Origin of the sequence: Clostridium cibarium (assembly GCF_014836335.1) — a bacterium.
In the GTDB taxonomy this organism is placed as follows: Bacteria; Bacillota; Clostridia; order Clostridiales; family Clostridiaceae; genus Clostridium; species Clostridium cibarium.
The window spans coordinates 1-57,671 of record NZ_JACSRA010000029.1 but is presented as its reverse complement, the minus strand read 5'-3'; the positions used below and the strand labels follow the sequence as shown (position 1 = coordinate 57,671).

Here is a 57,671-nt window from a genome sequence, read left to right as displayed (position 1 = left end):
AGAAGTATTTGTTTTTCGAAATGTAGCTGATGAGTTAATAAAAGATATGATTAAGAATAATGCCATGATAATAGGCGAGGATTGTGTAGAAAAATTGATTAATTTGGTATTGGAAAAGAAAGATACTGATTCAAAAATAGAATATGCAATTAATAAAAAGTGGGTAGGAAAAGATGCAAGATTATTATTGAGTGAAATAGGTATTGATGCAGCTAAGGATATCAAATGTATAATATGTGAAGTAGATGCAAACCATCCTTTTGTTATGACAGAGCTTATGATGCCTATACTTCCTATTGTAAGAGTTAAAAATATTGATGAAGCAATAGAATGTGCTAAAAAAGCAGAGCAAGGAAGAAAGCATAGTGCTTATATGTATTCAAAAGATATAGAAAACTTAAATAGATTTGAAAAAGAAATAGACACTACTATTTTTGTTGAGAATTCTAAATCCTTTGCTGGAGTAGGTCTTGGAGGTGAAGGTTTTACTACATTCACTATAGCTGGGCCTACAGGAGAAGGTATAACTTCTGCAAGGACTTTTACAAGGCAAAGAAGATGCGTAGTTGTAAATAGAGATAAATAAAATATTTAAGTTTTAAAAAGATATGGATTAGTTTTAGATAGAACTAGTCCATATCTTTTTTGTTTAGAAGATTAGTGAGAGGAGGTAATTACACATTATCTAGGTGTGAAATTAAGTAAGGGGATTAGTATTCTTTTATGGTGATATTCTGAAGAATATATATGGTAATATGGTAATATTCTGAAGAATATGCTGGTAAAATGGGCCTTGGGAGAGTTTGGGTGTAGGATATTATGAGAAAGCGACTCACAGAAGGAGCTAAATCTATTAAATGTGGTTTAGTACATTTAGGAAATGGTATTAGGGAAAGAGTAGATAGTAAATATATGTGTAATTCTATTTTCAGAATAATAAATTTATAAGGGTATTTGGATATAGTGTGATAATATGTAAGTAATATGAATTTATCTTAGGGGGAATATATAATTGATTTTATTTTTATTGTTAATTTTATTAATTGTAATATATGCAATTATTCAAATAGAGATATATAATAGTAGCAACTACAAGAAAGAATCAAAGAAGAACTATTTTGAAGTTAGGTTTAATGCAGGAAATTATGGCGAATATTTGTCATTTAACAAATTAGAAAATATAAAAGGTTGTAAGAAGATACTTACGAATGTGTATTTACCAAAGCAGAATGGAGAAACAACGGAAATTGATTTAGTATTCATACATGAGACTGGAATTTATGCTATTGAATCTAAAAATTATAGTAGTTGGATATTTGGAAATGAAAAGAGTAGGTATTGGACGCAGACATTTCCAAATGGGCGAAAGGAAAAATTCTATAATCCCATTATGCAAAATAATACACACATAAAGAATTTAGCAAAGGTTTTAAACATAGATGAAAGTTCTATAAAATCAGTTATAGTATTTAGTGAGAGATGCACATTAAAGAAAATAACAGTTGAGTCACAAAGGGTTAAAGTTGTTAATAGAAATAATTTAACTAGGGCAATAAATGGACTTAGCAGTATTTCTAAAGAAAGATATGGTGAAGATAAAATTAATAAAATTTATTTGAAGTTAAAGCCATATACGTGTGTGTCAGATGATGTGAAAAAGAAACATATAAATAATATTAGAGTTAAAAATAAGAGATAGATAATAGATTAAGATATTAATTGGTTTTACTAAAAACTATGATGATTAATATCTTTTTTTATTTTATATGAAGTTATATTATAAGGAGAATTTAAGATTATATGTTAAAATGTAGATACAAGAATTAAAAGTAGGTGTAAATTTTATGAGCAAAATATATGTTTCAGAAAAATCTATAGTATTGCCAAAAGAAATTTCAGAAGTACCATACAGTAATGAAGTTGATTATTTGACTTTTTCAAGAGTATTAAAAGATGATAGGGTAGTTGCAAGTTACAAAATGTATTGGTTATTATCCTTATTGGATGAAATTTCAGTTGGAAATTTACAAATTGAATTTAGGAAACTTATATGTAGGATGGTAGTTAAAGCGTGGTATCCTCTATTAAAATGTAGGCTTAGTTTTGGGTTATGAGATAATTTAGCTAAGGTAGTTAATTATATTTCAGACACTTATAATTTTGTTAGCAATTATGATAATAATAAGCTTTTAAATTTTATATATGAATCTGATGATAGGGAATTAAATAAGATGCTTAAAGAACTAACATTAAATGTACCGTATAGATTTTTAGCACCATTCTTTGAGGACAAGCTTAAAAGTCTTAAAAAAGTAAATAAGTTAATAGAAGAGCTGTCGATGGAAAGTGATAAGTGTATTTATGAAATATATAAAAATGAGGAAAATGAAAATTGCATCAGAGTTAAAGAAGAATGGGGTAATTATTTAAAATATAATTACAAGATTATTCAAGGCTGGGCATATTACAAACTTGTATGTTTTCTTCAAAAACGTAATCTAAATGTACCAGGGATAGCAATGAAATTGGAAGCTCCTAAAAATAGAAAACTAGGAGTAAAAGCAGATATATGGAAAGAAATAATTGAAGAGAAACATATAAAGGATCTGTATACTGGTTTAGATTTCACTAAAGAAAATTTTAAAGAGTATGGAGTTTTAAGTATTGATCATTTTATCCCTTGGAGTTTTGTGCTTCATGATCAGATGTGGAATTTGGTTCCTACTTTTAAAAATGTCAATAGTAAGAAAAGTGATAATTTGTTAGATTGTGATACTTATGTGAACAAGTTTTGTGGATTACAGTATGAAGCTTTTTCTTATGTTGTGGATAAAAATAGAAAAAATCAAGTTGAGGAATATAGAGAAATATTAAAGGTTGAAGATGCTAAGAAATTTAAGAATGAAAAGTCTTTGGAAGAGTTTTATAGGAGAATAAAACAAGAAATAATGCCTGTGTATAATATTGCTGTTAATCAGGGATTTGCGATTTTGGAGAATTTTATTTAAAAGTAGATAGGGAAATATAGATTAATTTATGATAAATAGGTTAAATTCATTGATTTCTTTAATGAAAGAGAAATTTCAATACTATAAGCAATTAGCTTAGGTGAAAAAACTTAAGGAATATTTTTTGATGCGAAAAGTGCGAAAGAAGTAGGAGAAGATTCATTTGATGAGACCCTAAATAGGGCAATACTAAAAGAATAAAGTAATTGTTAAATAAATTACAAAAAGGGGAAAAAGAAAGTGATTGTATATCAAGCAAGCAAAAAAGATTTCATGGATCATGTAACAAATGATGAAATCAGCATACTAATAGATAGAGAATACAAAAATAAAATAGGAAAAACCAGAGAAGCAGAATTCAAGGCATGGGATAGATCAATGCTCTACATGTACAAAGCACTTAACACAAATGATATTCCAGATGAATGTGGAGTTGCCATAGAATACAGAATTCCTGCTACATCAAAAAGAGTAGACTTTATCCTAACTGGGCTTGATGAAGAGGATAAAGAAAATGTAATCATAGTGGAGCTAAAACAATGGGATGAAGTAGAAGCAGTAGAAGATGAAGATGCCATAGTAAGGACTGCAATGAGAAGAAACAGTAGAGTAAAAACGGCTCATCCATCTTATCAAGCATGGTCATATGCAAGTCTAATTGAAGATTACAATGATGCAGTAGAAAAGAAAAATATAAAATTACATCCTTGCGCATATCTACATAACTACATAAAGAAAGAAGAAAATGATCCTCTTGAAAGTGAAGTTTATAATAATTGGCTACATAAAGCACCTGCCTATACAAAAGGTGATGTTATAAAGCTTAGAGAATTCATCTGTAAATATGTAAAAAAGGCAGACCAAGGCAAAGGTATTTACTACATTGAAGGTGGCAAAATACGTCCATCAAAGTCACTTCAAGATGCTTTAAAAGTTATGATAGATGGAAATGAAGAATTTGTAATGATAGATGATCAAAAAGTAGCTTATGAAAGCATTATAAGAACTGTTCGCAATTCTATTAAAAGTAATAAAAAGAAAGCAATAATTGTAGAAGGTGGGCCTGGTACAGGAAAGTCTGTACTAGCTATAAATCTTTTAGTTAAGATATGTAACATGGATTTAAATTGTCAGTATGTAACTAAAAATGCTGCACCTAGATATGTTTATACGGAAAAGCTTAAAGGGAATTATACTCAAAAATATATCAATAACTTATTTAAGGGATCAGGTGTATATACTGATACCACAGAAAATGAAATAGATGTTTTAATAGTAGATGAAGCTCATAGACTTAATGCCAAATCAGGTATGTTTAAGAATAAAGGTGAAAATCAAATAAAAGAAATTATAAATACAGCAAAAGTATCTATATTTTTTGTAGATAACAATCAAAGAGTTACCATGGATGATATAGGAAGCATAGAAGAAGTGGAAAAACATGCTAAAGCATTATCTGTGAAAACTAGAAAGTTAAAGCTTACATCACAATTTAGATGTAATGGATCCGATGGATATATTTCTTGGCTTGATGATATTTTAGAAATAAGAGAAACAGGCAATTTTGATGGATTTGAATTTGATTTTGATTTTAAGGTGTTTGATAGTCCAGCAGAAATGAGACAAGCTATAGAAGAGAAAAATCAAACAAATAATAAAGCTAGGCTTCTTGCAGGATATTGTTATGAGTGGATAACTAAAAAGCAAAATAATGATAAATATGATATAGAGTTTCCGGAATATGATTTCAAAATGAAGTGGAATCTAAGTAATAGCACAACATGGGCAATTGATAAAGAATCTATAAAAGAATGTGGATGCATACATACTTCACAAGGCCTTGAATTTGAATATGTTGGAGTAATTATAGGAAATGATCTAAGATTTGAAGGTGGAAAGATAGTAACTGATTTTACTAAAAGAGCAAAAACAGATAAAAGCTTAAATGGAATTAAGAAGTTATATAAGGAAGACAAAGAAAAGGCTTTAAAGATTAGTGATGAACTGATTAAAAATACTTATAGAATCCTTATGACTAGAGGCCTTAAAGGATGTTACATATGGTGTGAGGATAAGGCTCTTAGTAATTATTTTAAGGAAAGAATTAATCTGTTTAGCCATCAAATTGGAGTTAAGGAAATTGAGAAGGGGAAAGTTTTAAATAAGTAAATAATCTTTCCATCTTCCTACTACGGCATTTCTATATTCTAGCTTGGATATTATACCGTAATTATGCAGTATAAATACAGAGTGTTAAATATGTAAAATCCCCACTTAGAATGAATATATTAAGCTATAAATTAATTACAAAAAGCTACGATAAAAACTATGGGTAAATAAAAAATTAAATGGGGTAGCTTATGGAGAATGTTATAGATTTAATGAGAAGAAAAGACTTAAAATATGATGCTAAAAAAGTTAATATGGAGAATATAGAAAAACAATATAGGTATGCTCAGATGTATTTCAACGGAGATGGAGTTGAAATTAACGATGAGGAAGGAATTAAGTGGCTTAATATGGCAGCTAAAAATGGACATGGGGAAGCTCAATGTCATTTAGGGGCATGTTATTATAATGGTGACAAATTAGAAAGAGACTACAATAAGGCAGTAGAATTATTTGTAATGTCTAAAGAGAATGAAAATCCTTTAGCATATGTCTGTTTAGGACTAGCGTATCTTGAGGGAAATGGTGTAGAAAAGAAGGATAGAAAAAAAGCTTATGAATACTTTAAGAAAGCACATAAACTTGGAGAAACTATAGGAACATATCGTCTTGCAAACTGTTATTATATAGGCATCGGAGTAGAAAAAGATCTATTAAAAGCTCTGGATTGTTATGAACAAGCTATTAAAAATGGATATACAGATGATATAAAAATTTTCTTATTATGCCTTAAAGAATCTGTAGATAAATTTGAATCTTTTAAGAAGGAAATTAAAGATGGTGATGGAGCAGAGTTTAGAGATTTTCTTGAATTAAAGAAAAAGATAGCAGTGTTTTCAGATTTTGTAGAGTTATTAAAGTAATTAAAATAAAGTGGTACATTTAGTGTATATAAACACCAAATGTGCCACTTAGTTTATATTGAATTTATTATTGCTTTTCTAGAAGATGGTTACTTATGAAATAAATTAGTATTAAAATAGGAAGTAAAATATATATTGGAATTGAAAAAAGTACTACCTTTTTTAATAATAATCCGACTAATACTAAAGCACCTATAAATAACACCATAATAAACCACATTACAAAAAATTCAATAATAGATTGCTTTTTTGTATATTCTTTAAAACTTTTGTGCTTTGCCCATGTGATTGCAGCTAGCGTTAGAGGGATAACTAGAATTAATTCTAGAACTATAATAGGAGTAATAAGCATATTTAAGCTAAAACTAGATAAACCGTTTTTTAATATAGCTTGGATATTTTGTGAAAGGTATGATATTGACAAAAGTATTGTTAGTCCTAAAGCAGCATAGCATATATATTGAACCATAAGGCTAAGTTTATTATAAGTAGATTTGTAAGTATCTACAATTTCTTTGCAATAACCTTTTATATCACTTGTACCTAAATAACTTTCTATAGAAATATTTTGATGTTCAGCAGAGATAAAATTATCTAGTGTTTGTTGAAGAAATTCCTCTGCATCTCTTGTTTTAATGTTAGAGCACCTAATATAAATTATTATTCCATCAAATATTTTTCTGTTACTTTCAGATAAATTTTCTTTTGATTTATTTAAACCATTAATTAATTCTTTCATACTACTCATTTTTATTATCCTCCCATATATTCCTTACAGTGGTTACTATATCATTCCAAGAAGTATCAAATTCTTCAAGCTCGCTTTTACCCTTTTCTGTTAGTGAAAAATATTTTCGCTTGGGACCAAAAGGGGAGTCTCTTAATTCTGATTTTATGAGTCCATTCTTTTCAAGTCTTATTAGTAAAGGATGAAGAGTTCCTTCGGATATATTTTCAAATCCATAATCTTTCATTATACTGTAAAGCTCATAACCGTAAGTTTCTCTATTCTTAATAACCTTGAGGATGCAACCCTCTAGTACACCCTTTAGTAATTGTGAAGTATTTGCCATATTTCCACCTACCTTATAATACAACCTAGTGATTTTATTATAGCCCTACTAGGTTGCATTGTAAAGTAGTGAGAAAAAATAATTTAGCAGAATAATTATTTAACGTAAAATATTTAAGAAGCTTAGTTTATATAAGAAAATAATAAACTAAGCTTTAATCTTATTTATGATATACTATAAAATAAATATCGTCTTGATATAAATATTTTATTTCAAAGAATTTTCTAGTTTTGTTTGTACATTTGAAAGAGCAACTTCCCATCCAGTTTTATCAGGATTGTATTTTCCACCAAGTGTCTGATCATAAATAGTTTCTTCTCCTATTATAGGAATGTCTACTTTTATAATAACATGTAAGGAAATATAATGATTTTCAATGTTATTGTTGAATTCGCTAATTATAACGGTTACCTTTGGATTAGCATTAACTACAACTGTAATATTGTCAGAAACAGAAATTGGGCCTCCTTGAACATGACCGTCTTTTATGCCTGAAAACTTGGAATCGTAATTAAGTCCGTAGGTGGTTGTACTTCCAGTATAAAGAAGAGTGAGTGTTGTAGTTACCGTTTCTTTTAAGAACAATGTACCATAAGTATGTTTTTCAGTCTTAGAATCAATAACTTGTGACATAATGAATTCTCCTTTTACATATTAATAATACTCATGAAAATTTTAAGCATTTTCATGCATAATTAATTATATTTAATCAGTCAGTAATAAATTCATTAATGTTAATATAGATTATTATGCAGAGAACTTATTAGATGCAGTTAAGTGGATCATATAAATAATACGTATACTAGTTTGTAAAAACTCAGTATGCTTTCATTTTTTATATTGAGTGTATACAAGAAGTGAGAAGAAAAATCTTAAAACATTAAAAAGATGTCGCAAAAAGAGAAACCTAATGACAATTAATTACTTTAAGAATAAAAAATACAATTTAAAGAAAAGGATATTTACAAAAAAATACTAATATATTAAAATTTTATTGAAAACGTAAACATATGTGTGCATTTAAAGATGTATACAAAATTATTAATTTAAAATACTTAATAATTAAAGAGGAGATGTTTCTATGTCAAAAAAATTAAAGATGATACTATCAAAGGTTACTGTTTCAGCTATGGTTGTAGCTATGACTTTGTCTGTTTCTTATTTCTCAGGGGATAATAATGTAAGTGCTTACACAGCTAATACTATTCAAGCAACAAAAGTAGGGGCAGTAAAAACTGCAAATGTTATTACAGTTAAGTCTTTTGATGAATTGAAAGCAGCTGTTGCATCTGCAACTGCTGGTCAAACAATTGAAATTGCAACAAATACTCTTAATTGTACAAGCCAACTTGTACTAGATAAAGTGAATTCAGGCATTACAATTAAGGCAGCAGATGGATATTCTCCAGTTTTAGATTTTACTTCATTTAGAGAAGCAGCTAAAAAAGCAAGTCCTAAGAAAACTGGGGATGGATATGCAGGTGTTAGAATAAGTGGAGGTAATTATACAATTCAAGGTATTACAGTAGAAAATGCATATGATAATGGTATGCTTATAAAACCAAATTATAATAGTACAATACCAGCTGCTAAGCAAGTAACAGGAAAACCTGATGATAATAAAATAATTAACTGTGCATTTAACTATAATGGTGATGCAGGACTTCAAATCTCAGGTAGTAATGGACTTGAAGAGGCAGGGATTCATGTACGTCCAAGCAATAATATAGTAACAGGTTGCGTAGCTTATAGAAACTTTGACCCATTAACAAAGGGTGGAAATGCTGATGGATTTGCAGCGAAACTTTTCCTTGGAACAGGTAATGTATTCTCGCACTGTGTATCAGCTGAAAACTCAGATGATGCTTGGGATAGTTTTGCTATAGAAGATAGTGATGTAACATATGAATATTGTGTAGCATATCACAATGGAGATCCAACTATTTTTACTGGAGCATATGATAAAGCAAATGGACTTCAAACAGATAAGGATTTAACTGTTGGTAAGTGTAGTGGAAATGGAAATGGATTTAAGATGGGTTCAGGATCATCAAAATATGGAGCTCAAACAAGTGGTTTAAGAAAGATGAAAAACTGTCTAGCTTTTGATAATAAGTCAAAAGGTTTTGATGAAAATAATGGAACTGGTACAATTGATTTAGTTAATGGTATGGCATTTGGAAATAAAGGTGGAGACTATGTTCTTGATCTAATGAAAGCTGGAACATTTACAAATGTACAAGCATTTTCAGTAAAGAGTTTAAAAGCACCAAAGGGTGGAAATATAGCAATGGTAGATGCAGCAAAACAAAAAGCTATAAGAGCAGAAGTTGATGCAGCCATAGCTAAGATGAGAAATGAAATTACAGCTAAAAAAGTTCCAACAGCTATGAATTTCAGTTTTTGGAATTAATGACTATAAACTATAAGTTATATATTAAAGGTTTGATATCCATATTTAAGTGGAATCAAACCTTTTTTTATTAAGTATAGGAATTGCATGTTTGCAACAAAAATTAACAAATATTCCAGAAAGTTCTTGCGCAATATGTAAAATATTGGTTATAATTATCTTATAGGGGAAATATATCTAATGGAAATTATAAGCTAGATTTGATGAGAGATATGGGAAGGGAGTGAGAATTTTGAATAAGTTTAGAGTAGAAAGATTATATGAGGAAAGAGGGTTAAAGGATTATAAGTTAAGAACACTTGAAGATTTGTTTTATATTCATGATATAAAGCTTAATCAAGTTGATGGATATAATAGATTAACTAAGGATGAAAAAAGGTTTTTTAGTAGATTTGTTATAAATTATTTTAATAGTTATGAATTAGCAAGAAGGAATATATTTATCATTAAAGTTGGCAAAGCTAACAATTATTTAAGAGTCGAGTCTATTTATAATGGGGAATGGAGAATAGAAAATTATGAGTTTGGATTTGAAAATAAAAGTGATTTAATAGGTTGTATTTAGTATATAGTAATTGTTTTTTAATATATTACTTAAGGCTACAAAGAAGTTAAAGATTGCTTTATGAAAGTTTTTTATAAAAAGTTTCATTATTTTTTGGATATTTTGGGGAAAATGAATATAACTTTTATGAATAATAAATTTATAAAAGAGGTGTAGGAAATTGATAAATGATGATATTGTTTGTACACTTTTAGATGAACAAATAATAAGGAACTGTAAAGGATGTCCTCTTAAAGAGGTGTGTGAGAGCATCGAAAGGACTTTTAAACAAGAGAAAAAAGCTAGATAAGATAGAAGTGGCAGTAAATCCGTTATTCTAGGATTTACTGCCACTTTTATTACTGTAAGCAGTTTGGGATATTACTTGTTTACAGAGTAAAAACACCTTTTTGGAGATATTATCTTTTCATCAGCTTTAAGCTGTTTAATAGCTTTATCTACATTTTTTTTATCAACTCCGAGAGCTTCAGCAATTTCTACTGATTTCATAGCGTCTTCTTTAGCAAGTAATTCAAGTATTTTTTCTTGTAAGTCCATCTAAATCACATCCTTTCTATAATTATTCTACCATTATGACAAATTTTTATTTTAACTACAAGAGTTTTTGTAATTTTTATTAAAAAATAATTATTTTCTATTAATACAAACTAGTGTGCCGTCATGTTAAATTTATAAAACTATTTTTTGAATATTATTTTATGTTATTCATAATACCTAATATGGTATAGTTAGAATATAATATATGGCGTGTTACGGAGGGGAGTTATGGCAAGAAAAATTAATTTATATCAAATAGATTCATTTACAAAGGAAAAATTCACTGGTAATCCAGCAGGTGTAATAACTAATGCAGATGGATTAACGGATTACGAAATGCAAAAAATAGCTAGGGAGCTTAATAATTCAGAGACAGCTTTTATTTTCTCTTCAGATAGTGATGAGTATGATTTACATGTGCGCTTTTTTACTCCATCAAATGAAGTGCCTATTTGCGGACATGCTACAATTGCTGCTCATTATGCTAGGGTCATTGAAAATAGTCTTAACACTTCAAGAGTTTATCATAAGACAGGTGCTGGAATTTTGCCTGTAGACATCGTAAAGGAAAATGAAGATTATAAAATTATTATGACTCAAGGAAAAATTGAATTTGGAGATATTATTGACGGTGCAAATAAGGAAGAGCTTTTAGCAGCATTAAGTATAGAAAATAGTGATTTACTAGAAGATTATGAAGTACAGATTGTCTCAACTGGTCATTCTAAAGTTATGGTAGGTATAAAAAGTATTGAAACCTTAAATAAATTGCAGCCCAATTATAATGCCCTTTCAAAGCTAAGCAAAATTATTAATTGTAATGGATATTATGTCTTCACAGTAGATTCAGAAGATGAGGATATTTTAATACATGGGAGAATGTTTGCACCGGCAATAGGTATTAATGAAGATCCTGTTACAGGTAATGCAAATGGGCCTTTAGGTGCATATCTTGTTCATTATAATCTTGTAGAGCATGATAATTCTACATTTAAATTTAAGGCTAAACAAGGGGAAGCTATAGGTAGAGCAGGTATCATTGAAGTTGAGGTAAAGATAGAAGATAAAGAACCTGTGGAAGTGAAAGTGTCTGGTAATGCTGTAATAGTATTTAAATCCCAGTTAACACTAGAGGATTGATTTGATTAATATATAATTAAATTATAAAGTAAGAGAACACCTTCCTAGGTGTTCTCTTACTTTATACCAAAAACTTCCATTTTGCCTATTTAGATTTTAAAGAATCTATAAGAGTTTCAATTGTAAAATTAATTCTAATAGAATTATGTATCTTAAAAAAGCTTTAGTATAGCTTTAAATTAAATTTACATCATATTGATTAAGTAAAGTAGTTATAGTATTATTAGGCGCAGTTTCTGTAATTATACTATGAAAATCTGATATATTTGAAAAGTTGAAAATTCCATCTATATTAAATCTTTCATTTGGTGCCATTAGAAATAATTCTTTAGAAATTTTCATTATAGCCTTTTTAGTTCCAGCATCTTCAGATTCACAAGTAGTAACACTGCCATCTTGAAGATCTATTCCAGTACAGCCTATAAATGCTTTATTACATCGATAAAGCATTATCTGTTCATTAGAGTGAGAGCCTACATTTCCACCTACAATATAATTATAATCTCCACCTATAAAAATAATATGTGTAGTTGAATCTGATTTGATTATTGATGATATTTCAACCATGTTTGTAATTAATGTGATATTCTTATTATTTTGTAAAATTAGTTTGGCAATAATATATGAAATACTTGATGCATCTAAAAAAACTGTATCGTCATCTTTTATTAGATTATAGGATTTTTGAGCGATGATTTTTTTCAAATCCATATCTTTTTCAACTCGCTTGGAGAAACTTTCGCTATTTACTAAAGTACGTTTTATATTAATAGCGCCACCATAAGTACGTTGTAGTAAGTTGTTTTTCTCTAAAACTTGAAGGTCTTTTCTGATCATACTTTCACTTACTTGAAATTGTGAGCTTAGATCTTTTACTAATACTTTTCCGTCCTTTTCTAATAAGTCTAATATATGTTTGTATCTTTCTTCAATAAACATAGTTTCCTCCAATTCATTCTCATTTAGTTTTATTTTAGCAATAATTAAATTAAAAATCAATAAAATCAATTGAACTATAAGAAAAAATGGCTTATAATGGTAGTAAATAATAATAAATAGTAATGAATGATAATAGGAGCAGGGGGTAAGGTGAAATTATGAAAAAGGCAATATTTTTTGATATTGATGGAACTTTAATGGATTGCTTAAATGGAATTACAGATATTACTGATAAAGTGAAAAAAGCTATACGCAAATTGCAACAAAAAGGAAATTATGTTTTTATAGCAACAGGGAGACCATATGCATTTTTAAATGACGCTTTATATGATTTTGGATTTGATGGTTTTGTACTTACCAATGGAGCATATGTAAAAATTAAAGATAGGTGTATATATAAAGAACCTATTGATAAAGAGCTTATAAAAGAGTTAGTAATTAACTTTGAAAGAAATAATATTGAATATATATTGCAAGGGGAAATATACTCATATATTAAAGATGAATATAAAAAATTACATTCCATATATGATTCTTATAGCATACCTAAAAAATATCTACAAGATGATTACAATCTTGAAGAGGTGGATATATATAAAATTGAAATGGTATGCAATGATAAAAGTGGAATAGAATATTGTTCATCTTTAATAGAAGGTAAGCTTGATTATATTCATAATGAAGATGGAGGCTTATTTGAGTTATACTCAAAAACAAATTCAAAAGCATCAGGAATTTTAAGGGCGTTAGAGTACTTAGGTATTCCTATAGAAAATAGTTATGCTTTTGGTGATGGAAAAAATGACATAGAAATGTTATCAACAGTGGGATGCGGAATAGCCATGGGAAATGCCGATGATTATGTTAAAAGTTATGCAAAAAAAATTACAGATACAGTACAAAATGATGGAGTAGCACTAGAAATAGAAAAGTTTATATTATAATTTGTATGTAATATGAGATGGTATATTTCTTTAAACAAGATTCTCTTTTATTTATGAGAAATAGTGAATAGTTTACGACATTTTGCATGTTCAAAGATTAAAAATATATATAATGTAGATGTAAATAATAAAGACGAGGGGGAACTAACATGAAAAAAAAGATTACTTTTTTACTAGCCATGTCTATGGCATTAATTAGTTTTACACCAATGGCAAAAGCATCTACAACTAATGGTATAAATGAGTTGAAACAAAATAAAGAATACTCTAGTACTGTGTATAATTTTAGTCAATCAACCTTTAATAATTTGCCAGAGATTAATTCTCAAAATCTAAACGATAAGAAGTCAAAATCACGGGCTCTTTTTGTTGGTCGTTTTGATACAAGAGATTCTGCTGGGCCAAAGTTTGCATGGAGTGACACTACTATAAAAGCTAATTTCAGTGGAACTGGGATAAGTGTAAATTTAAAATCATCAGGAGATAACTGGTTTAATGTAATAGTTGATGGAGTAAATCAGAAACCTATTAATGTTACACCTACAACAACATCACCTATCGTGTTAGCATCTGGTTTGAGCAAAAAGAAGCATACTATAGAATTAGTTAAAAGGACAGAAGCTAATGTAGGAGAGGCTCAATTTTTAGGATTCAAGGTTTCAAATGGAAAGTTATCTTCTCCTCCAGCAGCTTCTTCAAGACGTATAATGTTTATTGGTGATTCAATTACTTGTGGTTATGGAAATGAGGGAACAAGCCAGTATCAAACATTTACAACTAAAAATGAAAATGCATCTTTAGCTTATGGAGCTTTGACAGCTAAGCTTTTAGGAGCAGATCCAATGACTATTTGTTGGTCAGGAAAAGGAGTAATTCGTAATTATGGGGGAGATACTACAGATGTAATGCCAGATTTAGTAGATCAAGTATTACCATATGACAAAACTTTAAAATGGGATTCTAAAAATTGGGTTCCACAAGTTGTAGTTATAAATCTTTGTACTAATGACTACAGCATAGGAGTTCCAGATAAAGTTGCATTTACAAACGCATATACAAGACTTGTAAATAAAGTGCGTACAGATTATCCAAAGGCTGATATTTACTGTGCAGTAGGACCTATGCTTGGTGGGGATAATCTTAATAGTGCAAGGGACTATATAAGTCAAATAGCTACTTCAAAAGAAGCTTCTGGAGATAATAAAGTTCATTTTATTGAATTCCCAGCACAAGATTTTGCAAATGGTTTAGGGGAAGATTGGCATCCTAGTGTGAAAACACATGAACTTATGGCAAATCAACTTGCTTCTCAAATTCAAAAGGATTTAGGATGGAAAAACTAAGTTTATCTAAAAGCTCAGATAGAGATATAATAAAGTAAATAGTAAAAATCGCATTTTCAAAGATGAATTTGCGATTTTTATTATTTAGTATAAATATATATAGTGTCTACTATAAAAGCATGAGAAATGAAATGAATAATTTGTAATAATGCGAGTATAGTTCTAAATTAATTATTAGCTTTAAATATAGTAATAAGTAATGAAATATATTTATGCATAGCTTCAACTATGTTATAAGTGCCATCGTGGAGGCACCAGTCATAAATAAGGCCTCTAGCTGAAATAAAAAGATAATCACATATTTCTTCAGGTGTCATATTTGATGATATTTCATTCTTGCTTTGTCCTTCAAGTATAATTTCTTTGAGCAAGACTTGCATGAGTCTTCCTTTTTGAGGAAATATTTTATTGCTAGAATTATATAATTGTTTCATTATATCAATACCAACTATATCGTTATATTTTCCATAGTAATCAAAGAATTCAATTATTTTATCTAAATTATTAGTACTTGTAAGATTATTTTTTACTTCATTTTCGAAGTAATTATCAGCTCGTTTATATACTTCTATAAGTATATCATTCTTTGAGTTAAAATAATTATAAAAAGAACCTACAGATACACCGGCTTTCTTGCATATATCTTCAATTTTTAATTTTTCATATCCTTGCTTTTCAAGTAATTCAATTGAAATCTTATAAAGTTTATTTTTAGTCTTTTGTGCTTGTAACTGACGACTGGTTAGTCCTTGATTTTTCATATATTTCTCCTCTAAAAAATATTCTAAAGTTAATTATATTTCATAAAGTTTTTTTGTCAAATAAAACAATATCTTGATATTATTTAAACAAAACAGATTGACAAAAATATATCAAAGAAATTATAATGAAATTGTTCAGTGAATTGATTCAGTGAATTTACTTATGAAAAAATGTTAATTATGGATGGAGGGTTCTAAAATGAAAGCAAAATATCAAAATCTTTATGAGCCAATAAAAATTGGTAAGTTAGAAATTAAGAACAGATTTGTAATGGCGCCTATGGGACCAGGCGGGTTATGTGATGCAGATGGAACTTACAATGAGCGCGGAGTAGAGTATTATGTTGAGAGAGCAAAGGGTGGTACTGGACTTATTATGACTGGTGTTACTATGGTCGAAAACGATATCGAGAAGTGTGCTCTACCATCAATGCCATGTCCTACATTAAATCCTCTTAATTTTGTTAAGACAGGAAAATTAATGACTGAAAGAGTTCATGCTCATGGTGCTAAAATATTTCTTCAATTATCAGCTGGATTTGGAAGAGTTAGTATACCTTCAATAGTAGGAAGAACAGCTGTAGCTCCATCACCTATTCCACATAGATGGATTGAAGGTGTTACTTGTAGAGAACTGACTGTTGAAGAGATAAAAACATATGTTAGAAAATTTGCTGAATCAGCTGCTATTGCAAAAAAGGCAGGATTTGATGGAGTAGAAATTCATGCAGTTCATGAAGGATATCTTTTAGATCAATTTGCAATTTCATTCTTTAACAATAGAACAGATGAATATGGTGGAAGTTTAAAAAATAGATTAAGATTTGCTATAGAAATAGTACAAGCTATTAAGGAAAGTTGTGGACAAGATTTCCCAGTTTCTTTACGTTATAGCATTAAAAGTTTTATAAAAGATTGGAAGCAAGGAGCTCTACCAGGAGAAGAATTTGAAGAAAAGGGTAGAGATATAGAAGAAGGTATAGAAGCAGCAAAAATTCTTGAAGAAGCAGGATATGATGCTTTTAATGGAGATGTAGGCTCATATGATTCATGGTATTGGAGTCATCCGCCAATGTATCAAGAAAAAGGATTATATATACCTTATAATGAAATCTTAAAGAATGTTCTTAAGGTTCCAGTTATAACTGCAGGAAGAATGGAAGATCCAGAACTAGCTAGCAGTGCTATAGCAGATGGAAAGACTGATATGATAGCTCTTGGAAGACCATTACTTGCAGATGCAGAAATTCCTAATAAAATATTAGCTGATGAATATGATAAAGTAAGACCATGTCTTTCTTGTCAAGAAGGATGTATGGGAAGACTTGCATCATATGCAACAATATCTTGTGCTGTTAATCCAGCTTGTGGAAGAGAGAATGAATATGGATTAAAACCTGCTGAAGTAAAAAAATCAGTTGTAATAGTAGGTGGGGGAGTAGCAGGTCTTGAATCAGCAAGAGTTTGTGCAATTAGAGGTCATAAAGTAACATTGTTTGAAAAAACAGATAGACTTGGTGGAAACATAATACCAGGTGGAGTACCTGATTTTAAAGATGATGATAGAGCTCTAGCTAAATGGTATACTAATGAATTAAAAGACTTAAATGTAGAAGTTCATTATAATACAACAGTTACAAAAGAGATGTTAAAAGAATTAAAAGCTGATGAAATTATATTAGCTACAGGTTCTACTCCAAGAACTCTTAACATAGATAATTCTAAAAAAGTATTTACTGCAGAAGATGTACTTTTAGGAAAAGAAGAAGCTGGAGAATCAACAGTTATTATAGGAGCAGGGCTTGTTGGATGTGAAACAGCTTTATGGTTAGCTGATAAAGGTAAAAAAGTTACCCTTGTAGAATTACAAGATGGAATATTAAAAGTTGGTGGACCATTATGTCACGCTAACGAGGATATGCTTAAAGATTTAGTTAACTTTAAGGATATTGATCTTAGATTAAACACTTCTGTAATTGGAGCAACAGATAATGGATTTATCTTAAAATCAGGAGATAAAGAAGAAGTTATAGAAGCTGATTCTGCTATAGTTTGTATAGGCTATGTTTCAGAAAAAAGTTTATATAATGACATCAAATTTGAAATGCCAAAAGTTCATTTAATTGGAGATGCAAGTCAAGTACAAAATATTATGTATGCAATATGGAATGCATACGAAGTTGCAAGAAACATATAATTTTAAATAAATAAGTATTAAATGAGCCATTTTCTTTGTGAAAATGGCTCATTTTATTTATATAGAATTAAGTGTTTTTGTTTTATGGTTTATCTGGGATTATTGTAATTAATAAACATGAACAATATAATGTTAATATAGAAATAAAGAGGAGTTTATGATGAAAAAACAGGATATAAAAATAAAAAATATTCCTGCTATCTTGTGGGGAGAGAATTCAGATAAGTTATTTATAGCGGTGCATGGTAATATGTCAAATAAGGCAGATGATGTTATTGTTATATTTGCAGAAGAGGCAGTAGAAAAAGGCTATCAGGTGCTTAGTTTTGATTTGCCTGAGCATGGTGACCGCAAGGATGAACCTTATCTTTGTAAAGTTCAAAACTGTGTTGAAGATCTTAATGTTATTATGAATTATGCAAAATCATTATCAAATAATATAAGTATATTTGCTTGTAGCATGGGAGCATATTTTAGTTTGTTAGCATATAATAATGAACCAATAAAGCAGTCTTTATTCCTTTCGCCTGTAGTAGATATGAAACGTATAATAAATAATATGATGACATGGTTTAATGTAAATGAAGAGCAATTAAAGGCTAAAAAGGAGATTTCAACACCTATTGGAGAAACATTATATTGGGATTATTACTGCTATGTAAAGGAACATCCTATAACTAATTGGAATAATGAAACGTCAATTCTATATGGATCAAAGGATAATTTGTGTGAATTAGATGTTGTATCAAAATTTGCAGAACAATTTAACTGTGGTTTAGAAGTATATGAACAGGGAGAGCATTATTTTCATACTGAAAAACAATTGATATTTTTTAAACAGTGGATCAAAAAGCGTATAATAAACAAATAAATATAATGGATATAAAAGTAAGGTGTATTAATGAATAAGGTTAGATCGTCAAATATTAATTGACTTTTTAGTAAAATAAAATTAAAATTTTACTAAAGATAAGAGAAATTAAGAGAAATATAGAATAATTGGAGGTTAAACATGGCAACGATCAAAGATATTGCTGAAAGAGCTGGGGTGTCAATTTCTACTGTTTCAAGAGTACTTAATTATGACCCAACTATATCAACAAGTAACGAAACTAAAAAGAAAATTTTTGAAATTGCATCAGAACTTTCTTATGATAAACATATTACTAAAAAGAAGAGCAACAATAGAGTTGCCATAGTTAAGTGGTACACAGAAGAAGAAGAGTTAAATGATTTGTATTATTTATCAATAAGACTTGGAATAGAAAAAAAGTGTAAAGAATTAAACTTTGGTGTTGCAATGTATACTCAAGATAATGTTTCTGAAATAAAGGATGAAAATATACAAAATATCATAGCTGTTGGAAAGTTTAGTAAAGATGAAATAGCTAGATTTGCTAGCGAGGATTCTAATGTTATTTTTGTTGATTATTCTCCAAATGAAAATATTTTTGACTCTGTTGTTACAAATTTTGAATTAGCAACAAAGAATGTAATTGATCATTATATTAAAAATGGGCATAAAAACATTGGATATATTGGTGGGACAGAGTTTTTTAAAGATAATAGTGATTATGTTGAAGATGTACGAGGAATAACCTTTAAAAACTATTTGAAAAAGCTTAAGCTATATAATGAAAAAAATATATACATAGGTAAATTTACTGTGGATGATGGATATAATCTAATGAAAAAAGCGATACTTGAATTAAAAGAAGAGTTGCCAACAGCTTTTTTTGTAGCAAATGATACTATGGCAATTGGGGCATTAAGAGCACTTACAGAACAGGCAGTAGAAGTGCCTAATAGAGTTAATATAATTGGTGCTAATGATATAAGTGTAGCTCAATATTTAAATCCGCCACTAAGTTCAGTAAAGGTATATACTGAAAATATGGGGGAAACTGCAGTAGAGCTATTAGTAGAGAGAATTAACGGAAGAACTATAGCTAAAAAGGTCAGCCTATCAACGGAGTTAGTTATTAGAAATAGTTCTTTTTAAAATAGACTTTAATATTGTATTGAATTTAAGGAAAGCCAATGGGCTTTCCTTAAATTTATAAGAAGAATGAATCATAAAATGGAGTATATTCTCAAAATATATATTCCTATATATGCTATACTTGATACTACTGCGAAAATGATAATATTACGTGAGTAAGCTTTAATTCTTACTAAAAAACTATATCAATAACACACTTTTCCCTTGAAGAGGCTTCATTATTAAAATCTATTGTATATTTATAATTATTGGCGAAGACGATAGCATCGCTTAAATCTATCTTTAAAATGCAGGTGTTAATGTCATTTTCGTTTACGTGTTTATCATAAAAGGCACAGAAAACTTTTCTCAAATCTTCACGAATGTCTTTATTATTTTCATCTAGAGGATTCCCGATATTTTTCCCTATTCCGTGGGCAACAAAAAGATTATGGTTAAGAGCTACATAAGGATTTGACACAATTTCTTTCATTTTATTACTTAAAGCATATGTTGTGATATAGAAGGACTTATCTTTATAATAAGCATTGACCGTCCTTATATTGGCCTCTCTATTATTAACAGTAGCAAGTGGCATTGCAACATCATGACCATATAGTTCTTTCATAATATTAAGACTTTCTTCGAAATAATTCATTATACTTTTATCCTTTCAAACTCAAATATATATTGTATGACTTTATTGAATTATACAACATATATATGAATAAATACAAATATTTAATATAAGTTACCGTTTGAGTTATTAAATAAAAAATTTTAATCATTATTATATTAGAGAGGTCAATAATGGCTTTTTTATTTTTAGAAACTTTAGTAAAAAAGCAATAAAGTTTTAGTAAAAAAATAATTGAAATTTTACTGAAATCGATTTATAATTGATATATAAATTATTTATTGGAGGGTGAAAGTTATGAACACTATAGACATGTTAAGAACGAAATTTGAAAGCGTTTTCGCAAAGAGCCCTGAAAGATTTTTCTTTGCGCCAGGTAGAATAAATCTTATTGGAGAACACACAGATTATAATGGAGGGCATGTATTTCCTTGTTCAATCACTTTAGGAACATATGCAGTAGCAAGTTTTAATAACAGCAACAAGTGCTCATTATATTCCATGAATTTTGATAGCCTAGGAGTTAGAGAAGTTAGTCTAGATGATTTAGATTACAAAAAAGAAGATAATTGGACAAACTATGTTAAAGGTATGATTCAAACTTTAGAAAAGAGTGGATATAAAATAGATAAAGGTATGGATATTTTATTTTATGGAGAAATACCAAATGGAGCTGGCCTTTCATCATCTGCTTCTATTGAACTTGTAACTGGAGTTTTACTAAAAAATATGTTTAATTTTGATGTTGATACTATAGACTTAATAAAAACAGGAAAAGCTGTGGAAAACAATTATATAGGTGTTAATAGTGGAATAATGGATCAATTTGCGATAGGAATGGGTAAAAAAGATTGTGCAATTTTACTTGATTGCAATACATTAGAATATTCATATGCACCAGTAAAGTTAGATGATTACAACATTATAATAATGAACACAAATAAGAGACGTGAACTTGCAGATTCAAAATATAATGAAAGAAGAGCAGAATGTGAAGAAGCTTTAGCGATTTTACAAAAGGAGCTTAAGATTAATGCTTTAGGAGAATTAGATGCTGAAACTTTTGAAAAATATAAATATCTAATAAAGGATGAAGTTATATTAAAGAGAGCTAAACATGCTGTTTATGAAAATATAAGAACAGTAAAAGCAACAGAAGAACTTAATAAAGGTAACTTAAAAGCATTTGGAGAACTTATTAATCAATCTCATATTTCATTAAAGAATGATTATGAAGTAACAGGAAAAGAACTAGATACTTTAGCTGAAACAGCGTGGAAGCAAGAAGGGATCCTTGGTGCAAGAATGACTGGAGCTGGTTTTGGTGGTTGCGCTATAGCTATAGTTAAAAAGGATTCTACAGATAAGTTTATAGAAAACGTATCAAATACTTACTTAAATGAAATAGGATATAAGGCAGATTTTTATATTGCAAATATTGGTGATGGCGCTAAGGAGGTAATTTAATGAGTGTTTTAGTTCTTGGGGGAGCTGGATATATAGGTTCCCATGCAACAAGCAAACTTATTGAAAATGGCTATGATGTTATAGTTATAGATAATCTTCAAACTGGACATAAAGATGCAATTGCAGAAGGTGCAAAGTTTTATGAAGGAGATATAAGAGATATTGAATTCTTAAGAGGAGTATTTTCAAAAGAAAAGATTGAAGGAGTAATGCATTTTGCAGCAAATTCCCTTGTTGGTGAATCAATGACTAATCCTATTAAATATTTTGATAATAATGTATATGGTACAGAAGTTTTGTTATCAGCTATGAATGAATTTAACGTTAAGTATATTGTATTTTCATCTACTGCAGCTACTTATGGAGAGCCAAAACAGATTCCAATAACTGAAGATGCAGAAACTTCTCCAACTAATGCTTATGGTGAATCTAAGTTAATGATGGAAAAGATGATGAAATGGTGTGATACAGCTTATGGAATAAAATATGTAGCTTTAAGATATTTCAATGTAGCAGGTGCTAAAGAAAGTGCAAAAATAGGAGAAGATCATACTCCAGAAACTCATTTAATTCCTTTAGTTTTGCAAGTACCTCTAGGAAAGAGAGAAGCTATTACTATTTATGGAGAGGATTATGACACTGAAGATGGAACATGTGTAAGAGATTATATTCATGTAGAAGATCTTGTAGATGCACATATTTTAGCTCTTAAATATCTAGTGAAAAATAATACAAGTAATGTATTTAACCTTGGAAGTAGTACTGGATTCTCAGTAAAAGAAATAATAGAAGTAGCTAGAAAAGTAACTGGACATCAAATACCAACAGTATTAGGTGAAAGAAGAGCAGGGGATCCAAGTAAATTAATTGCAGCATCTAAAAAAGCTAGAGAAATTTTAGGATGGGCTCCAAGTAAAACATCAGTTGAAAAGATAATTCAAGATGCTTGGAATTGGCATAAGAATAACCCAAATGGCTTTAACGATTAAGGAGGGATTACTATGGAACTACAAGATAAAATTCAATTGTTAGTTGCAAAAGCTATAAAAAGTGATTTAATTGAAAAACAAGATGAGATATATTGTACAAATCAAGTTATGGATTTATTTAATTTAAAAGATATAGAAAAGAAAACAATTGATTTAAGTGAAGAAACTATACCTGATATTTTAGATGAGTTAGTTGATTTTGCAGCAGAAAATAATATAATTGAAGACTTATCAGATGAAAAAGATATATTAGCATCTAAAATTATGAATTGCTTTATGAGTAAGCCTTCGGAAGTTATAAGAAATTTTTATAAAAAGTATGATGAAAGCCCAGTTAAAGCAACAAATTATTTTTATGAATTAAGTAAAAATAATAATTATATTCAAACCAAGAGAATAGCAAAAAATATTAGCTATAAAGTTGGAACAGAATATGGAGATTTAGATATAACAATAAACCTTTCTAAGCCTGAAAAAAATCCAAAGGATATAGCAAAAGCAAAAGAAGTTAAAAGTACAAACTATCCAAAATGTTTGCTATGTGTTGAAAACGAAGGATATGTTGGAAGAATAAATCACCCTGCACGTTCAAACCATAGAATAATTCCTTTAGATTTGTTAGGTGAAGATTGGTACTTACAGTATTCTCCTTATTCTTATTACAATGAGCACTGCATAGTTCTATGTAAAGATCATAGAGATATGAAGATTAATAGAGATGCATTTGAAAGGTTACTTAGATTTATAGAAAAATTTCCACACTATTTTGTAGGTTCAAATGCAGATCTTCCTATAGTAGGAGGCTCCATATTAACCCATGATCACTACCAAGGTGGAGCTTATGAGTTCCCCATGGCAAAATCAGAAGATGATTTTTCATTTAAAGTAAATGGTTATGAGGATATAAGATTTTCAGTTGTAAAATGGCCTTTATCAGTAATGAGATTAAGAGGTGAAAATATAGGATCATTAGTAGAAGCATCAGATTATATTTTAAATAAGTGGAGAGGATACTCTGATGAAGAGAGTGGAGTGTTTGCATTTACAGAGGATATTCCTCATAATACAATAACTCCTATTGCAAGAAAAAGAGGAGATTTTTATGAGGTAGATTTAGTACTGCGTAACAATAGAACAAGTGAAGAACATCCACTAGGAATTTTCCATCCACATGAAGATGTACAACATATTAAAAAGGAAAACATCGGATTAATAGAAGTAATGGGACTTGCAGTTTTACCAGCTAGACTTAAAACTGAATTACAGGAAGTTAAGAAATATCTTCTAGGGGAAGAAAATTCAATAGCTGAATATCACATTAAGTGGGCTGATGAATTAAAAGAAAAATATAAAAATGAAATAACATTAGAAACTGTTCAAATTATTTTAGATAAAGAAGTAGGATATAAGTTCTTAAGAGTTCTTGAAGATGCTGGGGTATATAAAAGAAATGAAGAAGGAAAAGAAGGTCTTAAGAGATTTATTAATTACTTAAATACTGAAAAAGAGGTGTTATAGTGGGGATTAAAAGAGAGTTTTATGGAAAGACACCAGAAGGACAAGACGTTGATATTTTTACTTTAAGTAATAAAGAGATGACAGTTAAAATATCAAACTTTGGAGGTGTAGTAATTTCTATAATAACACCTGATAGAAATGGGAAACTTGATGATATTGTATTAGGCTACGACAAACTGGAGGGTTATCTTAAAAATGAGCCTTATCTAGGAGCAATCGTAGGAAGACATGCAAATAGAATAGAAGGGGCAGCTTTTGAAATTAATGGTGAGATTTATAACCTAAGTAAAAATGAAGGAAACAATCATCAACATGGAGGATTTAAGGGATTTCACAAAGCTTTATGGGATGCAAATATAGTACAAAATGAAGATGATGAATACCTTGAACTTTCTTATCTAAGTAAAGATGGGGAAGAAGGCTTTCCAGGAAACTTAAATGTTAAAGTTATATATAGGTTAACTAATGAAAATTCACTAGAGATAGATTATTTTGCAGTATCAGATAAAGATACAGTAGTGAATTTAACAAGCCATTCATATTTCAATTTGTCAGGTCATGCATCAGGAAGTATTCTAAAACATAAGATTATGATTAATGCAGATAAATTTACTGCAATAAATAATGAATGTGTTCCAATAGGTGAAATAAGAAGTGTGGAGGAAACTCCTTTAGATCTTAGAGAAGAGAAAGCTATTGAAGATGGAATATTTAGTGATTATGAACAAATAAAACTTGGAAACGGATATGATCATAATTGGGTTCTTAATGTAAGTGGGAAGACACCAGAAAAAGCAGCAGAACTTTTCGATGAAGCTAGTGGAAGAGCTATGGAAGTTTACACAACAAAACCAGGAATTCAATTATATACTGGAAACTTCCTTGATGAACATGAGAATTGCACAGATAATGCCATATACAGAAAGCACTCAGCATTAGCTTTAGAAACTCAATATTTTCCTAATGCCTTAAAGCATAAACATTTTCCATCACCTATATTAAAGGCTGGAGAGAAATATAAGCATACAACAGTTTATAAGTTTTTAACTAGGTAGGTTATATATTAACATGGGTTAGTACTTTTTAGTATTGACCCATTTTCTTTTAGACAATCCGAAATATAAGAGGTAAAATTGTAATTGTTATTTATTGTTAAAGTTGATCAGAGAAAGGAAGTGTTTGTGCTATGAAAATAAAAATGAATATTGATAGTATTATTTTTGATTTAGATGGAACTCTTTGGAATGCCATAGAAGGAGTTTGTGGTGCATGGAAAACAATATTAGCAAATTACCCCAATGTAACAAAGGTAGTAACACCTAAAGATATGGAAGGATGCATGGGGCTTCAAATAAATGAAATAGGCAAAAAGTTGTTTCCAAATTTAGAGGAAGAATTTCAAATGAAGTTAATGAAAGAATGTTGTGAAACAGAACAAGTTTATTTAGGAGAACATGGTGGAATGTTGTATCCTAAGTTAGAGGAGACATTAAAAAAGTTATCAGAGAAATATAAGTTGTTTATAGTTAGCAATTGTCAAGACGGCTATATACAATGTTTCTTTAAAGCACATAAATTAAATAAATATTTTATTGATTTTGAATGTTCAGGAGTGACAGGACTATCTAAAGGAGAAAACAATAAAATTATAATAGAAAGAAATGGGTTAAAAAACCCAATTTATGTAGGGGATACTAATGGAGATGCAGAGTCAGCAAAAGTGGCGGAAATTCCATTTGTGTATGCAAGATATGGCTTTGGAAATGTTCAAGAATATGATTATGTTATTGATAATTTTGAAGAAATATTATATTTAGTAATGTAAGCTATAGATTAGTGAGAACAACATTGTTAAGAATAGCTACCATAATTTATTTATATGGCAATATTCTGAAGAATATTTATTCTAGTATGGTAATATTCTTCAGAATATGCTGGTAAAATGCTGCTTTGAGAGATAAAATCATTATTATTAGACAGGTGAGTGCTCTTTTTAATAACAGGTATTATTGAAAATAGGAATAACTTTTTATACCATGTCTTATTTTAAATTTAATTGTAACCATTTATCTAAAAAACTTATAGTTTCATTCCAGCAGTTAACATTTGCTTCTCCATAACTATCAATGTCATCTGGATATTTATTTGAAGGATATATAGATTGATAAGGAATTGTTAGCATGTGGCCTGATTTTTCATAAGAAATATGTTTATATTCATATTTAAAGTTAGATTTTTTTAGTAATTTTACAATTGTTTTGCAGTGAATTTTAGAAGGCCAAATTTTATCTTTTGAAGATGAAACCATTAAAATTGGTCCGTGTATTTTCTCTACTGGAATTGTAGCTTCGTTAATATTTCCTTTATCAATAAGTTTACTGTACATCCATGCTATTCCTTCTTTATCTCTTAACATCATTTTAATAAGTGTTTTAAGTAAAATAGAGAAAGTAAACTTTATATAAGGAATTTCATTTCCTTTATACATCCATGATGAATGTTTAGAAGGAAATTTATTAGTTTTTAAACCTTCATAAATATAACAGCTAGGTGTATTAGCAATAACACAACTTATGTCTTTAAACATAGATGCAGCAAGTAAAGCCATTTCACCGCCTTTGGATCTACCGTAAATTCCAATCTTATTTTTAATTACGGTATCTTGTTTTTTTAACCAATTTATTGCATTTTCAACACATTCAAGATTAATACAACTTAGACTAACATTGGTTCCTTCAAGAGCAAAGTAAGATAGAGCCAGCGCTGAATATCCATGCATTGCAAAAAGTTCAGCAATTGCTTGTGCCTTTTCGATTCTACCATCACTTCCGCTTAAAATAATTACTGCAGGCTTGGGTGTATTATCTTTTGTAGTAAAATATCTTGCTAAAAGGTTGTTTTCTATTATATCTACACTTCTAATATTTGAATCACAATAAATCCTTTTATGTTCTTTGGATGCAATGACTACACCATTATTCTCTACTTGAAAGGTAATAGTGTAACTTCTGTTTTCACCTATATCACTTAATTTTGTAGGTACATTAGCTTTTATGTTTTTTTTCACACTCATGGAATAGAAAAGCCCCATGTTATTTATATTTTCATATGTTCCTTCAATGGGCTGAGCATTTTCTAAATCTATATTTCCATTTTCATCTGCTACAAAGGTTGCATAAGATTCCCATATTGATTTATCTCCTACATCAAATATGGAAGCATTTATACAATAATAGTCATTACTTAGAGCACGAATAGTCACTTTTTCATTTTTAAGAAGTCCGCTTAGTTTTATATTTACAGGTTCATCTGTTCTTGATACTTCTGGAAGAATACTTATTTTACAATTGTTTTTCATTAGGTTTTCCTCCTATATTAACGATTTCTTCATAGCCAGTCCAATTACTCCCATCGTAATTGGCTATTTTCTTTAGTGATTCACATAAGGTTTTTAGTTCTTTTTCTTCAAAATTGGAAAAGATATTTTTAAGATACTTATCTCCGTTTTTATAATATTCTTTCATGATTTCTGAACATTCTGTTGTTATTTTGATATTTATGGCACGTTTATCTTTTTCGTTCTTTTCCAAAATAACATAGTTCTTTTTTTGCAAACTATCAATAATGTGTTTTACATTCTGTTTTGTACATCCCATCTTATCTGCTATGCGGCTGTATGATGCATTGTTTTCTGGTAAATGTAAAATCGTTAAAAGTACCATCCACTGTCGTACGGTTATTCTTTTGTCTAGCTTATCACCTTGTACTTGAATTTTATTTGACAAATAGAAAATCGTTGAAAAAATTTGCTGTATATAATATTTGTTCATTTTTGCATCTCCTTAGTTTAAAATAGTTAATATGTTGTCTATTTTCTTAAATATACTACTTTTTTCCTTAAAAGTAAAATAAACATTTTTATTGAGCTTGGTTGCTTAGTAAAGAAAAAATTAAATAATGATACAATAATTGAGTATATGAATATAAACTCAGTTAATTAGAAAAACTACTACATGAGGTGATAAAGATGGTAGAGAATAAATCAAAAAAAAGGAGCCTTGATGAACCAACTAATACTGGCACAGCTAATGAAAGAGGATTAGATGGAGATATGCATAAACCAACAAAAGGCATTCCAAGAGCTGAAAAATAATAGTACTTAAGTAAGTTGAAATCATTATAAAAAAATTAACTAGTAGAAAAATTAAGCGTTAAGCATAAGGTTTTCTACTAGTTTTAATTTTATATATGATCTTTTATTTAAAAAAGTGTACATACATCTTCATAGTAATATTGTATATAATTGTGCTTGTATAGTATAATTTCTCTAATATATTGAGTTAAGTTGAAAATAAATAAAAGAGGTGAGAGAAGTATGAAGTTTGATTATAGTGGTCTAACTGGAGAAATTACAACAAGAGAAGATTTCAATTATGAAGAAGATAGAAAGTCGTGGAATAGGGCAATTCAAAAATATCCTTTAGTAATTGTTTTTTGTAAAAATAAAAAAGACATTATAAGTGCCATAGGATGGGCCAAGAAAAATTCTTTAGAAATAAGGATAAGATCAGGAAGACATCATTACGAAGGCTATTCAACAGGAAATGATGTAGTAGTTATAGATATAAGTAAGATGAATGAGATTATTGTAGATGAAGAAAAAAATATAGTAAGAATACAAGGTGGAGTTAGAAATAGAGAACTATATGAAGCTTTAGGAAGGAGAGAATATCCATTTCCAGGGGGAGGATGTCCAACTGTTGGAGTTTCAGGTCTGGTTCTAGGAGGTGGTTGGGGCTACTCAAGTAGATTATTTGGATTAGCAGCAGATAGTCTAACTGAAGCCGAAATGATTGATTATGAAGGGAAAATAATAGTTGCTACAGAAGACTGTAATAATGATCTTTTTTGGGCTCTTAGAGGAGCTGGTGGAGGAAACTTTGGGGTAATAACTAGCATGACATTTAAGCTTCCTAAAAAGATTAAAATGGCAACATTAATAGATATAGATTGTAGAAATACAAAGTTTCACGAAATTATAAAAGGATTTAAGAAGTGGCAAAAACTTTATAAAGACTTAGATAGAAGAATAAATTTAAAAATGGGTATTTACAATTCAAAAGAAAAAGGCCATGGACTTCGTATCACAGGAATATTTTATGGTAGTAGGGAAGAAGCAGATTTGATTTTACAATCCTTTAAAGGTATTTCTAAAAATGAAATTTATGATTTGAATTATACGACTGTATTAGAAGTAAACAGAATAATTCAAGATAGTCATCCACCTTACGAAAAGTATAAATCTTCAGGAAGATTTGTGTATGATGATTATTCTGAAGCTGACATGAAAAATATCATAAATCTAGTAAAGGATAGAGCAGAAGGATCAACATATACAGCTGTATCACTATATGGATTAGGTGGAGCAGTTAAGGATAGGGGGAAGAGGGATACAGCATTTTATTATAGAGATGCGAAATTCATAATGGGTTTCCAATCAGTATGGGAAGATCCTAAGTATGCCTTAGAAAATGTGGAATTTGTGAAAGAAAAGGTAAAATACATAAAAGAAATTACAAAAGGATCATATATTAATTTCCCATGTGCAGAATTAGAAGAGTATGAAAAAGAATATTATGGTGGAAATTTAGAAAAATTAAAAGAGATAAAAAGGAAATATGATCCACAACAAATCATTAAGTTTCCACAATCTATAACAGTTAAATAAAAAATTGATTAATGGATGTGAAGTGGACGCAGTAAATGTAATAATTGTCTCGGTATAATTGCTAGTATATTCCTCTGGTGCTATAATTGTAGAAGTATTTTCGTATATTAACAATAAGTACAAGGGGGATTAATTATATGAAAAGTAAAAATTTAAGAATAATAAAACTAATTCAGACATCTATACTTGCAGCGTTATGTTTTGTTTCATTTACATTTATTCAAATAAAAATTCCTATGCCAGGTGGAGACGCAGTTTCAATACATATAGGAAATGCATTTTGTGTATTAGCTGCTTTGCTTCTTGGTGGGTGGTATGGAGGTTTTGCTGGGGCTATTGGAATGACAATATCTGATGTACTTGATCCAGTATATATTTTAGGTGCACCAAAAACTTTTATATTAAAATTATTAATTGGATTAATAACAGGATTAGTTGCACATAAATTTGCTAAAATAGATAGAAGTAATGATAAAAAATATATATTTAAATGGACCGTTATTTCAGCAATTTGTGGATTAGCATTTAATGTTGTTTTCGATCCACTTGTAGGGTATTTTTATAAACAATATATATTAGGACAACCGCAACAGATGGCTGCAGTTTTAGCAAAGGTAAGTGTTGTTGCAACTTTTATTAATGCAGTAGTGTCAGTAATACTAGTAAGTTTTCTTTATAATGTTTTAAGACCAATATTAAAAAGGGCAGGATTATTACTGCCTGTGGGAAAATAGAGTAAATATGATTTCAAATAAGTAATCCAAGGGAAATATCCCTTGGATTACTTATTATTCTTTTCTTTTTTAGATTTTCCTTTAGCTTTTTCATTTTGATTTCCAGTTCCAGTTTCATTTACTTGCTGAACAGGTTCAGTAGGTTGCGGCCCTTGACTTATAACTAAGTTAATTTTTCCATTATTCTCGTAAGGAGAATCAGCTAAAGGAGATTGATTAATAACTGAGCCTTTAGGGACAGTATTGCTATACTCATTTACGATATTACCAATTACAAAACCATTACCTAATATAATGTTTTGGGCATTATCTAGAGACTGACCAATAAGCGAAGGAACAGTTTTCTTTTCTTCTAAGGAAGTAGCTGTTTCCGCTTGATTTTCTTTTTCTTGATTAGATATAGTTTCAGTGGAGGGAGTTTCTTTTGTTTCTTTGGAAAGATAAATTCCTACAAAAGAAACAATTAAGGTTAAGGCGATTGATCCAGTAACTAACATTATTTTATTAAAAAATGTAGGCCTTTTTTTCAATGAATTTTTATCTATAACAACTGTAGAATTATATCTACTATGTGAGATTAATGTGTGTGAATTGCTAATTTCAATTGTTGGACTATCTATTAACTTTTCACCAAAGTTCACTTCTAAATCAGGATTGTTTCTAATAGAATTTAAAATTTCAGCAAATTCCCCTGCTGTTTGAAATCTATCAATAGGATTTTTTTCTAATGCTTTTAAAATAACTGCATTTATATTTTCAGGTAAATAATTAACTATATTTTTAGGTGGAGTAACAGGATTATTAATGTGCATCATAGCTACAGCTATAGAAGTATCTCCTGAAAAGGGAACTTGTCCTGTTACCATTTTGTATAAAACAGAACCTAATGCATATATATCTGTTCTAGAATCTATAAAATTACCCTTAGCTTGCTCTGGAGAAAAATAATGTACGGACCCCACAATATTATCAGAATTTGTTATAGTCATAGAGTTTGCTACTTTAGCAATGCCAAAGTCTGTAAGTTTTGCTGTGTTATCTTCTGTAATTAAAATATTGTCAGGTTTAATGTCTCGATGAATAATTTTATTACTATGAGCAAAATCAAGTGCTTCAGCAATTTGTGAAGCTATATCTAAAGCTTTTGATGTGCTTAATTTATTGTTCTCTCTTATTATTTTATCTAGAGATTTTCCGTTAATATACTCCATAACCAAGAAGTTAATGTTGTTTTCTGATCCAATATCATAAATGCCAACTATGTTTGGATGTGATAAGCTAGCAATTGAATGTGCTTCTTTCTTAAATCTAGCTATGATTTCAACTTGATTATTTAAGTATGGTTTTAATACCTTAATAGCTACATATCTATTTAAGGTATTGCATTTTGCTTTGTAAACAATTCCCATACCACCTTCCCCAATTTTCTCTATTAATTCATATCTGTTTAAAAGTAATGTCCCTATCATTGTATGCCTCCTAGAATAAACAGTAATATGTGAATTATAACATATGTAATTAATTACACTAAACTAGTAAAGTTTTCCTTGGAATGTGAGGACATTTAAGGGAATGATCATATTATAAATTATATAATTATTTTAAGGGATGAAAATCATGTACCCATTGGGAGATAAGGATAATGATAAATTATATGATTGTGATAATAATCAGTGTAAAAGAATTAGAGTTTTAGGAAGAGGTTTAGTAAATGTAAAACCAGATGCAGCAGAAGTAGCGATTGGTGTAATAATTCAAAATCAAGATGTGCAATTAGCTCAGATAGAAAATGCTAGGATAATAGAGCAAGTTATAAACAATATAAAGAGAATAGGAGTTCAGCCAGAAAATATACAAACTCAAAATTATAATATTAGGCCTATTTATGATTATGTGGATGGAAAACAGATTTTTAGAGGTTATGAAGTAAGCAATAATATAAATGTGCTTATTAGAAATATTAATTATGTAGGAGAAATAATCGATGCTGCAGTAAGAAGCGGAGCCAATAGCATAAGTGGAATCAATTTTATTGTTTTAGATGAGGAAAAATATTATTATGAAGCCCTTTCTATTGCTGTTCAGGATGCTCAAAGTAAGGCTGTTGTTATAGCTAAAAAACTTGGAGTAAAACTTGATATCATACCAGTGCAAGTAAATGAGATGGATACAGGAACAACTGCCCCATTACAAATGATGACTTTTAAATCCGTTGGGGAAGGTACACCTATTGAACCAGGGGAAAATAAGGTGAAGGCTGAAGTTGAGGCCATATTTATATATAACTAATGAACTATGATGTATGGAGAACAATGAACAGTTTAATTCTTATTAAAACTATAGTAATAAAAAACTATAGTTTTTTTATTACTAAAATAAGACGACAAAATATAAAAAAATTTTCAAGAAGTCCTCAATATAAATACACATGTCCTTGCCAAAAGGAAAATTACAGTGTATAATTTACAAGTAACGACAGTGCTTATATATTAAATTACTTAGTATAGTATTTTGATACAAAAGAATTATCAGAAATTATTAAAAATTATTAATTTATTATTAGGAAAAATAATTAAACACTGATTGTTTGCAAAAATGCCAGTAAGTCAATTAAAAGAAATAAAGGGGGCTTTAAACGTGAAAAGAAAAATATCTATGCTTTTAGCACTGGCTATGTCAACAGTATTAGTGCTTGGTGGTTGTTCTTCTAAGCCAGATTCTAATACATATGTTGAAAGTGATGTTATAAAAATTGGGGTGTTTGAACCAATGACAGGATCTAGTGCAGCTGGAGGAGAGCTTGAAGTAGAAGGGGTAAAACTAGCAAACAAGCTTTATCCAACAGTGCTTGGTAAAAAGATCGAATTAGTTTATGCAGATAACAAGTCGGACAAAGTTGAAGCAGCAAGTGCAGCTTCAAATCTTATAGAACAAGAAAAAGTTAATGCTGTTATAGGGAGTTGGGGAAGTGGAAATTCCATGGCAGCAGGAGATGCACTAATGGAAGCTAAGATTCCTGCAGTTGCAGCTACTGCAACAAATCCTTTAGTAACAGCAGGTAATGATTTCTATTTTAGAGTATGCTTTATAGATCCTTTTCAAGGAAAAGTTGCTGCAAGATATGTAGCTAATACGCTAAAAGCTAAAAAAGTAGCTCTTTTAACAGAAGTTTCTAGTGATTACTCAGTTGGTATTTGTAAATTCTTTAGTGATGAATTTACAAAGATTACAGGGGATAAAGATGCTATTATAGCAAAATCTAACTATAATACAGGAGATCAGGATTTTTCAGCTCAGCTTACAAATATAAAGAGTAAGAATCCAGATGTAATATACGCTCCTGGGAACTTTACAGAAGGTGCACTTATAGTAAAGCAAGCTAGACAACTTGGAATAACTACTCCAATACTAGGGGGGGATACTTGGGAAGCGCCAGAATTCATAGATATAGGACAAGATGCTGTAGAGGGTACAGTTCTTTCAACTTTCTTTGCTAGTGAAGCTCCTATAACTGAGGAATCTAAAATTTTCCTAGATGCATATAGAAAAGAATATAATAAGGAACCAGCAGCAGCTACAGCTTTAGCATATGATTCGTATTTAGTTATATTAGATGCTATAAAAAGAGCCAACTCAGCTGACCCAGTGAAAATAAGGGATGAATTGGCAAAAACTAAAGACTTCCCTGGAGCAGCTGGAAAAATTACAATTGATGAAAATAATAATGCGGTAAAAGATGCAGTTTTAAAAGTAGTTAAAGATGGTAAGTTTACTTATCTTGATACAGTTAAAGCAGAAGATTAGAAGATTGGGGGGAAAGATATGGCATTAGACACATTTATGCAACATTTGGCAAATGGTATTTCTTTAGGAAGTTTATATGCTCTTATAGCAATTGGTTATACTATGGTTTATGGAATTTTAAAACTTATAAATTTTGCTCATGGAGATATATTTATGATGGCAGCTTACTTTGCATTTTTTGGAGTAGCTACATTTAATCTTCCTTGGTATTTTGCTTTTATTATAGCTATTGTATTAACAGGAATACTTGGAATGACGATAGAGTTTACAGCTTATAGACCACTTAGAAGTGCACCAAAGATATCTATTTTAATATCAGCTATAGGTGTATCATTTTTACTAGAAAATTTAGCGGTTGTTTTATTTGGAGGAAGACCAAAGGCTTTTCCAACTCCAAGTATATTTACAGATGTAGTGGTTATTGGTGGGGTTTCTATTCAAAATCTTACTTTTATAATTCCTATAGTAACGATAGTAATATTATTTGCTTTATTACACTTAGTTAATAAGACTAATGTGGGAATGGCTATGAGAGCAGTTTCCAAAGATGTTGAAACAGCAAAGCTTATGGGGATAAAGGTAAATAGAATTATATCTTTTACTTTTGCAATAGGTTCAATGCTAGCTGCAGTAGGAGCTATGATGTGGTCAGCTAAATATCCTCAAATAGTTGCCCTTATGGGGATGATTCCAGGCCTTAAGTGCTTTATAGCTGCTGTAATAGGTGGAATTGGAGATATTAAAGGTGCAGTTATTGGTGGATTTATTCTAGGAATTGGTGAAATTATGTTAGTTGCTTTTCTTCCAGGATTAACTGGATATAGAGATGCGTTTGCTTTCGTACTTTTAATAGTAATACTACTATTTAAGCCAACAGGAATAATGGGCAAAAATTTAACAGAGAAGGTGTAAATATGAAGAAGAGAAATAATTATTTAAATATAGCTCTTATTGCACTTATATTTTTACTCTTATTTGCTGCAAATAATAGCTTGGACTCATATAAAATTAGAATTTTAAACCTATGTGCAGTATATGCAGTACTTGGTCTTAGTATGAATTTAATAAATGGATTTACGGGTTTATTTTCACTTGGGCATGCTGGTTTTATAGCTGTAGGTGCTTATACGACAGCTCTTTTAACCATGACAGAAAAGGTAAAAACACAGAACTTTTTTATGGAATCATTAATTTCTCCATTAAATAGTTTTCAAATACCATTTCCGGTAGCACTTCTTGTGGCAGGTCTTATTTCAGCATTTATAGCCTTTTTGATAGGAGCACCTGCATTAAGACTTAAAGGAGATTATTTGGCTATTGCTACTTTAGGATTTGCAGAAATTATAAGAATAATTTTAAATAATGCTCAAGGGTTAACTAATGGAGCTTTAGGATTAAGAGGGATTCCTCGTACTACTAATCTTTATTGGAGCTTTGGAATAGCAATTTTAACTATAATAATATTAGTTTCACTTATAAATAGTTCATATGGACGAGCTTTAAAGGCCATAAGAGAAGACGAAATTGCAGCAGAAAGTATGGGAATTAGTCTATTTAAACATAAAACATTAGCGTTTGTTACAGGAGCTTTTTTTGCTGGAGTAGGTGGAGGACTTCTAGGAAATCTAATGGGGACAATAGATCCTAATATGTTCAAATTTGTTCTTACATTCAACATACTTCTTATAATAGTTATCGGTGGTATGGGAAGTATTACTGGAACAATAATCTCAGCTTTTGTTGTAACTATTTTAGGAGAAGCATTAAGATTTTTAGATATGGAAAAGCAATTTGATTTTGGATTATTTAGTTTTACTGGAATACCAGGACTTAGAATGGTTATCTTTTCTATATTACTAATGGTTATAGTATTATTCTTTAGAAATGGACTTATGGGAACAAAAGAATTCACATGGAAATCATTATTTAAATATACAAGCGATAAACCTTTAGGAAGGAAGGGGGAATAGACAATGGCATTATTAAAGGTAGAAAATGCAACCATGCAATTTGGAGGTCTTACTGCTGTTAAAGATTTTAACCTTGAAATTAATGAAGGTGAAATAGTATCTTTAATTGGTCCGAATGGAGCTGGGAAAACTACGGCTTTCAATATGATCACAAATGTTTATACCCCAACCAATGGAAAGGTAATTTTTGATGGCAAAGATATTACTGGTATGAGGCAGGATTTAATTACTCAAAAAGGTATAGCAAGAACATTTCAAAATATAAGACTTTTTAAAGATCTAAGTGTACTTGATAATGTACTTATTGCAAATCATGTTCATATAAAATCTAATTTTATTGAAGCTATACTAAAGCTTCCAAGGTATAGAAAAGAAGAAAAGGAAATGGTTGAAAAATCTATTTCTCTTTTAGAGGAATTGGGTCTTCAAGATTTAAAAGATGAAAAGGCTAGTTCTCTTCCTTATGGTAAGCAAAGAAAACTTGAAATAGCAAGAGCGCTTGCAACTAATCCTAAGCTGCTTTTGCTTGATGAACCTGCTGCAGGTATGAATCCTACAGAAACGGATGAACTTACAGCCTTTGTTAAGGAGATAAAGGATAAGTTCAATTTATCTATATTTATGATAGAGCATCACATGAATATGGTTATGAGCTTATCAGATAAGATACAGGTTTTTGAATATGGTATTACAATAGCTAAGGGTACACCTTCTCAAATTCAAAATGACAAGAAGGTTATAGATGCATATTTGGGGGTATCTGAAGATGATTAAGATAGATAATTTAGTAGTAGCCTATGGTGGCATAGAGGCTTTAAAAGGAATAAGTTTAGAAGTACCAAGTGGAAAGATTGTAACTTTAGTAGGAGCTAACGGGGCAGGTAAGAGTACTACATTAAAATCTATAGTAGGACTTGTTAAAACTAAAAGTGGTACTATAAGTTATGAAGGGACAGATTTAGCAAAGCTTAATACTGAAATTATGGTTAAAAAAGGTATAGCTTTAGTGCCAGAAGGCAGAAAGGTTTTTGCTGATCTTACAGTATTGGAAAATCTAAAAATAGGTGCATATACAAGAAAGGATAAAAAAGGTGTAGAAGAAGATTTAGAGAAGGTATATTCACTTTTTCCAAGGTTAAAAGAAAGAACTTGGCAAGCAGCAGGAACTCTTTCTGGTGGAGAACAACAGATGCTTGCAATAGGAAGGGCTCTTATGTCTAGACCTAAGTTAATAATGATGGATGAGCCTTCTTTAGGACTGGCTCCTATAGTTGTAAAAGAATTATTTGGAATAATAAAGAAGATTAATGAAGAAGGTATGACAGTTCTTTTAATAGAACAAAATGCTAATGCAGCTTTAAAAATAGCTGATTTAGGTTATATTATGGAAACTGGTACAATTAAATTAAAGGGGACAGGTAAGGAACTTCTTGCTAATGAGGATATTAAGAAGGCTTATCTTGGAGAAGCACTATAAGTTGATAACTGTAATAAGATTTAATAAGTCTTATTACAGTTATTTTTTTAGTGTTTATTAGACAATATTGTTGAATCTTTATAATATGAAATTTTTGCAACAATTCAATAATAGGTATTTTATGGAGTAAATAGTGAGAAACAGATATGGTAACAAAATACAATATAGCATTGAAAAGTGGAAGTAGTAGGTTATACTTATATTATATGGATTTTGGCGAATTATAGGGAGATCAAGTATGAATAAAAGAAACAAAAAAATTACAATTTATTGTTTAATGATTTGCATAGTACTTAGTACTACATGTTATGGGTATAATAAATTTTTAAATAATAAATCAAACATAATTACTATTAATACTAAAAAAGTTCTAGCCAAAAAAGCTAGAATGAATGCGAGTATTCACGGAACTGGAAGTGTTTACGCTTCTATTTCAAGAGATATATCTCCAAACAATAATGGTAAAATAAATAATTTGAGCATCAAAGCAGGAGATACTATTGAGGCTGGAACAAAGCTTTTTGATTCTGAAAGTGAAGAGTTATTAAAAAGTTTAAAGGATGCTGAAACTAATTTAAGTAGACAAAAACTAACATTAGAAATTGATACTAAAAATTATAATGATTCATTAGATAATGTCAAAAAGTCAATAAATGATGCAAATAGTTTATTAAGAAGTTTAGATAATGAGTTAAATGGAATTGGGCCAATATCAGAAGCATTTAATGGCGATTTATTAAAAGAGGCCATAGAAAATTTAGATAAAGATAAAGGAAATTTAGAAAATTACATAAAATATTATAATGAGTTGTTAGAGAGCTTTGATACAGCTTTTAATAACATAAGTTCAAAATTAAATAACATATATGATAATTTAGTAATTAAATCTCCAATAAATGGAGTGGTTTTAGATATAAAACATAAAAATGGTGATGCAATAAAAGGAAGTTTAGGGTCAATTTCAGGAGATTATTTGAAAAGGATTGGATTGGCAACTGTAGTATTGATAATTGCAGATAAAAATGATTTAAATAAGAAAATTGAAATAACCCCTAATTATGATGGGATTATAAATAGTTTGAATTTAAAAGTAGGAGATACTGTTAAGGAAGGTCAAGCTTTATTTTGTTATACTAGCGATTTATTAAATGAAAATATTGAAAAAATTAAATGCAATCTAAAAAGCCAAAAGTCTATGTTAGAAGAGCTTAAAAATAGTAGTAAGTTAGAATTAGATAAATTAAATATAAATGATGCTGAGATTCAGCTTAATATTATTAAAGAAGCTGTAAATAATATAAGTGTTATATCGCCTATTAATGGAGTGGTAACTATAGTTAACAATAAAAACGGAGATTTAGTTAGTGGGATAAATGGTGTTGGGACAAGTAGTTTAGGTATTCCGCAACCTACTAATACTATACTTACTATAATTGATCCGACTTCATTAAAGGTTAAAGTAACAGTGGATGAATTAGATATAACAAAGATAAAGGTAGGGCAAAAAGTGCAAATTAGATTTGATGCAGCAGGAGATAAACTTTATGAAGGCAATGTAGATTATGTTCCTGAAGTAGGAACTCCTATAAATGATGTAACTAAATATAATGTTATTATATCTATCGATAATATAGAATATGCAAAAGTGGGAATGAGTGCAAATATTAGTATTATTTTAGACAGTAAAAAGGATGGATTAGCCGTACCAATAGAAGCAATTCTAGAAAAAGATAATAAAAAATATGTTAAAAGTAAAAGTGGTAATTTAATTGAAGTAAAAACAGGAATAGAGAATGAAAATTATGTAGAGATATTAGATGGAATCAGCGAAGGGGAAGAAATTTTAGCAGATTAATTTGGAGCAGGATAAATATTATAATATTTACTTTATAAATTTGGAGGATAAGAATGAAAGAAAAATTCATCAAACAATTAGCAATTTGTATAATTGTTATAATTAGTGTAATAACTGTAGTTGTGATATATAAACATTTGGGCAGTAATAAAGATAATATTCCTACTAATAAATACAAGATTACAGAAGCAAAGAAAATGAAAATGGAAGTAAAGGTTAGAGGAAAAGGAAGTGTTTATGCAGGGGTTTCAAAAGACATAGTAGCTAATAATAATGGAAAAATTAAAGATTTAAATATTAAGGTTGGAGATACAGTGATTGAAGGTAATAATTTATTCACTGTTGATAATAATGAATTAAGACAAAATGCAGCAAGAGCTGAAAATAATTTAAAAAGGCAAAAAATAATTTTAGGTAGCTCAAAAAATGACACTGAAGTTGCTGTTAATAGTTTGGGGGTTACAGATGCACAAAATCAACTAGATAATGCTAATTACCTCTTAAATAATATGACAGTGAAGTCACCAATTAACGGTATAGTAATTGCAAAAAAAAATAATAATGATGATATTGTTCAAGGTGGAAAGCCAATAGTTACAATTGTAGATCCTACTTCAGTAAAGATAAAGGTCTCTATTGATGAGTTGAATATTTTAAAAGTAAAAGTAGGACAACCAGTTGAAATAAAATTTAATTCAATAGAGGATAAAAGTTATGAGGGAGTAGTTGATACAATATCACAAGTTGTAACTACTTCAAATCAAGCTGCAGCCAATGTAAATAATGTAGCTAATTATGAAGTTATAGTGTCAATAAAAAATTCGGAAGGTGTAAAAATAGGCATGAATGCAAATGTTAATATTTTAGTAGATAGTAAAGATAGTCCATTAGTTATTTCTAAAGAAGCCTTAATTGAAAAAGATGGAAAAAGGTATGTGATGGTTTCAAAATCAAATGAAAATCAAGATGGTGAATTAATGCTAGTAAATACAGGGATGGAAAGTGAAGAGTATGTTGAAATTCTTGATGGAATTCAAGAAGGAGAAGAAATCTTAATATGCTTACCTGATGCAGGAGCAGGTATAAATAGCGACGATGTATTAAATAAGTTAAAAAGATTTGGTGGAGGAAATTAAACGAGATGAAATTTTCAAAGCTTTTAACAATTTCACTATCATCTGTATTAAGTAATAAGGTTAGGACAATCCTAACTATGTTGGGAATAATTATTGGAATATCTTCTGTTATCATAATGCTAGCTATAGGAGAAGGAACAAAGAATCAGGTTATTGGAATGATTGAAGGGTTAGGTACAAATCTTATAACAGTAAATATTATAGGAAATAAAACAGTGCCAATTTCAGAGGAAGAAATTAATAAATTAAGAAATGAACCAGGAATAAGGGAGATTGCACCAGTGCTTACTCAACCTAATGTTAATATAAAGGCTGGAGATAAAACAGGAATAACAACATTACAAGCATCAATTCCGATTTTTGCAGAAATAAGGAAAGTTGAGGTTAGTAATGGAAGATTTATCAATAATATAGATGAAAGAAATAGATATAAGGTTGTTGTTATAGGAACTGAAACGGCTAAAAATATATTTGGAACTATAAATGTTGTAGGAAAAAATATGTATGTTAACGGTACAGAATTTAATATTGTCGGAATAATTAAATCTACAGGAAGTTCGTTAATGGGGTCAAGTGATGATAGGATAATAATCCCATTATCTACAGCTGAAAGGCTACTAATGAGTACAGATATAAGAACTTTTTATGTGGAAGCAGAAAATAAAGATATGGTAAGCGAAGCTATGGGGTATTTACAATTATTTTTTAATAGAAAGTATAATAAGGATACACAAGCTTATAAAATATTTAATCAAACATCATTGCTAGAAACAATAAATTCTACAACATCAAGCTTTACTACTATGCTTGCTGGAATTGCAGGAATTTCCCTATTGGTAGGTGGAATAGGTATAATGAACATTATGCTTGTTTCAATAATTGAAAGAACAGGGGAGATAGGTATAAGAAAAGCTATAGGGGCAAAAAGGTCAAATATATTAATTCAATTTTTAATAGAAGCTGCATGTATAAGCGGATTTGGTGGAATAATAGGAGTAATTTTTGGGTTTATAGGAACGTATGGAATGCAAGTTTTATTTAAATTAGACCTTGTTATTTCAAATAATGTTGTTATAGGTTCTTTCATATTTTCAGTATGTGTAGGGATAGTATTTGGAATGTATCCAGCAATTAAAGCATCAAAACTAAATCCAATTGAAGCTTTAAGATTTGAGTAGAAAATTTAACTTTAATGAGCTTTATCAGTATTTTTGGGTTTTATGGGCTTTCTTATGGAGGCTCTTTTTATTTATAAAGAATTTTATATTAAAATAAATAAGTTAATTAAGGAATTGTTAAGGATTATTTTATAAAATTGCATTACACAATAATAAAAGATAGGTTTAGCATTTAAATAAAAAGGTTGGGGAGGTTAACAATGAGATCAAGAAAAGTAAAGGCATTGATAATTAGTTTAGTTATTTGTGTAACCTTAACTGGCGGGTATTATGGATATAGTAAATTTAATGCTAGTACTAAAGCAGCTACTAGTAATCATAAAGCGGTTACAGCTAAAAAAATTAATATTGAAGTAGGTATTTAGGGGAATGGAAGTGTCTATGCAGGAATATCAAAAGATATAGTGTCAAACAATAGCGGAACAATACAAGATCTAAATTTAAAGATTGGAGATAAGGTTGATGTTGGACAAAAATTATTTGTTTCCAATAGTGATGATTTAGTAAATAATGTGACTAATGTACAGCAAAATTTAGATACAAAAAATCTTAATTTGCAAAATGACACAAATAATTATAATAATTCTATAGCAAAAATTAATACTGCAATAAGTGAAGCACAAAACCAATTAAATAGTGCAAAAGATGCAGTAAATAAAATGATTGTTACATCATCAATAAATGGAGTTATTGTTGCAGTAAACAATAAAAATGGTGATAGCGTAAAGACCAGTGGCAGTTTTAGTATGAAGGGTGGAAATGAAGGCGGTGCAATAGGTTTTGCTGGAGCTAGTACAGTGCTTATAGTAGCAGATCAAGGTAATCTAGATAAAACAGTTAAAATAACACCTAATAATGATGGTACTATACAAAACTTAAACTTAAAGGTAGGAGATTCAGTTAGAATAGGACAAGCATTTTTTGTTTCCAATAGTGATACTGTTAGACAAAATGTTGATAAAGCACAAGCTAACTTAGATAAACAAAATTCTACATTACTAGATCTGAAAAACAGTACAAGATTGCAAATTGATAATTTAGATATAAGTGATGCACAAAATCAGTTAAATAGTGCAAAAAATGCAGTAAATAAAATGACTGTTACATCACCAATAAGTGGAGTGATTGCTGCAGTAAATAAAAGTAATGGTGATAGCGTAGGCGTTTCAAGCGGTAGTTCACAAAGTAATATTTCCACTAGTATTAGTGGTGCAAATAGTAATGAAAGTAGTAGTACAACTCAGTCAAGTGCTGGTAAATCAAGTGGAACAACTAGTGGTTCAAACTCAGCAGGTAGTATCAGCTCAAGTACCAATGCAAGCTCAAGTAGCAGCAATTCCAGTACTTCAACAGATGTCGTACTTACAATAGTTGATCCAAGTTCAATGAAGGTTAAAGTTTCAGTAGATGAACTAGATATAGCAAAGATAAAGGAAGGTCAGAAGGCTGAAATCAAATTTGATGCAATAGGGGATAAGGTTTATGAAGGTACAGTAGAATCTATACCACAAACTGGAACTACTACAAACGGAGTAACTAAGTATGATGTATCTGTTTCGATTAATGATTCCACAGGTATAAAAATAGGAATGAGTGCAAATGTAAATATTTTAGTTGATAGTAAAGACAATGCACTAGCAGTACCAGCAGATGCTGTAATAGAGAAAGATAGAAAAAAATACGTTATTGATGAAAGTAATAATCTTATTGAAGTAAAGACGGGAATAGAGAATGAAAATTATATAGAGATATTAGATGGTGTAAAAGAGGATGAAAAACTTTTAGAAACTAAATAGTAAAGTAATTCTACAACCGAAAAGCGATTTTTATAATATGTGACAATTTAGGAGGTCAATAATGAAAAAGAAATTTATTAAACCGCTGATAGTCTGGGTAGTTGTTGGTGTAGTCCTAATAGGAGGATTTGTAGGATATAAGAAATTTTTAAATAAGAGTAATGTAAGTGCATCAACCAATCGTCAAATAACTGTAACGGCACAAAAAATGAATATGCAAGTAAAAATACAGGGAACTGGTACTGTTTATGCAGGGATATCAAAAGATTTGACAGCTAATAATAGTGGAACTATAAAAGATTTAAATGTTAAAGTTGGGCAGGTAGTAACAACTGGAACTAGTTTATTTACTATTGATAGTGACATATTAAGACAAAATATAACTACAGCTCAAAATAATTTACAAAAACAAAAACTAACTTTAGCAGCAGCAAAAACTGACAATGAAGTAGCATTAGATAATATAGCTGTAATAAATGCTCAAACTCAATTAAATAATGCTAATGACCAGTTAAATAAGGCTACAGTTTCATCACCAATAAATGGGGTGATAACTGCTGTGAGTGGAAATAATGGAGATACAATTCAATCAGGAAAAACATATCAAGGTACGGTAGATACAGTAGCAGAAGTTGGCACTACAACTAATAATGCAACCAACTATGATGTAATAATTTCAATTAGCAATCCAACAGATATAAAAATAGGCATGAATGCAAATGTAAATATTTTAGTAGCAAACAAAGACGATACTTTAGTAGTTCCTAAAGAAGCTATAGTTGAACAAGATGGAAAGAAATTTGTTATGGCTTCTAACAGTAGTGGAGATAATTCAGACCAAAAATCGAATAGTAATAATAATCAAGAATTTCAAAATGGGGGACAAGCTGGAAAGGGAAATAGCCAAAGTAAAGGAAGTCAAAATTCAGGCAATCGTCAAGGTGGGCAAAATTTCAATTTCTCTTCAAGAAGTGGAAAGTTAGTTCCTGTTACTACTGGACTTGAAAATGATAATTATGCTGAAATAACAGAGGGAGTACAAGAAGGTGAAGAAATTTTAATAAATTTGCCAAGTAGCTCTTCTACAAGTTCAAATAATAAAAATGGTTTAAACAGCATGATGGGTGGGGGATCAAATAGAGGATTTGGAGGTTCTGGAAATGGAAATAAACAACAAGGTGGAAGCCAAGGAAAATAGACCAATATTTGAAGTTATATTGGAGGAAGAATAGTATGGCAAATAATTCAATCAAAACAGAAGTAATTAGTATTCGAAATGTAAATAAAATTTATAAAATGGGTAATAATGAATTCGTGGCACTAAAAGATATAAATTTAACTATTAATAAAGGAGAGTATGTAGCTATTGTAGGACCTTCAGGAGCCGGGAAATCTACTCTAATGAATATAATAGGATGTTTAGATGTTCCCACTAGTGGAGAGTATATTTTAGATGGATTAAATACAAAATGTAGTGATTCTAAATTAGCTAAAATAAGGAATGAGAAAATCGGGTTTATTTTTCAAAATTATAATCTTTTGCCTAAACTTAGCGTATTAGAAAACGTAGAGTTGCCACTTTTCTATTTAGGTGTTTCAAGTAGCATAGCAAGAAAAAAATCAATTGAGGCTCTCAAAAAAGTTGGACTTGAAACACATTTAAAGCATAAGCCAACTGAACTTTCAGGTGGGCAAAAGCAGAGAGTTGCCATAGCTAGGGCTTTGGTTGCAGAACCACAAATGATTTTAGCAGATGAACCTACTGGTGCATTGGATAGTAAAACAGGAAAAGAAGTACTTCAAATGCTTACAGATTTAAATAGAGAAGGAAATACAATAGTAATGATAACTCATGATAAAGAAATTGCATCTAATGCAAAGAGGATGATAACAGTAAAGGATGGAGAAATTACATTAGATGAATTAGTAGAAGAGCAAACTAGTGATGAAAAAAACAACTCCATATTTAACAAGGCTATAAAAGTTAATCTTAGGAAGGAGGGATAGAATTATGAAATTTTCAAAACTATTAAAAATTTCAATAGCTTCAGTATGGAGCAATAAAGTTCGATCCTTTCTAACTATGCTGGGTATAATTATAGGAATATCATCTGTAATAATAATGCTAGCCATTGGGGAAGGTACAAAGAAACAGATTACTGATAGTATAGAAAGTTTAGGTACAAATCTTATAACTGTTACAATTACCGGAAATGGCACAGCATCTCTTACACAAGATGAAATTGCTGAATTAAGTTCCAAACCTGGTATAAAAGAGATTTCACCAGTATTTACTCAAAGTAACATAAATATAAAGGAGGGAGATCAAACATCTACAACTACTATAGAAGCATCTACGCCTAATTATTCAGAAGTAAAAAAGGTAGAAGTAAGTGATGGTAGATTTATTAATGATAGAGATCAGGAAAATAGATATAAGTCTCTTGTTATTGGAACTGAAACAGCTAATAATATATTTGGAACTACTAATGTTGTAGGAAAAACTATGTATGTTAATGGTATAGAATTTAATATTGTTGGAGTAATTAAATCTATTGGTACTTCAACAACAGGTTCAAGTGATGATAGAATAATAGTTCCGTTATCTACAGCTCAAAGATTGCTGATGAATACAAATATTAAGAGTTTATATGTAGAAGCAGAGGATAAAGATAAAGTAAGTGAAGCTATGAGCTATTTGCAGTTGTTTTTAAATAAAAAATATAATAATAATACTCAAAGCTATAGAGTATTTGATCAAACTTCACTTCTTAACACTGTAAATACTACAACATCAAGTTTAACAACAATGCTTGCAGGGATTGCAGGAATCTCACTTATAGTAGGCGGAATAGGGATAATGAATATTATGCTTGTATCTGTTATAGAAAGAACAAGGGAGATTGGTATCAGAAAGGCTATTGGAGCTAAGAGATCAACCATACTAATGCAGTTTCTAATCGAATCTGTATGTATAAGTGGACTTGGTGGAATAATAGGAGTACTTATTGGATTTACAGGTTCTTATGGAATCCAGAGTTTATTTAAGTTAAATGTTATTATTTCTAATAATGTTGTTATAGGATCTTTCCTATTCTCTGTTGGTGTGGGAATAATATTTGGAATGTATCCTGCTAATAAAGCATCAAAGCTAAATTCTATTGAAGCATTGAGATTTGAATAATTAATTTGAAACAGCCTAATAATATTACTTTTTTGTTAGGCTGTTTTAATATTTATTTTATAAGGCATATAAAAATATAGATTATTAGGATAATAAGATATATATTTAATTTATGAGAGTGTGCTATTAAGGGGGAGTTTATGAAGTTATTAGTAGTGGAAGATGATGAATTTATATTAGAATCTATAAAATGTGTATTGGAGGAAGAATTTCAAGTTGATGTTTCCATGAATGGAGAAGAAGGTTTATTTTTAGCAAAGCAAGACATTTATGATTTAATAATATTAGATATAATGTTACCTGATATGGATGGGTTTAGTATATTAAAAAATTTGAAGGCGGTAGGGATAAATACACCAGTATTATTATTGTCAGCTAAAGGAGCAGCTGATGATAGAATAAAAGGACTTTCATTAGGTGCTGATGATTATCTTACAAAACCTTTTCATATTGAGGAACTTGTTTTAAGGGTGAAAGCAATATTAAGAAGATATGGACAAATTCATGAAGAGAATTCAGTATCATTTATGGAATTAAGTTTAATACATAGAACAAAGCAAGTTTTTATTAAGGATGAAGAAATTAAAATGCAAGTTAAACAATTCAATTTATTAGAGTACTTGATTTTAAACGAAGGCACAATTCTATTGAAAGAACAGATTTATGATAGAATTTGGGGATTGGAATCAGATACTACTTTAGAAATTGTGGAAGTATATATTCATAATATAAGAAAAAAATTAATGAAATACGGTTATGATAAATATATAAAAACAATTCGTGGTGTTGGATACTTACTACAAGAAACGGAGAAATAAGATGTTTGCAAAACAAAAAAGACATTTGGTGTTAGTAAATACAATAACTTTTCTAGTTCTTTTTTCAATTTTAGGAGTAGTCTTATTTCAATATACTAAATCAGAAATTTATAGAGAAGTTGATAAAAATTTATTATCCATGGCTAAAGTTGTTCAAAAGTCATCAAAAAATAATAAACTAACGTTTCAAAAATTAGAGCCTAATAATGGAGTTTTAGTGTGGAGTGAGGATGGGGAATTACTTGAATCAACTAGCCATAATAATTATTATAGAGACATAGCAGATAAGATAAAATATAAGACTTTAGATAACATTGAAGAGAGTAGATACGATAGTTTTTATTTTAGGAGTATGGCTATTAAAATTGATACGGATAACAGCACTGTAATAGTTCAATTAATAAGAAATACAAATTCACAAAAAGAATTTCTTGAAACTTTAAATTCAATACTAGTAGTTGGAGGAGTTTTAATTTTTGTTATTTCAGTGGTGGTAGCATTTTATCTTGCAAGCAAAGCATTAGTTCCTATAGTTAAGGCTTGGGAGAAACAACAACAATTCGTAAGTGATGCATCTCATGAATTAAGAACACCATTGACTATAATACAATCTAAATTAGAATTATTATTAAAGTCTCCAGAGAAAAAAGTGAAAGAGGTAGGAGAAAGTATAGCAATATCTTTATCAGAGACAAGAAGACTCTCAAAACTAGTGAATAATTTATTGACTCTAGCAAAATCTGACAGCAATGCTATTGAATTGGATAAAAAAGTATTTTGTTTAAGTAAAAAACTAGATGAAATATGTGAACCATATATAGAAATTGCTGAGTTCGCAGAGAAAACATTTATTAAAGATTTAGAACAAGATGTATACATTAATGCTGATGAAGATAGGATAGCTCAGTTAATGATAATATTACTAGATAATGCATTAAAATATACAAGTGAAGGAGATATAATAAAACTTAGCTTAAAAAAGAAGAATAATAAGATATTTATAGAGGTTAAAGACAATGGGTTAGGTATAAGTAAAGAAAATCTTCCATATATTTTTGATAGATTTTATAGAGGAGATAAAGTGCGTGGCAGAGAAGGCGGACACGGACTTGGTTTATCAATAGCTGAATGGATAGTGAAAAAACATGGAGGAAATATCCAAGTAAGCAGTGAAGAAAGAGAAGAAACAAAAGCACAAATAGTATTTTCAAAAAATTAGTATATGCTTTTTTTTATATATTTATTTATAATATATATGTTGTTTTTGTTATTGTAATTTTTAAATATATTTTAACTACAATTGTGTACTATGAATTTTAGCAATAGATAACTAGAAAATAAAGTGAGGTATATCAGATGAATAAACAGGATTTAGCAGGAATAAGAAAAGAATTTAAGCCGGAAAATACAATGCTTAGTATTAAAGAAATATACAGTGTTTACCTAAAAAAGGACAACCAGTCAGTAATTTATTCTGAGTTTGAATATTTTGATAGTATTGATAGTGAAAAGCAGGAATTATATATTAAAAATTTTAAAAAGATATTATCAGGTGCATTAGATACTAAACTTTTTGAGCTTGAATTTAAAACAGTAGATATTGAAGATAATGCGCAGAAGATATTATATTCAGCTGTAAAAGAAGAAAAAGACATTTTTAAAGAAGAAGCTGATAAAATAGTTTCAAGGATAGGAAAGAATTATAAGTATGAAACAGATGTAGTTATTACTTTTATAAAAGCAGAATATTGGAAAGGTGCAAATAAGAGAAGAAGTGAAGAAGCTGAGGAAGCTAAAGATGATGAAGTTTATGCTTTTGAATTTATGATGTGTAGCGTAAATAAAATAGAACCACCTAAGAAAGCATTAAAATTTGATTATATAGAAAGAGAGTTTAGAGCAAATTCTGCATTAGATTCAACTATCAATCTTGATTCTCCTTTAGATGGATTTATGTTCCCTGTATTTAATAATAATTCTGCAGATGTGAATAGAATTATGTATTATGCATCTAAGTCTAAAGATATAAATATTAGTTTTGTAGAGGATATATTAAACTGTGAGTTTAAAAAGACAGCTGAAGAGGAAAAAGGAGAGTTTATGGATATATTAAGAACTGTAGTAGGGGAAAAAATAGCTCCAGAAACTATGCAAAACATATATGAAAAACTTTCAGAGAAACTTGAGGAAGATGAAGAGGAAAGTGAAGCCTCTGTAGTAAGTCGTGAAGATTTAAAAGGTGTGCTAGAAGAAAGTGGCGTTGAAAATGTTGAAAAACTTGAGGAGGCTTATGAAAGAGTAACAGGAAATAGTGACTATGAGCTTAAGGTTCAAAATATAGTTCCAAATATGAATTCAAAGTCAATTAAAATAACAACTGAAGATATGAGTCTAGCAATAGCGCCTAAAGAACTTAAAAATATAAGAAAAGTTAAAGATAGCCACGGAAATACTTGTCTTCTAATTGAACTTAATGAAGATGTAATTATAGATGGTTTTGAATTAGCAACTGAAGAATTATAAGGAAAAGCGGGATATTTGCCCGCTTTTTCTATTTGAAAACTTTGTTAAAACATATACAAAGTTTTTTTAATTTACAAAACTATATTTAAATTTACAGAATATTTTTATATTTCTGAATTGATGTTATTATTTAGTCACAGAGAAAAAACATTAAAAGTTAAATATAAATTTTCCAAAAAGAAAGGGTGTATCAAATGAACTATTTTGAAGAAAGCTTAAAATTACATGAGGAGAATAGAGGAAAAATTTCAGTAACATCTAAAGTAAAGGTTGAAACAAGAGATGATTTAAGTCTTGCATATACACCAGGAGTTGCGGAACCTTGTAGAAAAATTCATGAGGATGAAGAAAACGTATACAAATATACTTCTAAAGGAAATTTAGTAGCGGTAGTAACAGATGGAACTGCAGTACTTGGACTTGGAGATATAGGACCAATGGCAGGGATGCCTGTAATGGAAGGGAAATCAATACTATTTAAAGAGTTTGCAGATGTTGATGCATTTCCTATATTAGTAGATTCTAAGGATGTTGATGAAATAGTTAATACAGTTAGATTAATAGCTCCAACATTTGGTGGAATTAATTTAGAAGACATTGGAGCACCAAGGTGCTTTGAGGTTGAAGAAAAATTAAAAAAATTAGTTGATATTCCAGTGTTTCATGATGATCAACATGGAACTGCAATAGTAGTACTTGCCGGTGTTATAAATGCACTTAAAGTAGTTGATAAGAAACTTGAAGATATAAAGGTAGTAGTAAATGGTGCTGGTGCAGCAGGAACAGCTATAGCAAAACTTTTATTATCATCAGGAGTTAAGAATTTGATTGCAGTTGATAAAGTAGGAATTCTTTATAGAGGAATGGAGAAAATTGATGATGCTAAGGAAGCTTTAGCAGAAATAACAAATCCAGATAACATAAAAGGAGGTCTTAGCGATGCTTTATTAGGTGCTGATTTGTTTGTAGGGGTATCTGCTCCAGGAATACTAAAACCTGAAATGGTACAATCAATGAATAAAGATGCCATAATATTTGCAATGGCAAATCCAACACCTGAAATAATGCCTGATGAAGCAAAGGCAGCTGGAGCAAGAGTTATTGGTACAGGACGTTCAGATTTTCCAAACCAAGTTAATAATGTTTTAGCTTTCCCAGGAATATTTAGAGGGGCATTAGATGTAAGAGCAAAAGAAATAAATGAAGAAATGAAGATTGCAGCAGCGTATGCAATAGCTAATTACATAAAGGATGAAGATTTAAATGAAAATAATGTAATTCCAAGTGCACTGGATAAAAATGTTGCTAAAAAAGTAGCAGAAGCAATTGCTAAAGCTGCAATAGAAAGTGGAGTTGCAAGAAAATAAGAGGAATTGTAATTAGGTAATTTGTTTTATACATGCTACTAAAATAAACTTCAAGGATATTTAGAGCATGTATAAATACAAAATTTTAATAAGATTATCAATGGAAAGGTTTAATGAAGCAATTATAAGATGAAATTTTAGGAGGTATTGATATGCAAATTCCAATTAAGAAAACCATAGATAAAATTCCAGGCGGTATGATGGTTGTTCCACTTTTTCTAGGAGTATTGACTAATACATTTTTTCCACAGTTTTTACAAATTGGGGGATTCACAACGGCATTATTTAGTAAAACAGCATCAACAACAATTTTGGCTTGCTTTATGTTCTTGATCGGTTCACAAATTAATTTCAAGTTAGCACCAAAGGCACTAAAAAAAGGTGCACTATTAATAACAGGAAAGTTTGTAGTAGGTGCTGGGATTGGTATAATTGTAGGAAAAGTTTTTGGACCTGCAGGAGTATTGGGGTTATCACCACTTGCTATTTTATCAGCATTGACAAATTGTAATGGCGGATTGTATGCATCTCTTGCTTCTCAATATGGGGATGAAACTGATGTAGGTGCTTATGCTCTATTATCTTTAAAAGATGGCCCATTTTTCACATTAGTTGCATTAGGAGCATCAGGACTTGCTCAAATTCCTTTTGAAGCACTTTTAGCAGTAATGATTCCAATAGTAATAGGAATGATTTTAGGAAATATTGATTCTGATATGAGAGCTTTCCTTGGAAGCAGTAAATTATTATTAATTCCATTTTTCTCATTCCCACTAGGTGCAGGAATGGATCTTGGAACAATTGTAAAAGCTGGGGTACCTGGCATAATATTAGGGATAATAGCAGCATTTACTGGAATAGGAGCTTATATACTTTTAAAATTATTCAAGGAAGAGCCAATAATTGGTTTAGCAACAGGTTCAACAGCAGGAAATGCTGTAGCTACACCAGCTGCTGTTGCAGCTGCAGATCCAACTTTAGCTGCTATAGCAACAGTAGCTACTGCCCAAGTTGCAGCAGCCTGTGTAGTGTCTGCAATTGTTTGTCCGTTTATCGTTACTTATGCATTTAAGTTAATTAGAAATAATAAGATGAAAAAATTAGATAATAAAGCTGCGGCATAATAAAAGTAATTAATGAAACATGTAAAAATTTTATTAGAAAGTGGACAATAACTTTAATGAAAACAAAATAGAAATTATACCTACCAAAGATTAGACATATTTTTATTAAAAGATATGGCTAATCTTTTTGTGTAATCATTTTCTTTTGATAATTTATCGTATATAATTAAATCAAAAGAAATTTAGGTAAATAGTTAAAATAAGGGTGATAATATGAAGTTAAAGGGGAAAATAGCGTCTTTTGTTATAGGCATTCTTATAATTTCCATTGGAAGCATAACAATTTTTTCTTATATTGAAATGAAAAACTTATTAAGAGATCAAATAGATAAAAATATGTTAAACATAGCAAATTCGTTTGCCTCAACTTATGAGGTTAAAGAATACTTAAAAGGCAATAAAACGGTGCCTATTGGATTATTAAATGATGAAATAGAGAAAGCACGTATAAAGACAGGTGTGGAATTTATTGTAGTTATGGATATGGAAGGTATAAGATATTCACATCCAGTAAAAAGTAAAATAGGTGAAAAATTCATAGGTGGGGATGAACAGAGAGTATTAAAAGATGGTGAAGAATATATATCTACAGCAAGTGGTAGTCTTGGAATTTCTGTAAGAGCTTTTTCTCCTATTTATGATGATGATAATAAACAGATAGGGGCAGTAGCTGTAGGAATGTTATATAATAAGTTTGATAATGAAGTTTATACTAAGATGTATAAATTTATACCTATCATAGTAGCAGGATTGGTTTTAGGAGCTTTAGGAGCTGTTGCTATTTCATATAGCATAAAGAAAGCTATATTTGGACTTGAACCAGAGGAAATCGCTTTAATATTAAAACAGAAAGAAACTGTAATAGAAAATATTAAGGAAGGAATAATTGCATTAGATAATAATGGTCGTATAACATTATTTAATGAGGAAGCTAGTAGAATTTTAGGGTTAAAAGATAGTGATATAGGAAGTCCTATTACAGAATTTACTTATGATAGTATGTTAGATGTGTTTTTACACAGTGGGAAGCCTATAAGAAATGTAGAGATAAAGGCAAGACCAGGGCTAAATATTATGTGCAAATACAGTACTATTAAGGGGTTTAAAAATCAAGATTTGGGATTGGTTGTAACTTTTGAAGATTTAACTGAAGTACGTAAGATGGCGGAAGAGTTAACTGGAATAAAGAAAATGGCGTGGTCATTGAGAGCGCAAAATCATGAATTTATGAATAAACTTCATACAATTTCAGGACTTATTCAATTGGAAGAATACGATGAAGCAGTTAAATTTATAAATGTAATAGCAGATAGTAAAAAAAATATATCTACCATAATATCAGATAAAATAAAAGATGTATCTTTAGCAGCATTAATTTTAGCAAAGTATAGTAAATGTGAGGAATATAGAATTAAGTTAATAATAGATGAAAATTCAAAATTGACTAGGTTGCCAGAATATATGACTTCGGAAGAATTAGTATCCGTTGTGGGAAATTTAATAGAGAATTCTATAGATGAAGTTAAAAAAGATGGAACTGGTGAAATATATGTAAAAATATGTGAAGAAGAAAACAATATAAATATTAATATAAAGGATAATGGAGCAGGTATACCAGAAAGTATAAGAGAATCAATTTATAAGATTGGAATAACAACTAAAAAAGGAAGTCGTGGATTTGGAATGCATATAGTAAAGAAAATTATAGATGAAGCCAAAGGGAATATTGATTTTAAAATAAATAGAGGAACAGAATGGATTATATCTATACCAAGGGAAAGGAGTTGATTTTATGATAAAAACTATGATAGTTGAAGATGATCCAATGGTTATACAAATAAATTCTAAATTTTTAAATAAGGTAGAAGGATTTTCCCTAGAAAAAGCGGCAACAAATCTTACAGAAGCGCAGGAATTCTTATTAGAAAATTCTGTTGACTTAATTCTTTTAGATGTTTTTCTTCCAAATGAAAATGGCATGGATTTTTTAAAATGGCTAAGAAAAAATGAAATAGCTTCAGATGTTATTTTGATTACAGCAGATAAAACTATAGAAAGAATAACAGATGCATTTAGATATGGTGTTGTAGATTATTTAATAAAACCATTTACTTTTCAGAGATTTAAAGAATCTCTTAATAACCTTCAAGATAGAGTTAATGGGTTGAAAAGTGGTGAAACTATTGAACAAGCTGAACTAGATAAGCTTATTTTAAATACAAAAAGTAACAAGTCAAATGGTAAAGAAGAAAAATATAATGTAGAGAAAGGTTTTAATAGGTATACGTATAAATCAATAGTAGAAGCACTTCCGGGTATAAAGGATGAATATTTTACTGCTGAGGAGTTATGTGAGAAACTTGGACTAGCAAAAGTAACCGTTAGAAAATATCTTGATTACATGAGCAAACAAGGCGACCTAGAAAAGATTATCGAATATGGTAAGGTTGGAAGACCTCAATATAAATATAGATTAAAGGTGAATTATAACTAGGACTACATATGCGTAGTCTTTTTTTTATGCTTAGACTAGTTTGGCTAACAAAATTATATAGCATTAAAATTGAATTTATGGAAATGGTTGCACAATGAAAAAACATGTGGTATATTTTTCAATAATAGTATAGAACTGAGATGATAGTTTAAAATGAAATATTAAAAGAAGTGGTTACAATGAAGAGAGGGAAGGAGTGAATTATTGTAGATAAGCTAAAGTATTAAGTGAAGTTTTTTGATAGGACATTTTAAGTTATAATAGATTTTTACTAAAAGGGGGATTATTTCTATGAAGAAAAAAACATTATTTGGACTAATCATGATATTTATACTAATAGGTTCGCTTCTTCCAAGTGTAAATGTACATGCTGACACTACTTGGAATCTTGTTTGGAGCGATGAGTTTAATGGAAGTAGAATAAATACATCTAATTGGGCGTTTGATACTGGAACTGGTTCTGGAGGATGGGGAAATAATGAATTAGAATATTATACAAACCGTCCTGAAAATGCAAGAATTGAAAATGGTAATTTACTTATTGAGGCTAGAAAAGAAGCTTATGGTGGAATGGGATATACTTCTGCTCGTATGAAAACTAAGGAATTGAGACAGTTTACATATGGAAGAATTGAGGCCAGGATGAAACTTCCAAAAGGACAAGGTATATGGCCAGCTTTTTGGATGCTAGGTTCAAATATTGATCAAGTTGGTTGGCCAAAATGTGGTGAACTTGATATTATGGAAAATGTAAACAATGGATCTAATATATATGGAACTATTCACTGGGATAAAAGTGGACATCAATATTATACAGGACAATCTAATACAATCGATGTAACTCAATATCATGTATATTCAGTTGAATGGAATGCAAGCTCTATTAAGTGGTTTGTAGATGGTGTTAAGTACTGGGAAGCAAATATTACAATTAATGATACAGAGGAATTTCATAGACCATTTTTCATTCTTCTCAACTTAGCTGTTGGAGGACAATGGCCAGGAAGTCCAGATGGAACAACTCAATTCCCAGCTAAGATGTATGTTGATTATGTACGTGTGTATCAGCAAGGAGGAACAACTCCAAGCACTCAAGCAGCAACTCCAACATTTAATTTAGCAAGTGGAACTTATGATTCTGTGCAAAATGTAAGCATTTCTACAGCTACGCCTGGAGCTACTATCAGATATACTATTGATGGAAGTGAACCAAATGAAAATTCTGCACAATATACAACACCAATAAATGTAACTTCAACTAAGACTATTAAAGCAAAAGCTTTTAAGGCAGGATTAGCTAGTTCTTTGACAGCTGTTGCTACATATACGATTAGAAGTGGTGGAGGAATAGGAAATCTTCCAAGTACTACCTGGTATTTATTCAATCAGAAGGTAGCAGGTGTAAATACTATAAGTGAAAATATGCAAACTGGAAAGAGTTCTGTTTCAGGGTGGCAACCTATAAAAGCTATTAGTGCTACTCAAAATGTTTGGACAACACCCGTAACGAACGGGACATATAGAAATGGAAATTGGAATTTTACATTATGGACTAATAATCCAGGGGGAACTTCAAATGTTAAGGTTGATTTACTTAAAGTTAATGCTGATGGAAGCGGAGGAGTTTTACTTGGATCTAAAATTATAAATGTTTCAGCTACTGGCGGAGGAAATCATCCTACAATATACTCGTATAACTTAAATTCTGTTTCACTTAACAATCAAAGATTGATGGTGAAAGTAACTAAAACGTCTGGAGCTGATGCAGTAATGTGCTACAATACAAATGATTTTTCTACTAGACTCGTAACACCATAAAGGATATAGACTAATGGTTAATATTTATTACCATTAGTCTTTTATATGTGTGCCCAGCATGGGCACGTACTAGTCGGTGAAAGTCCGATATGGGGGTTGATAGTGCCAACCATTAGCTTAA

54 protein-coding genes and 1 pseudogene (1 of these 55 running past the window's edge) are annotated in these 57,671 nt (G+C 29.8%); 45 read left to right on the top strand and 10 right to left on the bottom strand.

The window, feature by feature from the left end; translation table 11 throughout:
- The 6 genes and pseudogenes from H9661_RS15970 to H9661_RS15950 form a co-directional block, all read left to right on the top strand.
- A protein-coding gene (locus tag H9661_RS15970; RefSeq protein ID WP_191769748.1) for an aldehyde dehydrogenase family protein crosses the window boundary here: on the top strand, window positions 1-586 show its end. It extends 791 nt beyond the left edge of the window; only the last 586 of its 1,377 coding nucleotides appear in the window; the start codon falls outside the window, past its left edge; it ends in the stop codon at window positions 584-586.
- Window positions 587-819: 233 nt separating this feature from the next.
- Window positions 820-948, top strand: coding sequence for a hypothetical protein (locus H9661_RS19920; RefSeq protein ID WP_279232037.1), 129 nt, complete (start codon window positions 820-822; stop codon window positions 946-948).
- 64 nt (window positions 949-1,012) lie between these two features.
- Window positions 1,013-1,699, top strand: a complete 687-nt coding sequence (locus H9661_RS15965) for a nuclease-related domain-containing protein (RefSeq protein WP_143315455.1) — start codon at window positions 1,013-1,015, stop codon at window positions 1,697-1,699.
- A 145-nt stretch (window positions 1,700-1,844) separates the two neighbouring features.
- A pseudogene (locus tag H9661_RS15960) lies at window positions 1,845-3,008 on the top strand (HNH endonuclease domain-containing protein).
- A 240-nt stretch (window positions 3,009-3,248) separates the two neighbouring features.
- A complete protein-coding gene (locus H9661_RS15955) occupies window positions 3,249-5,177 on the top strand; it encodes a DNA/RNA helicase domain-containing protein (RefSeq protein ID WP_191769746.1) in 1,929 nt (642 codons plus the stop codon).
- A gap of 191 nt (window positions 5,178-5,368) precedes the next feature.
- Window positions 5,369-6,040 (top strand): tetratricopeptide repeat protein, encoded by a 672-nt coding sequence (locus tag H9661_RS15950; protein WP_191769743.1) that lies wholly within the window; start codon window positions 5,369-5,371, stop codon window positions 6,038-6,040.
- 67 nt (window positions 6,041-6,107) lie between these two features.
- On the opposite strand, the gene H9661_RS15945 is transcribed toward H9661_RS15950, so the two are convergent.
- The 3 genes from H9661_RS15945 to H9661_RS15935 all read right to left on the bottom strand — a co-directional run bounded on the left by H9661_RS15945 (window position 6,108) and on the right by H9661_RS15935 (window position 7,746).
- Entirely contained in the window at window positions 6,108-6,788 is a 681-nt protein-coding gene (locus H9661_RS15945; RefSeq protein WP_191769741.1) for a hypothetical protein, read from the bottom strand.
- Entirely contained in the window at window positions 6,781-7,113 is a 333-nt protein-coding gene (locus H9661_RS15940) for a PadR family transcriptional regulator (protein ID WP_191769739.1), read from the bottom strand. The genes H9661_RS15945 and H9661_RS15940 overlap by 8 nt, the downstream gene beginning before the upstream one ends.
- Window positions 7,114-7,320: 207 nt before the next feature.
- On the bottom strand, window positions 7,321-7,746 hold the full coding sequence (locus H9661_RS15935; RefSeq protein ID WP_143315440.1) for a hypothetical protein: 426 nt from the start codon (window positions 7,744-7,746) through the stop codon (window positions 7,321-7,323).
- A 448-nt stretch (window positions 7,747-8,194) separates the two neighbouring features.
- On the opposite strand from H9661_RS15935, the gene H9661_RS15930 reads away from it, so the two are divergent.
- From H9661_RS15930 to H9661_RS19915, 3 genes are all read left to right on the top strand, one after another.
- Window positions 8,195-9,526, top strand: a complete 1,332-nt coding sequence (locus H9661_RS15930) for a right-handed parallel beta-helix repeat-containing protein (protein ID WP_191769737.1) — start codon at window positions 8,195-8,197, stop codon at window positions 9,524-9,526.
- Window positions 9,527-9,758: 232 nt separating this feature from the next.
- Window positions 9,759-10,091, top strand: coding sequence for a hypothetical protein (locus H9661_RS15925; protein ID WP_191769735.1), 333 nt, complete (start codon window positions 9,759-9,761; stop codon window positions 10,089-10,091).
- A 160-nt stretch (window positions 10,092-10,251) separates the two neighbouring features.
- A complete protein-coding gene (locus H9661_RS19915) occupies window positions 10,252-10,380 on the top strand; it encodes a hypothetical protein (RefSeq protein WP_279232036.1) in 129 nt (42 codons plus the stop codon).
- Window positions 10,381-10,451: 71 nt separating this feature from the next.
- Here the strand turns inward: H9661_RS19915 and H9661_RS15920 are convergent, their stop codons facing one another.
- Window positions 10,452-10,628, bottom strand: coding sequence for a winged helix-turn-helix transcriptional regulator (locus H9661_RS15920; protein WP_191769733.1), 177 nt, complete (start codon window positions 10,626-10,628; stop codon window positions 10,452-10,454).
- A gap of 228 nt (window positions 10,629-10,856) precedes the next feature.
- Here H9661_RS15920 and H9661_RS15915 point away from each other — a divergent pair, with 228 nt between their 5' ends.
- Window positions 10,857-11,768: a PhzF family isomerase gene (locus H9661_RS15915; RefSeq protein ID WP_191769731.1), complete on the top strand. Its 912-nt coding sequence runs from the start codon at window positions 10,857-10,859 to the stop codon at window positions 11,766-11,768.
- Between the two features lie 174 nt (window positions 11,769-11,942).
- Here the strand turns inward: H9661_RS15915 and H9661_RS15910 are convergent, their stop codons facing one another.
- The gene (locus H9661_RS15910; protein WP_191769729.1) at window positions 11,943-12,707 is read right to left on the bottom strand and encodes a DeoR/GlpR family DNA-binding transcription regulator; all 765 of its coding nucleotides are present in this window, start codon (window positions 12,705-12,707) and stop codon (window positions 11,943-11,945) included.
- Window positions 12,708-12,865: 158 nt separating this feature from the next.
- On the opposite strand from H9661_RS15910, the gene H9661_RS15905 reads away from it, so the two are divergent.
- Together H9661_RS15905 and H9661_RS15900 are read left to right on the top strand one after the other, a co-directional pair.
- Window positions 12,866-13,651, top strand: coding sequence for an HAD family hydrolase (locus tag H9661_RS15905; protein ID WP_191769727.1), 786 nt, complete (start codon window positions 12,866-12,868; stop codon window positions 13,649-13,651).
- Between the two features lie 149 nt (window positions 13,652-13,800).
- A complete protein-coding gene (locus tag H9661_RS15900; RefSeq protein ID WP_191769725.1) occupies window positions 13,801-14,994 on the top strand; it encodes an SGNH/GDSL hydrolase family protein in 1,194 nt (397 codons plus the stop codon).
- 167 nt (window positions 14,995-15,161) lie between these two features.
- Here the strand turns inward: H9661_RS15900 and H9661_RS15895 are convergent, their stop codons facing one another.
- On the bottom strand, window positions 15,162-15,755 hold the full coding sequence (locus H9661_RS15895) for a TetR/AcrR family transcriptional regulator (RefSeq protein ID WP_143315411.1): 594 nt from the start codon (window positions 15,753-15,755) through the stop codon (window positions 15,162-15,164).
- Window positions 15,756-15,954: 199 nt separating this feature from the next.
- Here H9661_RS15895 and H9661_RS15890 point away from each other — a divergent pair, with 199 nt between their 5' ends.
- From H9661_RS15890 to H9661_RS15880, 3 genes are all read left to right on the top strand, one after another.
- A complete protein-coding gene (locus H9661_RS15890; protein WP_143315410.1) occupies window positions 15,955-17,952 on the top strand; it encodes an oxidoreductase in 1,998 nt (665 codons plus the stop codon).
- A 160-nt stretch (window positions 17,953-18,112) separates the two neighbouring features.
- Entirely contained in the window at window positions 18,113-18,823 is a 711-nt protein-coding gene (locus tag H9661_RS15885; RefSeq protein WP_143315409.1) for an alpha/beta hydrolase, read from the top strand.
- 141 nt (window positions 18,824-18,964) lie between these two features.
- Window positions 18,965-19,954 (top strand): LacI family DNA-binding transcriptional regulator, encoded by a 990-nt coding sequence (locus H9661_RS15880; RefSeq protein ID WP_143315408.1) that lies wholly within the window; start codon window positions 18,965-18,967, stop codon window positions 19,952-19,954.
- Window positions 19,955-20,126: 172 nt separating this feature from the next.
- Here the strand turns inward: H9661_RS15880 and H9661_RS15875 are convergent, their stop codons facing one another.
- Window positions 20,127-20,591 carry a pyridoxamine 5'-phosphate oxidase family protein gene (locus H9661_RS15875; RefSeq protein ID WP_191769723.1) on the bottom strand — a complete coding sequence of 155 codons (465 nt, stop codon included), beginning with the start codon at window positions 20,589-20,591 and terminating at the stop codon, window positions 20,127-20,129.
- A 276-nt stretch (window positions 20,592-20,867) separates the two neighbouring features.
- Here H9661_RS15875 and H9661_RS15870 point away from each other — a divergent pair, with 276 nt between their 5' ends.
- The 5 genes from H9661_RS15870 to H9661_RS15850 all read left to right on the top strand — a co-directional run bounded on the left by H9661_RS15870 (window position 20,868) and on the right by H9661_RS15850 (window position 26,369).
- Window positions 20,868-22,037: a galactokinase gene (locus H9661_RS15870; protein ID WP_207729700.1), complete on the top strand. Its 1,170-nt coding sequence runs from the start codon at window positions 20,868-20,870 to the stop codon at window positions 22,035-22,037.
- Window positions 22,037-23,026 (top strand): UDP-glucose 4-epimerase GalE, encoded by a 990-nt coding sequence (gene galE / locus H9661_RS15865; RefSeq protein WP_143315406.1) that lies wholly within the window; start codon window positions 22,037-22,039, stop codon window positions 23,024-23,026. The genes H9661_RS15870 and galE overlap by 1 nt, the downstream gene beginning before the upstream one ends.
- A 12-nt stretch (window positions 23,027-23,038) precedes the next feature.
- On the top strand, window positions 23,039-24,544 hold the full coding sequence (gene galT / locus H9661_RS15860; RefSeq protein WP_191769721.1) for a UDP-glucose--hexose-1-phosphate uridylyltransferase: 1,506 nt from the start codon (window positions 23,039-23,041) through the stop codon (window positions 24,542-24,544).
- Window positions 24,544-25,599, top strand: a complete 1,056-nt coding sequence (locus H9661_RS15855; protein WP_191769719.1) for a galactose-1-epimerase — start codon at window positions 24,544-24,546, stop codon at window positions 25,597-25,599. The genes galT and H9661_RS15855 overlap by 1 nt, the downstream gene beginning before the upstream one ends.
- Before the next feature lie 143 nt (window positions 25,600-25,742).
- The gene (locus tag H9661_RS15850) at window positions 25,743-26,369 is read left to right on the top strand and encodes an HAD family hydrolase (protein ID WP_143315730.1); all 627 of its coding nucleotides are present in this window, start codon (window positions 25,743-25,745) and stop codon (window positions 26,367-26,369) included.
- A 216-nt stretch (window positions 26,370-26,585) separates the two neighbouring features.
- Here the strand turns inward: H9661_RS15850 and H9661_RS15845 are convergent, their stop codons facing one another.
- Together H9661_RS15845 and H9661_RS15840 are read right to left on the bottom strand one after the other, a co-directional pair.
- Window positions 26,586-27,902 (bottom strand): acyl-CoA thioester hydrolase/BAAT C-terminal domain-containing protein, encoded by a 1,317-nt coding sequence (locus H9661_RS15845; protein WP_191769716.1) that lies wholly within the window; start codon window positions 27,900-27,902, stop codon window positions 26,586-26,588.
- Complete coding sequence (locus tag H9661_RS15840) at window positions 27,886-28,374, bottom strand: MarR family winged helix-turn-helix transcriptional regulator (RefSeq protein ID WP_191769714.1); 489 nt, start codon at window positions 28,372-28,374, stop codon at window positions 27,886-27,888. Before H9661_RS15840 ends, H9661_RS15845 begins: the two co-directional genes overlap by 17 nt.
- 197 nt (window positions 28,375-28,571) lie before the next feature.
- Between H9661_RS15840 and H9661_RS19910 the strand changes: the two genes are divergently transcribed.
- From H9661_RS19910 to H9661_RS15830, 3 genes are all read left to right on the top strand, one after another.
- Window positions 28,572-28,697 carry a hypothetical protein gene (locus H9661_RS19910; protein WP_279232035.1) on the top strand — a complete coding sequence of 42 codons (126 nt, stop codon included), beginning with the start codon at window positions 28,572-28,574 and terminating at the stop codon, window positions 28,695-28,697.
- Between the two features lie 222 nt (window positions 28,698-28,919).
- Window positions 28,920-30,272: an FAD-binding oxidoreductase gene (locus tag H9661_RS15835; protein ID WP_143315402.1), complete on the top strand. Its 1,353-nt coding sequence runs from the start codon at window positions 28,920-28,922 to the stop codon at window positions 30,270-30,272.
- Window positions 30,273-30,409: 137 nt separating this feature from the next.
- A complete protein-coding gene (locus H9661_RS15830; protein WP_191769712.1) occupies window positions 30,410-31,006 on the top strand; it encodes an ECF transporter S component in 597 nt (198 codons plus the stop codon).
- 47 nt (window positions 31,007-31,053) lie between these two features.
- Here the strand turns inward: H9661_RS15830 and pknB are convergent, their stop codons facing one another.
- Entirely contained in the window at window positions 31,054-32,475 is a 1,422-nt protein-coding gene (gene pknB, locus H9661_RS15825) for a Stk1 family PASTA domain-containing Ser/Thr kinase (RefSeq protein ID WP_191769710.1), read from the bottom strand.
- Between the two features lie 148 nt (window positions 32,476-32,623).
- Between pknB and H9661_RS15820 the strand changes: the two genes are divergently transcribed.
- From H9661_RS15820 to H9661_RS19725, 22 genes are all read left to right on the top strand, one after another.
- Entirely contained in the window at window positions 32,624-33,295 is a 672-nt protein-coding gene (locus tag H9661_RS15820) for an SIMPL domain-containing protein (protein ID WP_191769708.1), read from the top strand.
- A 348-nt stretch (window positions 33,296-33,643) separates the two neighbouring features.
- A complete protein-coding gene (locus tag H9661_RS15815) occupies window positions 33,644-34,810 on the top strand; it encodes an ABC transporter substrate-binding protein (RefSeq protein ID WP_143315398.1) in 1,167 nt (388 codons plus the stop codon).
- A gap of 18 nt (window positions 34,811-34,828) precedes the next feature.
- Window positions 34,829-35,722: a branched-chain amino acid ABC transporter permease gene (locus tag H9661_RS15810; protein ID WP_143315397.1), complete on the top strand. Its 894-nt coding sequence runs from the start codon at window positions 34,829-34,831 to the stop codon at window positions 35,720-35,722.
- 2 nt (window positions 35,723-35,724) lie between these two features.
- Complete coding sequence (locus H9661_RS15805; protein ID WP_143315396.1) at window positions 35,725-36,780, top strand: branched-chain amino acid ABC transporter permease; 1,056 nt, start codon at window positions 35,725-35,727, stop codon at window positions 36,778-36,780.
- A 3-nt stretch (window positions 36,781-36,783) separates the two neighbouring features.
- Window positions 36,784-37,554 carry an ABC transporter ATP-binding protein gene (locus H9661_RS15800; RefSeq protein ID WP_143315395.1) on the top strand — a complete coding sequence of 257 codons (771 nt, stop codon included), beginning with the start codon at window positions 36,784-36,786 and terminating at the stop codon, window positions 37,552-37,554.
- Window positions 37,547-38,257: an ABC transporter ATP-binding protein gene (locus H9661_RS15795; RefSeq protein ID WP_191769706.1), complete on the top strand. Its 711-nt coding sequence runs from the start codon at window positions 37,547-37,549 to the stop codon at window positions 38,255-38,257. Before H9661_RS15800 ends, H9661_RS15795 begins: the two co-directional genes overlap by 8 nt.
- A gap of 238 nt (window positions 38,258-38,495) precedes the next feature.
- On the top strand, window positions 38,496-40,112 hold the full coding sequence (locus H9661_RS15790; RefSeq protein ID WP_191769703.1) for an efflux RND transporter periplasmic adaptor subunit: 1,617 nt from the start codon (window positions 38,496-38,498) through the stop codon (window positions 40,110-40,112).
- Between the two features lie 53 nt (window positions 40,113-40,165).
- Window positions 40,166-41,248 carry an efflux RND transporter periplasmic adaptor subunit gene (locus H9661_RS15785; RefSeq protein WP_191769701.1) on the top strand — a complete coding sequence of 361 codons (1,083 nt, stop codon included), beginning with the start codon at window positions 40,166-40,168 and terminating at the stop codon, window positions 41,246-41,248.
- A gap of 5 nt (window positions 41,249-41,253) precedes the next feature.
- Entirely contained in the window at window positions 41,254-42,426 is a 1,173-nt protein-coding gene (locus H9661_RS15780; protein WP_191769698.1) for an ABC transporter permease, read from the top strand.
- Between the two features lie 200 nt (window positions 42,427-42,626).
- On the top strand, window positions 42,627-42,791 hold the full coding sequence (locus H9661_RS15775) for a hypothetical protein (protein WP_191769696.1): 165 nt from the start codon (window positions 42,627-42,629) through the stop codon (window positions 42,789-42,791).
- Window positions 42,792-42,830: 39 nt separating this feature from the next.
- A complete protein-coding gene (locus tag H9661_RS15770; RefSeq protein WP_191769694.1) occupies window positions 42,831-44,222 on the top strand; it encodes an efflux RND transporter periplasmic adaptor subunit in 1,392 nt (463 codons plus the stop codon).
- 61 nt (window positions 44,223-44,283) lie between these two features.
- The gene (locus tag H9661_RS15765; protein WP_191769692.1) at window positions 44,284-45,420 is read left to right on the top strand and encodes an efflux RND transporter periplasmic adaptor subunit; all 1,137 of its coding nucleotides are present in this window, start codon (window positions 44,284-44,286) and stop codon (window positions 45,418-45,420) included.
- Between the two features lie 35 nt (window positions 45,421-45,455).
- Window positions 45,456-46,229, top strand: a complete 774-nt coding sequence (locus tag H9661_RS15760) for an ABC transporter ATP-binding protein (protein WP_191769690.1) — start codon at window positions 45,456-45,458, stop codon at window positions 46,227-46,229.
- A 4-nt stretch (window positions 46,230-46,233) separates the two neighbouring features.
- Window positions 46,234-47,406, top strand: a complete 1,173-nt coding sequence (locus tag H9661_RS15755; RefSeq protein WP_191769688.1) for an ABC transporter permease — start codon at window positions 46,234-46,236, stop codon at window positions 47,404-47,406.
- A gap of 140 nt (window positions 47,407-47,546) precedes the next feature.
- The gene (locus H9661_RS15750; protein WP_191769686.1) at window positions 47,547-48,224 is read left to right on the top strand and encodes a response regulator transcription factor; all 678 of its coding nucleotides are present in this window, start codon (window positions 47,547-47,549) and stop codon (window positions 48,222-48,224) included.
- Between the two features lies 1 nt (window position 48,225).
- Window positions 48,226-49,443 (top strand): sensor histidine kinase, encoded by a 1,218-nt coding sequence (locus tag H9661_RS15745; RefSeq protein WP_191769684.1) that lies wholly within the window; start codon window positions 48,226-48,228, stop codon window positions 49,441-49,443.
- A gap of 137 nt (window positions 49,444-49,580) precedes the next feature.
- Window positions 49,581-50,747 carry a DUF4317 family protein gene (locus H9661_RS15740; RefSeq protein ID WP_143315390.1) on the top strand — a complete coding sequence of 389 codons (1,167 nt, stop codon included), beginning with the start codon at window positions 49,581-49,583 and terminating at the stop codon, window positions 50,745-50,747.
- Between the two features lie 194 nt (window positions 50,748-50,941).
- Window positions 50,942-52,114 carry an NAD(P)-dependent malic enzyme gene (locus H9661_RS15735; protein ID WP_191769682.1) on the top strand — a complete coding sequence of 391 codons (1,173 nt, stop codon included), beginning with the start codon at window positions 50,942-50,944 and terminating at the stop codon, window positions 52,112-52,114.
- Between the two features lie 152 nt (window positions 52,115-52,266).
- Window positions 52,267-53,238 carry a 2-keto-3-deoxygluconate permease gene (locus H9661_RS15730; protein ID WP_143315388.1) on the top strand — a complete coding sequence of 324 codons (972 nt, stop codon included), beginning with the start codon at window positions 52,267-52,269 and terminating at the stop codon, window positions 53,236-53,238.
- A gap of 213 nt (window positions 53,239-53,451) precedes the next feature.
- Window positions 53,452-55,026, top strand: a complete 1,575-nt coding sequence (locus H9661_RS15725) for an ATP-binding protein (RefSeq protein ID WP_191769680.1) — start codon at window positions 53,452-53,454, stop codon at window positions 55,024-55,026.
- A gap of 4 nt (window positions 55,027-55,030) precedes the next feature.
- A complete protein-coding gene (locus H9661_RS15720) occupies window positions 55,031-55,732 on the top strand; it encodes a response regulator (RefSeq protein ID WP_143315386.1) in 702 nt (233 codons plus the stop codon).
- A 291-nt stretch (window positions 55,733-56,023) separates the two neighbouring features.
- Complete coding sequence (locus H9661_RS19725; RefSeq protein ID WP_143315385.1) at window positions 56,024-57,550, top strand: family 16 glycosylhydrolase; 1,527 nt, start codon at window positions 56,024-56,026, stop codon at window positions 57,548-57,550.
- The last annotated feature ends 121 nt before the right edge of the window (window positions 57,551-57,671 follow it).

Bases quoted from the DNA above. Each gene is read 5' to 3' on its own strand.
- H9661_RS15720 (WP_143315386.1), top strand. From the start codon at position 55,031: ATGATAAAAACTATGATAGTTGAAGATGATCCAATGGTTATACAAATA.
- pknB (WP_191769710.1), bottom strand. From the start codon at position 32,475: ATGATAGGGACATTACTTTTAAACAGATATGAATTAATAGAGAAAATT.
- H9661_RS15830 (WP_191769712.1), top strand. From the start codon at position 30,410: ATGAAAAGTAAAAATTTAAGAATAATAAAACTAATTCAGACATCTATA.
- H9661_RS15905 (WP_191769727.1), top strand. From the start codon at position 12,866: ATGAAAAAGGCAATATTTTTTGATATTGATGGAACTTTAATGGATTGC.
- H9661_RS19910 (WP_279232035.1), top strand. From the start codon at position 28,572: ATGGTAGAGAATAAATCAAAAAAAAGGAGCCTTGATGAACCAACTAAT.
- H9661_RS15920 (WP_191769733.1), bottom strand. From the start codon at position 10,628: ATGGACTTACAAGAAAAAATACTTGAATTACTTGCTAAAGAAGACGCT.
- H9661_RS15760 (WP_191769690.1), top strand. From the start codon at position 45,456: ATGGCAAATAATTCAATCAAAACAGAAGTAATTAGTATTCGAAATGTA.
- H9661_RS15745 (WP_191769684.1), top strand. From the start codon at position 48,226: ATGTTTGCAAAACAAAAAAGACATTTGGTGTTAGTAAATACAATAACT.
- H9661_RS15930 (WP_191769737.1), top strand. From the start codon at position 8,195: ATGTCAAAAAAATTAAAGATGATACTATCAAAGGTTACTGTTTCAGCT.
- H9661_RS15940 (WP_191769739.1), bottom strand. From the start codon at position 7,113: ATGGCAAATACTTCACAATTACTAAAGGGTGTACTAGAGGGTTGCATC.
- H9661_RS15850 (WP_143315730.1), top strand. From the start codon at position 25,743: ATGAATATTGATAGTATTATTTTTGATTTAGATGGAACTCTTTGGAAT.
- H9661_RS15805 (WP_143315396.1), top strand. From the start codon at position 35,725: ATGAAGAAGAGAAATAATTATTTAAATATAGCTCTTATTGCACTTATA.
- H9661_RS15810 (WP_143315397.1), top strand. From the start codon at position 34,829: ATGGCATTAGACACATTTATGCAACATTTGGCAAATGGTATTTCTTTA.
- H9661_RS15790 (WP_191769703.1), top strand. From the start codon at position 38,496: ATGAATAAAAGAAACAAAAAAATTACAATTTATTGTTTAATGATTTGC.
- H9661_RS15945 (WP_191769741.1), bottom strand. From the start codon at position 6,788: ATGAGTAGTATGAAAGAATTAATTAATGGTTTAAATAAATCAAAAGAA.
- H9661_RS19725 (WP_143315385.1), top strand. From the start codon at position 56,024: ATGAAGAAAAAAACATTATTTGGACTAATCATGATATTTATACTAATA.
- H9661_RS19920 (WP_279232037.1), top strand. From the start codon at position 820: ATGAGAAAGCGACTCACAGAAGGAGCTAAATCTATTAAATGTGGTTTA.
- H9661_RS15845 (WP_191769716.1), bottom strand. From the start codon at position 27,902: ATGAAAAACAATTGTAAAATAAGTATTCTTCCAGAAGTATCAAGAACA.
- H9661_RS15890 (WP_143315410.1), top strand. From the start codon at position 15,955: ATGAAAGCAAAATATCAAAATCTTTATGAGCCAATAAAAATTGGTAAG.
- H9661_RS15870 (WP_207729700.1), top strand. From the start codon at position 20,868: ATGAACACTATAGACATGTTAAGAACGAAATTTGAAAGCGTTTTCGCA.
- H9661_RS15780 (WP_191769698.1), top strand. From the start codon at position 41,254: ATGAAATTTTCAAAGCTTTTAACAATTTCACTATCATCTGTATTAAGT.
- H9661_RS15820 (WP_191769708.1), top strand. From the start codon at position 32,624: ATGTACCCATTGGGAGATAAGGATAATGATAAATTATATGATTGTGAT.
- H9661_RS15895 (WP_143315411.1), bottom strand. From the start codon at position 15,755: ATGAAAAATCAAGGACTAACCAGTCGTCAGTTACAAGCACAAAAGACT.
- H9661_RS15910 (WP_191769729.1), bottom strand. From the start codon at position 12,707: ATGTTTATTGAAGAAAGATACAAACATATATTAGACTTATTAGAAAAG.
- H9661_RS15885 (WP_143315409.1), top strand. From the start codon at position 18,113: ATGAAAAAACAGGATATAAAAATAAAAAATATTCCTGCTATCTTGTGG.
- H9661_RS15755 (WP_191769688.1), top strand. From the start codon at position 46,234: ATGAAATTTTCAAAACTATTAAAAATTTCAATAGCTTCAGTATGGAGC.
- H9661_RS15875 (WP_191769723.1), bottom strand. From the start codon at position 20,591: ATGAATTATTTCGAAGAAAGTCTTAATATTATGAAAGAACTATATGGT.
- H9661_RS15730 (WP_143315388.1), top strand. From the start codon at position 52,267: ATGCAAATTCCAATTAAGAAAACCATAGATAAAATTCCAGGCGGTATG.
- H9661_RS15880 (WP_143315408.1), top strand. From the start codon at position 18,965: ATGGCAACGATCAAAGATATTGCTGAAAGAGCTGGGGTGTCAATTTCT.
- H9661_RS15800 (WP_143315395.1), top strand. From the start codon at position 36,784: ATGGCATTATTAAAGGTAGAAAATGCAACCATGCAATTTGGAGGTCTT.
- H9661_RS15840 (WP_191769714.1), bottom strand. From the start codon at position 28,374: ATGAACAAATATTATATACAGCAAATTTTTTCAACGATTTTCTATTTG.
- H9661_RS15950 (WP_191769743.1), top strand. From the start codon at position 5,369: ATGGAGAATGTTATAGATTTAATGAGAAGAAAAGACTTAAAATATGAT.
- H9661_RS15775 (WP_191769696.1), top strand. From the start codon at position 42,627: ATGAGATCAAGAAAAGTAAAGGCATTGATAATTAGTTTAGTTATTTGT.
- H9661_RS15900 (WP_191769725.1), top strand. From the start codon at position 13,801: ATGAAAAAAAAGATTACTTTTTTACTAGCCATGTCTATGGCATTAATT.
- H9661_RS15740 (WP_143315390.1), top strand. From the start codon at position 49,581: ATGAATAAACAGGATTTAGCAGGAATAAGAAAAGAATTTAAGCCGGAA.
- H9661_RS15725 (WP_191769680.1), top strand. From the start codon at position 53,452: ATGAAGTTAAAGGGGAAAATAGCGTCTTTTGTTATAGGCATTCTTATA.
- H9661_RS15915 (WP_191769731.1), top strand. From the start codon at position 10,857: ATGGCAAGAAAAATTAATTTATATCAAATAGATTCATTTACAAAGGAA.
- H9661_RS15765 (WP_191769692.1), top strand. From the start codon at position 44,284: ATGAAAAAGAAATTTATTAAACCGCTGATAGTCTGGGTAGTTGTTGGT.
- galE (WP_143315406.1), top strand. From the start codon at position 22,037: ATGAGTGTTTTAGTTCTTGGGGGAGCTGGATATATAGGTTCCCATGCA.
- H9661_RS15785 (WP_191769701.1), top strand. From the start codon at position 40,166: ATGAAAGAAAAATTCATCAAACAATTAGCAATTTGTATAATTGTTATA.
- galT (WP_191769721.1), top strand. From the start codon at position 23,039: ATGGAACTACAAGATAAAATTCAATTGTTAGTTGCAAAAGCTATAAAA.
- H9661_RS15835 (WP_143315402.1), top strand. From the start codon at position 28,920: ATGAAGTTTGATTATAGTGGTCTAACTGGAGAAATTACAACAAGAGAA.
- H9661_RS15750 (WP_191769686.1), top strand. From the start codon at position 47,547: ATGAAGTTATTAGTAGTGGAAGATGATGAATTTATATTAGAATCTATA.
- H9661_RS15935 (WP_143315440.1), bottom strand. From the start codon at position 7,746: ATGTCACAAGTTATTGATTCTAAGACTGAAAAACATACTTATGGTACA.
- H9661_RS15735 (WP_191769682.1), top strand. From the start codon at position 50,942: ATGAACTATTTTGAAGAAAGCTTAAAATTACATGAGGAGAATAGAGGA.
- H9661_RS15795 (WP_191769706.1), top strand. From the start codon at position 37,547: ATGATTAAGATAGATAATTTAGTAGTAGCCTATGGTGGCATAGAGGCT.